Origin of the sequence: Mediterraneibacter sp. ICN-202921 (assembly GCF_037890075.1) — a bacterium.
GTDB classification, from domain to species: domain Bacteria; phylum Bacillota; class Clostridia; order Lachnospirales; family Lachnospiraceae; genus Mediterraneibacter; species Mediterraneibacter massiliensis.
Window position 1 is genome coordinate 57,672 of sequence record NZ_JBBKBE010000003.1, and the last position, 57,671, is coordinate 115,342.

Here is a 57,671-nt window from a genome sequence, read left to right on the forward strand (position 1 = left end):
TCGACACTTCCTCCTATATATATTCGCCCATTTATATTTAGAAAATATTGATTATAATTCCAGAGACGTACATGAAACTCTGATTCTACGAACCAATTGACGGTATATTCAAGAAGAGAGTAGATCCCTGTAATAAATAAAAAAGTGAGAACAGGTTTTTCACTGAATCTGCGCATTGTGACAAGGATACAGAAGCCACATATACCGTAGAGAGGGAGCCATGGACCGATAAGAAAACTCCGGTTGATAAATACACCGTCGCGGAGCAATGCGATTCCCGTTTCGAAAAGCCATCCAAAGACAGAAAAGACAAAAAATAAAAAATACAGAGAAAGAAAGGAATACCTTTGCTGCACTTTAAGCGGCGTTTTTACCGCATATTCCGGAGGCTGGATAGAGTACAAAAAGGCAGGGTACTGCTTTGGAGCAAAATATGCTGTTTTCGTATAAGGCCCATGTGAGTCGTCATAGAGCGCTTTGCTGATCAACAGCTCGTCTTCGGAAAGGACCCGTTCGAGTGTTGCGTCGTTGAGTTTCTCATAACGAGGAGAACGGGAGAGAACATAATTACGCCGCAGAGTCATATACAGCTCTGCTTTTGTACAGGCAATATATGGGTTTACAAATAGAATATCCAGAAAACCCAGAGTGAGAAAAGAAAGACATTTCCACCCTAAGAAGGAGATGTCCAGCAGGAAGAGCTTCCATTTGTTCTGCTGGGTAAGCTGTTTGGATAAATAGAATGCATTTTTTCTTCCAACAGCAGGGTTTTCTGCCAGGATATAAGGGATCATGCTGTACTCATAATGCTTGATGATGCCGCCGACGATCGTCAGATTCCATAAAAATTGAAAGGCAGAACGGCAGAACATGACCCAGGCAGGTTTTAAAAGATACCGTAATTTATATAAGTAGAAGATCTTACTGATCCCGGTCTGCGAGTAATTGCGGATTTCCAGGAAAAAACGTGCTTCACCAACACGCAGGATATTAGAAACGAAAAGCTGATACATACATGTCAGAACCATACCAAGAAGCAAAAAAAGTGTAGAATAACTGAATGTTTCAGAAAAAAAGCTGTTTAATACGCGAAGGGCAGAGAAAACGGCAGAAGAAGCGCTGGAATACAGATCTATGAGAATATCAGCTATTTGAAAAGAAACGTTGTCTAATATTGGGGTCGTACCGGAGTGATTGGAAATATGTATGATCGTATCATTTAATACTTCAGAATTAGAGTATTCCGGTACATAGGCGGAGGCTGTTTGCCCCTGCATATCTGGAATATACTGATTGAAGAACGTAGTAGCAAGAGGATAGGTAGTCGTTAAGGCGGCGATCAGAAAACAGACGGCTATCATACGCCAATTGCCCGTCTTAAAGTATTTCTTTGCTTCTTTTTTGACTGCAGTCCGTTTCCACATTTCTCATATTCCCCCGCTGAATCTGATAGTGCTATTTATTATAGTTTAGAAATCATTTAATTGCAAGTCAAAAGAGCCCCGCTGGAAATCGTGCCCCAGGGAGCTCTCGTTTAAGCGATACACTATTCAGATTGATACCAGCCCCATGCATAGAGGATCGGAAGGATCAGATCTACCACATACAGAAACGAGAAGCCGATGGTGATGGAAGAGTAGATCACACTTCCAAATTCCAGCACGAGATAGATGACAGCCATGATCAGGACAGACTTCTTTGATCTGTGCAGTACGCCAATGATGCCGGCTATGAGGACGACACAGGCGGACGCGATCGTATATACATAGTATCCGGTAGAGGGCGCGCTTTGTCCGATCAGTTCATAGGATTGTGCGATCAAGTCGGGCATAGTGACTGCCATTACGGTCGTAAAGATAGCGCCTAGAACAGAAAGACTCCCCAGAACGATCACAATGATGGAAACAACTTTTAACAGTTTACTTGGTTTTGACATGATTTTTTATCCTCCTTATGATTAAAGAAATTTACATCCGCCGCAGAGCCTCAATAGGGCTTAGCCGGGCGGCCTTGCGGGCGGGATAAATACCGAAGATGATCCCTACGCCGCAGGAAAAAAGGGTTGCGATGATAACGGCGGGAAGGGAAAGCTGCGCATGGATGCCGCCGATTTCCAATGCGCTGATCAAAGCGGTCAGCGCTCCTCCGAGCAGAATACCGATGATCCCGCCCATACCGGAAATGATAGCAGATTCACACAAAAATTGCGAGATGATCGAACCGGTTTTTGCGCCCAATGCTTTACGGATGCCAATCTCGCGGGTGCGCTCTGCAACAGATACAAGCATGATATTCATGACGCCGATCCCTCCGACGATAAGAGATATCCCGGCGACCAGGGCGACAAAGGCTGTTACACCATCCATGATCGAGCCCATCATATCAGATAGATTCAATGGCTTTTGCTGCATGAAAGGCATGTCGCCCAGATTCTGATGTCTTGCATTTAACACCTGTACGGCAGAAGAAGCTGTCCTAGAAGCGTCTTCCGGATCATATACAGTGATAGATATAGACGAAAAGGCATCCAGCGGGATCCCGAAAGATTCTGCGGTCGTGTAAGGCATTTCCAGAGTAGATATGGATTTTTCCATCCCCATCATCTGATATGTTTGTTCCACTTCCATCATATCATCCGAAGTCTCCCGTATGCCGACAATGGTCACTTCCTGTATTCCGCTGTCAATGGCGAGTTCCAAACTCATTCCGATGACATTGGTATTTCCGAAGAGATATAAAGCGGCGATCTCATCGATCACACAGACGGGATTTGCGTTGGAAACATCGTTGGGCGTAAAATATTTCCCCTTTATGAGCGGGGAGGTATACTGCGCATTTTCGTAATCCGCTGTAGTAAATGTGATATAAGTATCAAATGTTCCTTTCCGTGTCGTCGTTTTCCCGAAGGAGGTCTCTGCGGCAGAGATACTTTTTGCACTAGAACTTAAAGTCGTTTTTAAATATGCGATATCATCACTTGTGATGATCTTGGTATTTGTGACTTCATCTGTGTTCGCCTGCACGGTGACCGTATTGTTCTGCTCATTGGAAGCGTCTACCACATCTTTTTTCAGCCCGTTCCCAATGGAGACGATCGTGACAACGGATGTAATGCCGATAATGATGCCAAGCATTGTCAGAAAGGAACGACCTTTGTTGGAGCGGATATTACCCAGCGCCATTTTTACATATTCAAGAAATTGTCCCATGATCTGTCCTCTTTTCTTTTTTATGCAAAGGCATTAGTCCTCTTTTTTTTCCACGGCGATTGCTTTCATGCCCTCTTTTATATCTGCGTTCAGGTCGTTTACTACTTTATCGCCTTCTTTTAAGCCACTTTTGATTTCTGTATGGGTGACCGAGACAGTGCCAAGTTCCACCGGTTTTATTTTTATGACGCCGTCTTCTACTATATACACGAAATCGCCGTCAGTAGAAGCATTGATGACTTCATTTGGAACAACCAGGACATCATCCGCCTGCGCAACGGTCATGGTGATCTTGGCGGAGGCGCCGATACAGATGTTTTCATCCGGATTGCTGATGTGGATCCTGGCGCAGATAACGGAGGCTCCTTTTTCGTTTTTGGTAGCAATCTTGTCTGTCTCGGTCAGAGTCCCTTGATATGCATGTTTGCCGATTTTAATAGAAACAGTATTGCCAATTTTCAACTTTTCGTAATCATCGGGTGAAACCTCGATCTTTACACGGACGTCTTCTGTGCTGGCAATTGTAAAAAGCGCCATGCCCTGTGCAGCCATATTGCTTTCCAAAATACTTACCGAGGCAATGACACCGTCCATATCTGCCTTCATTCCTTCTTTTCCTTTTTCCATAAGTTCTTCAGGAGAAAGCGCGGCAAGTTCTGCCAGGTTATCGCTGATATCCAGATTGTTCAGTTCGGCGGAACTCATACCAGGAGAAACCGTGCCGCCTGCGGCCGCATAGGCAGACTGCCACTGTGCGTAAGCTTCCTCATATTGCGCTTTTAACGAGGCATATCCTGCATCGTCCACAGCCGGATCTGTAAGAGAGTTTAATTGATTTGTGGCATCATTCACAGCTGCCTGGGCTGTATCGCGGGCTGCTATGGCATTGTCATAGTCAGCAAAGACTGCTTTGAGAGAGGTGAGAAGAGTCTCTTCTTCTGGTGTGCGGCTGGTCTTGGATTCCAGCTCGGCAATCTGTGCGCGCCCGCCGGAGTAACCGGAATCAATGCTGTCGATAAGCGATTGATTAGAATTCACCGTTTTTGTATTTTCGGCAATGATCGTGTTCAGCCTATCTCTTTCAGCCTGTATTTGCTGTGTCTGTGTCCCGGCAGCAGCGAGATTTGCCTGGTATTGTGTATAAGCGGCGTTTACCTGTTCCGCAAGAGAATTTACCGTATCGGCCAGTGCATTGGCATTTTCTGCAGCCTGTGCGTTGGCGGCATGTGCCGCGTCTATTGCCGCGGCGTTTTGCGCGCGGGCTGCCTGCGATGTATTGAGGTTTGACTGCAGGGTGAGCTGTGCCTGCTCGTTGCTGCGTTCTAACTCTGTTGTGTCGAACGTGATGAGCAGATCATTTGCTTTGACTGTTTTACCTACCTCTGCCTTACACTCTTTAATAGGCGCTGAGACAGGGGAATAGTAGGTTTTTGTATTTTCACTTTCGACGGTTCCGGTAGAAGTATAGATTTCTTTTACATTTCCTTTGACAGCTTTGATCACTTTTAAGGTTGTGCCGGCAGACGCTTCTTTGGCGTTTCCTGCCAGTTTAGAAATCCCAAAGGCGCCGAGCAGCAAAACTGCGAGGATCGGCAGGATGACCCAGGCAGGGAGTTTTTTCTGTGCTTTTTTCTTTTTCGAAAACATAGTTATGCGTCCTCTCTTTCTTTATTTAAATAATCAGCCTCTACTTTGCCGTCTATGATACGAATCACACGGTCGGCCTGGTCGGCGATCTCCTCATCATGGGTGATGATGATGACTGTGCGGCCCCCCGTATGGAGAGTCTTTAAGATATGCATGATCTCCTGTGTGGAGCTGCTGTCCAGATTCCCGGTCGGTTCATCTGCTAAAATGATGGGAGGCTGCGCCGCTATGGCGCGTGCCACGGCGACACGCTGCTGCTGTCCGCCGGAGAGTTCACTAGGCTTATGGTTCATTCTTGCGTCAAGACCTACTTTTTTGAGTGCCTGTGTGGCAAGCTGTCGGCGTCTGCTTTTTTTGATCCCCCGGTATATGAGCGGAAGTTCTACATTGTCAATAGCATCTAAATTGGCAATCAGATTGAAGCCTTGAAAAATAAATCCGATCTCTTTATTACGTATGTCAGATAAGGCATTGTCAGATAAGTGGGATACGTCTTTCCCATTTAAAAAGTAACTCCCGGAGGTGGGAATATCCAGACAGCCAAGCACATTCATGAATGTGGATTTACCGGAGCCGGAATGTCCGACGATCGCGACAAATTCTCCCTTCTGTATTGTAAGGCTGATCCCGTCCAGCGCACGTACTTCGTTTTCTCCGGGATTATAAATTTTATGTAAGTCTTCGACTTTAATGAGTGGATCCATAAAAGCTCCTCCATCCGTTATACGATTCAGAACATCCGGTGTCAGATAGAAACATTATTGTATTAGTTAAATAATACAATAGACCTACTTTTGCAAAATGTCAATATATTTTTTGCCTTTCTTTTTGTTTCCGGTTGCTTTATACTGAGGATAGCGTAAAAGCGGAACGCAAGGCAAAAAAGGCAGGAGAAAAAAATGAGATCTTTATTGGTATATTTAAAAGAATATAAAAAAGAAACAGTACTTGCCCCTTTGTTCAAACTTTTGGAGGCAGCTTTTGAATTGGTCGTACCACTTGTGATGGCGGCGGTGATAGATGTGGGGATAGACAATGGGGACAGACCATATATTGTAAAGATGTGCCTGGTTCTGATCTTGCTTGGAGTCATCGGTCTTGCCTGTTCTATCACTGCCCAGTATTTTGCGGCAAAAGCGGCAGCCGGATTTGCGACAGGGCTTCGTCATGCGCTGTTCTGGCATATACAGAAATTTTCGTTTACAAATATGGATTCGATCGGTACGTCTACGCTGATCACAAGAATGACAAGTGACATCAATCAGGCGCAGGCAGGCGTGAATCTGGTTTTGCGCTTGTTCCTGCGCTCGCCCTTTATCGTGCTTGGAGCAATGTTTATGGCGTTTATGGTGGACACAAAAGCGGCGATGATCTTCGTTATTGTCATACCGCTTCTTTCTGTGATCGTGTTTGGCATTATGCTGATCACAATGCCGCTTTATAGAAAAGTGCAGGAAAATCTGGACAGAGTGCTTCTCGTGACAAGAGAAAACCTGACAGGAGCAAGGGTAATACGTGCTTTTAACAAGGAAGAGAGCGAAAAAGAACGATTTTTGTCCGGAAACCAGTCGCTGACGGACGCGCAGAAATTTGTGGGACGCATAGCGGGATTGATGAACCCACTTACGTATATGATCGTCAACGGCGGGATCATCCTGCTTCTTTATACAGGTGCCGTCCGGGTGGACAGTGGGATCCTGACACAGGGAGAAGTGGTCGCGCTTGTCAACTATATGTCGCAGATTCTGGCAGAACTTGTAAAACTGGCGAATCTGATCATTACAGTGACAAAAGCTATGGCCTGTGGAAACCGTATTGAGAAGATACTAAGGGAAAAGCCGGATATGCAGGATGGAACGGAAAAATGGGAGCAGGAAGAAGTGAGAGAGGAAAAAACAGACGTTCCGTTCATTGAATTCGATAAAGTATCTCTCTTATATAAAGAAAATGGCGCAGAATCTTTGAAAGACATTACATTTTCTGTGCGAAAAGGAGAGACGATAGGCATCATAGGGGGAACCGGATCCGGAAAATCTTCCCTTGTGAACCTGCTTCCTCGTTTCTATGATGCAGCAGAAGGAGAAGTACGGATAAAGGGGAAAGATGTAAAACAATATGAGATGGAGGATCTTCGTTCCAGGATCGGTGTTGTCCCGCAAAAGGCAGTTCTTTTTAAAGGAACGATCGAGGAAAATATAAGATGGGGAAAGGCAGATGCTTCTTTGACGGAAATAAAAGAGGCTCTAGCAGCGGCGCAGGCACTGGAATTCGTAGAAAAAAAGGAAGGAAAACTTGCTTATCACATTGAACAAAACGGCAGGAATCTTTCCGGTGGGCAGAAACAGCGGCTTACGATAGCAAGAGCGCTTGTGAGAAAGCCGGAGATATTGATACTGGATGACAGTGCGTCCGCTTTGGACTTTGCTACCGATGCCGCGCTTCGCAGAGCGATACACAGCAGACTGGGAAAACCAGCGATATTTATTGTATCTCAAAGAGCGGCAGCAGTACAGGAGGCAGACCAGATCCTTGTATTGGATGACGGAGAGATCGTAGGGAAAGGAACACACAGGGAACTGCTCATGTCTTGTCCTGCATATCAGGAGATCTATTATTCACAGTTCCCAAAGGAGGAAGAAAATGCAGGATAAGAAAAAAACAAAACAGACGGAGATCGTAAAAAAAGTGTTCCGCCGTCTTGGAAAATATCGTATTTTTTTCGTGTTTTCTCTGGTACTGGCAGCGGTGTCTGTGGCGCTGACTTTGTATGTGCCAAAACTGATCGGACAGGCTGTAGATCATATCATCGAAGAAGATATGGTCAATTTTGCCGGTGTATACAAAGTGATGCTGTCGATTGGCCTATGTACACTGTTCACGGCATTGGCTCAGTGGCTCATGAACGTATGCAATAATAAAATGACGTACCAGGCCGTCCGAGATATACGTAATGAAGCATTTCAAAAGTTGGAGATACTGCCGCTTAAATATATAGACAGCCATCCCCATGGAGAAGTAGTAAGTCGGGTGATTGCGGATGTGGATCAGTTCGCTGATGGACTGCTGATGGGATTTACGCAGTTTTTCACGGGAGCGGCAACGATCTTGGGGACATTTTGCTTCATGCTGTCTGTTAATGTAAAGATTACCTTGGTAGTTGTCCTGATTACGCCGGTATCCTTCTTTGTGGCAAATTTTATCGCGAAACATACATTTGTTATGTTTAAACGACAGTCGGAGACAAGGGGAGAACAGACAGGATTGATAGACGAGATGATCGGAAATCAGAAAGTCGTGCAGATGTTTGGGCAAAAAGAAGCCGTGACGAAACAGTTTGATGAAATAAATGAACGGCTGCAGAAGCATTCTCTGCGTGCAATCTTTTTCTCATCTATTACGAATCCAGCCACACGGTTTGTTAACAGTCTTGTGTATACGGGTGTGGGGATCACAGGGGCATTTTCTGTAATAGGCGGCAGTTTAAGTGTAGGACAGCTTACCAGCTTTTTAAGTTATGCGAATCAGTATACTAAGCCTTTCAATGAAATATCAGGTGTTTTGACAGAATTGCAGAATGCGGTAGCATGCGCCGGCAGGATTTTTGCACTCATAGAGGAGGAACCAGAAATTCCAGAACCAGACGGGGCGGTATGTTTAAATGCTATAGAAGGGAATGTAAAAGCAGAGCATGTGTATTTTTCTTATATTCCGGGACAGAAGCTGATCGAGGATTTTCATCTGCAGGTCAGTCCGGGACAGAAGGTCGCGGTCGTCGGACCGACTGGCTGTGGAAAAACAACGTTGATCAATCTGTTGATGCGGTTTTACGATGTAGAAGGCGGCAGCATAAAAGTGGATGCGCATGACATCCGAGAGGTGACTCGCCAAAGTCTGCGGGCAGGATACGGAATGGTATTGCAGGATACCTGGCTGAAAACGGGAACAATACGAGAAAATATCACAATGGGGAAACCAGACGCGACGGAGGAAGAGGTCATCGCAGCAGCGAAAGCATCCCATATACACAGTTTCATCCGCCGTCTTCCAAAAGGATATGACACGTGGATCACAGAGGACGGCAATGCCCTTTCACAGGGACAGAAACAGCTCCTGTGCATTGCTAGAGTCATGCTGCTTAGTCCACCGATGCTGATACTGGATGAGGCGACATCTTCTATTGATACAAGGACAGAGATGAAGATCCAAGAGGCATTCGCGACACTGATGGAAGGCAGGACGACCTTCATCGTAGCGCACAGGCTCTCCACTATACGGGAGGCAGATGTGATCTTAGTCATGAAAGATGGAAAGATCATTGAACAAGGGAACCACGAAAGTTTGTTGAAGAAAAATGGCTTTTACAGACATATGTATGAAAGCCAATTTGTGCAAAGTGAAAGCGCCGGGCAGTAAAACCGACGCTTTTATTTTTGTACATTGTTATATATAGGAGAATTATTGCTATTTATCTGTGGAGCTGTTTTTTTCTTTCAGCTGTTGCTGTATGGCTTCGTGTTCGCTGCGGATCTCTTGAAAACACTGCAGCGCATCCCAGTTTTGATTTGTCGGGGTAAGAATGGCCTTATAGGGGAAAGGACCGGCTCCGGATTTTCTAAGCGCTGCCAAAACCTGGTTTAAGCGCGCATCTGTGAAGAAGGCAAAGACAAAGAATGTGTCTGGGAGTTCTTCTCCTTCATAAGGAACTTCCAGACGCCGTATTTCTTTAAGACCGGCAAGAGCGCCCAGAGGCTGGTTATAATCCTTTTTTGTTATGCGGCGCAGGCGAACGTGCAGCGGGAAAAGCGCCATCTCTATTTTTAAAAGAGTGTCCTTATCAGGTGCATGAAAAAGTAAAATGGTTTCTTTCATTTATTTCCCTCCTGTTATATTTATAGTAATGAAGCAGAAACATGTCCTGCTGTTATCATTGTAGAGGATTTCAGGAAAGAATGAAAGAGGAAAAAGAAGTGATTGACAAGAATAGGGAACAAAAGTATAATTGTACTAACACAACAATACAATAGGCGCAAGACAAGGAGGATAATGGAGTGATCGAGATAAAAAATCTAACTAAAATATATCGTTTGAATAAAAAACAAATGAAAGAGTCTAAGACGAAAAATCCGATCAAAACAGCTGTCGATGATCTGAGTCTGACGGCAAGGCCGGGAGAGATATATGGTCTGCTCGGACCGAACGGTGCAGGGAAAACGACGACACTGCGCTGTATTTCGACGATCATAAAACCTACAAAGGGAGAAATTCTTGTGTCCGGACATGAAGTGCAAAAAGAGCCGGAGAGAGTCCGGGAAGAAATCGGCTTTCTGACAGGGGACATAAAACTGGATCCGCAGTTTTCCGTGGACTATCTTTTTGATTTTTTTGGAAAACTCCATAAGGTACCGGCAGATCAATTAAAAGCAAGAAAAGAAGAATTATTCGCCTACTTTGGAATGCAAGATTTTGCACAAAAGAAGATCAAGGAATTATCTACGGGCATGGCGCAGAAGGCAGCTATTGCCGTATGTCTTGTGCACGATCCGGACATCATCATCTTTGATGAGCCGACAAATGGACTAGATATTGTCACGGCAAGAAGTGTGACAGACTATCTGAAAAAACTAAGAGATGACGGCAAGCTGGTCATCATATCGACGCATATTATGTCAGAGGCGGAAAAACTCTGTGACAGGATAGGCATGATCATTGATGGAAGAAAAGCGGCAGAAGGAAGCCTGGATGAGATCTTATATGAGACGAATACACAAGATCTGGAAGATGCGTTTTTTGCATTATATAAAGAGCAGAAGGGGGCAAGATAGATGGAAGGGATCAAACAGATATGCACAAAGGAACTTGCCAGAGTATTTAAGGACGGGAAAATGTTGATTTCGGTGTTTGTGTTCCCGGTTGCGATCATGATCGTAGTGATGAGTCTGGTGAGCAACTTGACAAGCCGTATGGAAAAGGATGTAGAAGCACATAAGTCTATCGTTTATATAGAAAATGTCCCGGAAGAATTTAAAGATTTCCTCCTGGCAGCGGATAAAGACGTAAGTATTTATACAGAAAAAAATGTTGAGGAAGTACTGCGGCTGGAGACGAAAGGAGCGCTGGATGAAAGCCAGAGAAGAAAAGAAGCAGAAACAGCGATCAAAGAAGGCGGTATAGATCTGATGATCGAGTTCCCACAAGGGTTTTCGGAGAATGTCTATGACTATCAGACAGGAGATGAGATCCCACAGGTAAAGACATATTATAACCCTTCTGAGGAGTATTCGAAAGCGGCATTTGAGAAGATCTCGAACGGTGTGCTGGAAAGTTACCGGCAGACTTTGTTATCCCAGCGGGTGCCGGATATGGCAGGACTGACAGTATTTACGGTGAATGCAGATAACCCGGATATGATCGTGCAGGATAAGGAGAAAGCAGGAGGAAAAGTACTTGGTACGATGCTTCCATATTTTATTACGATTCTCTTATTTGCAGGCGCCATGGGAATTGGAACGGATATGATCGCGGGAGAAAAAGAACGGGGCACGCTGGCAAGTCTTTTAGTATCTCCGGTCAAGCGCAGTTCTATTGTGCTGGGCAAAGTATTTGCGCTGATGATCATTTCCGGAGCGACGTCAGTTGTCTATGTGGCAGCAATGGTTGCTTTTATGCCGCAAATGATGGGGGGACTGTCTGGCAAAGAGCTGGGGATCGATCTGAGCCTTAGACCGGAGCAGATCGCCATGCTGGCAATCCTGCTGATCGCGATCGCGTTCTTATATTCTGCGGTGATCGTACTTGTTTCTGTATTTGCCAAGACCATAAAAGAGGCAAATTCCTATATGATGCCGGTATATATGGTGATTTTACTTTTGGGGATCACTACGATGTTTACGACAGGTTCTCCAAAAGAATGGTTTTATGTGATACCAATCTATAATACGTCTCTTACACTACAGGGGATACTGACACAGGAGGTGACAATGGCGCAGTATGGAATGACCCTGGGCGTGACGCTCCTGACGGGAGGGATTTTGATCGCCGCGATCGCAAAAGCCTTTGAGAGTGAAAAAGTGATGGCAGTATAAAAATACAAGAGCCGCAATCCATGGGATGCGGCTTTTAGTATTTATCCATACAGTCCGTTATAATAGGGGCCTGGGTGCTCAGCTTCATAATTTTTACATAAAGAGATAAACTGCTTAGCAGAAGTTGTCATAAATTTATCTTTATGATGAATGATATGGAAATTTCGGCTGAAATTCAAATCTTCTACTTTAACAGTACAAATTAATCCTTGTTTTAATGCAGGAACGATCATCCGATACGGTAAAACAGAAATACCTAATCCATTGATGACAGCGTTGACCAGCGCTGTTGTACTCATGGCTTCCCATGCAGGGACAATGTGGATACCGGCCTGTGTGGTCACACGGTCAAAAACTTCTCGTGTACCGCTGCCTTTTTCGCGTAGGAGGAAACGTTGTCTTTGAAATTCTTCCAATGACACACTTTGTCCTTGTACCCAACCTCTTTCGGAAGTGCATATGACACTCAAATGGTCTTCCATATATGCTTCCGAAATAATATTGGGATCATGGGCAATACCTTCAATCAGTGCACAATCCAGGTCATTTGCTAATATTTTTTGTTCTAAACGTTCAGATTGTTCGATTGTAACCCTGACATCAATACCAGGGCAGATTTTCGAAAATGCTTTTACATAATCAGGCAGAAATTGCGAACCGATCGTAATACTTGCGCCGACACGGAAGATTCCGCTGGAGTCCCAATCACGCAGTCCTGTTTCCATATCTGAAAATAAGTCGGATATATGTATGGCATATTGCAGAAAGTACTGTCCTGTATCTGTGATCTGCAGCCTTCGTCCGATCCGGTCAAAAAGGCGTACACCATAATATTGCTCTAATTCTTTAATGGCAAGGCTGACTGCCGGTTGTGTTATATGCAAAACAGCGGCTGCTTTGGTTGAATTATAGCCATTTTCACAGATCGTGCGGAATATTATCATGTGGCGTATGGTCATATTTTTCTCCTTATACTGAATTGCTTATCTTAATGATTAAATTATATTATTTCCCTTATTTAAAATCAAGAGATATAATGTTAATAGATAGGGAAAGGACGGTATTTTGCAGTGAACAGTTTGCAGAAATATAGGACATTATTCTTCTCCACTTTTAAGCTCAGTGCATGTACATTTGGTGGAGGTTTTGTGATCATTCCATTGATGAGAAAAAAATTTGTAGAGGAACTTGGTTGGATTGAAGAAGATGAAATGTTGGATCTGACAGCGATTGCGCAGTCCTCTCCGGGAGCAATAGCAGTTAATGCATCCATTTTAGTCGGTTATCATGTTGCGGGATTTTCCGGTGCTGTACTTACGGTAGTGGGAACAGTACTGCCGCCGCTCATCATTATCTCAGTAATCTCGATATTCTATCAGGCATTTCGGGATAATCCCATTGTGAATATGGCAATGACGGGAATGCTTTGCGGTGTAGCTGCTGTTATATGTGATGTCGTGATCAACATGTCAAAAAGTATCTTTCAAAAGAAGCGTATACTACCTGTTTTTGTGCTGTTTGCTTCTTTTATAGCCGTACGTTTTTTTTCTGTAAATATCATCATTATCATTCTCGTTTGCGGCGGTATTGGCGCGGTTGATACATGGTATCAGAAAAAACGACAGAAAGCAGGTGATAAGTGATGCTATATCTTCAATTGTTTTGGAGTTTTTTCCAGATCGGACTATTTAGTATTGGCGGCGGTTATGCCGCCATGCCTTTGATCCAAAATCAAGTGGTGGATCTTCATTCTTGGCTGACTATGGCACAATTCGCAGATATCATGACGATCGCTGAGATGACCCCCGGTCCTATTGCTGTTAATTCTGCGACTTTTGTTGGGATACAAGTTGCAGGATTTCCGGGAGCTGTTATCGCAACAGTCGGCTGCGTGTTCCCTTCCTGCGTGATCGTGATGACGCTGGCTTACATGTACTATCGTTTCCGTGGTTTGGACATGGTACAGGGGGTGCTTGCAGGGCTGCGTCCCGCAGTGATCGCTATGATCGCCTCTGCAGGTATCTCTCTGTTGATCATGGCGCTGTACGGACAGAGAATGTTGCCTGCTGATCTGGCATCTTTGGATGTGATTGCCGTGATTATTTTCGCGATCGGCATAAGTGTTTTGAGAAAATGGAAACTGAATCCACTGTGGATCATGGCAGGTTCCGGTGTTGCGGGAACTGTCCTGTATTCCCTATTTTGAAAAAAGAGTATTGAAGATATGTAAAATATACTGCCTCACATTGATCAGATGTTCAATGTGGGGCGTTTTTTATAAGCAGTTATCTTTAGATTGATAGTATTGTCTGTTATATGAGAATGTGTCCGTTATAGGATTATTTTACAAAAAAATGGAGATGTTTTTGGGAAGGTTTAACAAAAAAATATTAAAAAATAGAAATAGATTGACAATTGTGATAAGCGGTGATAAGCTGTCGCCACAGATTAAGGAAAACAAGTGGAATAGTATTCCGTATAACGGAATAAGGAAGGAGGAGAAAAACATGCAGGTGATAGACAGAGCATTGGAAATATTGACGATATTAAGTAAAGAGACGAATGGTCTATCTGTGTCTGGTCTGGCGAAAAAGTTGTCTTTGCCGCCTAGTTCGATACATCGGATCCTGGCAAGTCTCAAAGAAAACAACTTTATCATCCAGGACAGTGAGAGCAGAAAATACAAGATAGGATATAAATTGTATACGCTTTGCTCGAATATGAGTAAAAATAATATACTTGTGAACCTTGCAAAACCGATCATGCAGAAATTAGCAGAAGAGATACAAATGACAGTAGTTTTATGTGTAATGGAGGAGAATCATATTATCAATATTGCCTGTATTGAAAGCGATGAACACTCTATGTATATGGTGAAGATCGGCAAACAGATGCCTCTCTATTCAACATCGGCAGGCCGTGTATTCAGTGCGTATATGGACAGGTGTACGGTGAAAGAAATCTATGAAAATATGGATCTGAAACCAAGTACTCCCTACACAAAAACAAAGATCCAAGAACTTTTGGAGGAATTGGATCATATCCGTGAGAAAGGCTATGCGCTGATCGATGAGGAACTGCAAATGGGGATACAAGGCGTGGCAAGTCCTATTTTTGATAATAATAAAAAAGTGGCGGCTGCGCTGGCTTTGACGAGTATGAAGCAAAGCAGGATGATCACGGATGAAATTATTGAAAAATTAAAACAAAGTGCGGATTCTATTACGAAAGCGATCAGTTAAGAAGAGGTGGTACATATGGCAGAGTATAGTGTGGAAATAAAAAATTTATCTAAAATTTACAGCAATTTATTAAAGGCAGATACGGTTGCATTAGAAAATATTAATTTGAATATAAGACAGAGCGAGTTTATCTCCATCATCGGTCCGTCAGGATGCGGAAAATCGACGTTACTGAAAATGATAGGAAATCTGGAAAAACCGAGTAAAGGAGAAATCCAATATAGAGACGGCGTGAACCAGCAGATGGGATTTGTATTTCAAGATGCGACGCTGCTTCCGTGGAAAAATGTGCAGAAAAATGCAGAATTTCCATTAGAGATACAGAAGAAGAAAACACCGGAAAATTTAAAAAGGTTAGATGAACTGCTGGAGCTGGCGGGACTGACAGAATTTAAGACAGCTCTCCCCAGAGAGTTGTCCGGAGGCATGAGACAGAGAGTTTCTATTGTAAGAGCACTTTCCTATGATGCGCCGCTTTTATTGATGGACGAGCCTTTCGGTGCGTTGGACGCATTGACAAGGGATAATTTAAATGAACAGCTTCTGCATATATGGGAAAACACAAAGAAAACCATTATTTTTGTTACGCATAGTATTGAAGAAGCGGTATTTTTATCGGATCGTGTAGTAGTTATGTCACCCCGTCCGGGAAGGATTAAAGAGATCGTGAATATCGACCTGCCAAGACCGAGAGGGGAAAGTACAAGAAATGCTCCTGAATTTACAGAATATAGTAAATATTTGAGGGGGATCATCGGATGAAAAAGGGAAATAAAACGAGAAAGCTGTTAAGCTCCATACTAGAATATGTGCTATCTATTGGTGTGTTTGTGCTGGCATGGCTTATCTATACTACGGTAAAGGATGTGCCGCTGTATGTCCTTCCCGGTCCGGCAGAAGTGGGAAAGAGCCTCATAGAAATGTTCGCGGATGGAACGGTATATCCACATTTATGGGCTACGACTTATGAAGTGATCCTCGGCTTTATTATCGGAAGCGTGCTGGGAATGGCGCTTGGCTATCTTTTTATAAAGGTGGATGTGCTCAGGACAGCTTTGATGCCGTATCTGATATTTTTCCAGACAGCTCCGAAGATCGCGCTTGTTCCGCTTTTTGTAGTCTGGTTTGGAATCGGCATCGTATCAAAAATTATTTTGATCATTACAATGGTATTATTTCCTGTCCTGTCAGGCATGATGCTTGGATTAGATTCCATACCAAAGGAAGCGAAAGACTTGATGAAGGTATTAAAAGCATCCAAATGGCAGATTTTTACAAAAATCGAAATGCAGTATTCAATGCCGGCATTATTTTCTAGTTTTAAGATCGGAATTATACAGGCGGTCATTGGAGCGATCGTTGCAGAATGGATGTCAGGAAAAGTTGGTCTTGGGTATATTTTGACCTATTCTTCTTCTACCTATGACACACCGGCATTGCTGGCGGGGATCATTGTGACGATCGTACTTGGGATCGTAACGTATGAGATTGTCAGTATATTCGAAAATAAAGCCTTATATTGGCATGAATCAAAGAAATAAAGGAGGCACAACTTGAATTTTATATCAGCGTCATCACCTAAAATTAATGGAAAAATGCCCCATCTATTGTGTGAGGAAGGAGATATCGGAGAAATCGTCCTTCTTCCGGGGGATCCTGGAAGAGTAGAGCTGTTTCAGGAACTGTGCGAAGAGTTTCGCATTATAAGCAGAAACAGGGAATATACGATAGGAACCGGTTATTATAAAGATATGAAGATTTCCGTATGTTCTACGGGAATTGGGGCGGCTTCTACAGAAATTGCCGTTGCCCAATTGATCGGGCTTGGCGCAAAAGCGCTTATCCGTATAGGAGGGACGGGAGTTTTAAAGAAAGAAATTCCCTGCGGTTCCATGATCATCAATACAGGAGCAATGCGGCTTGGCGGTACGTCCACTTTTTATGCGCCTCTAGAATATCCGGCAGTAGCGTCTGTGGAGGTGATAGATTCTTTGATCGAGGCCTGTGAAGAAAGCCATATACAGTATTATACAGGAATTTGTGCGTCTATCGCGTCTTTTTACCACGGACAAGGCAGAGCACTTCCTTATGAAAAGGAATATGATGAAGCTTCTCAATTGGAAAAATATCAGAAATTGAATCTGGTCAATTTGGAAATGGAAGCGGAGACGATCTATACGATGGCATCTCTGCAGAACATATATGCCGGAAGTATTTGTTCCGTGCACTGCAACCGGGTCACAGATCAATGGGAGGTGGACAATGCAAAGGCACAGAGAAGAATGTGTATGCTAGCTCTGGAAGGAGCTTGGAAGTTAAATAAACGTTATATAAAAGGAGGAAAAGAATCATGAAGTTAAAAGGAAAGATCACAGCAGTAGTATTAGGTGTTGCAATGGCAGTATCTGTTCTTGCCGGCTGCGGCAGCGGAACAGCCGATGACACTAAGCAGACCGGACAGGCACAGCAGAAGGAAAATAAGGAGGAAGCAGGCGGTTTAAGGACGGTTTCTATTCAGATCGATGGAGCGGCAGTGCCATATTACGCTCCGCTTTATATGGCGCAGGAGAAAGGGTATTTTAAAGAAGAAGGATTAAATGTGGAGTTCTATTATGCTGCGGCAGCAGATATTGTCACAAATGTAGCAAGTGGAAATGTGGATTTTGGTTTTCCGAATGCAGATGCGGTAGTAGCGGCAAAATCAAAAGGTATCCCGGTAAAAGTGGCGCATACGACATATCAGGAAGGATTGGGCGCGATCATCTTTGGCGCTGACTCCGGAATCAAAGAACCGGCAGATTTAAAAGGAAAAACAGTGGCTGTTACAAGTCTTGGCAGCGCCAATTATTTTCAGCTGCAGGCAGCGCTGGAGTCGGCGGGACTTACAGTAGATGATGTGAAAGTAGAAGTGATCGGGACAGGGGCGATCTTGAACTCTCTGACAGAAGGTCAGGTCGATGCGATCGTATTTTCGAAATTAAGAACGATCGAATTAAACAATGCGGGATATGAAGCGGAAGAGATCTTGTGCGACCAGTTTCTGCCGTCCTTCGGAAACGTTGTGATCACAAGTGAAGAACTTTCAAACAAGGAACCGGAAGTGATAGAAGGATTTACAAAAGCACTTACAAAAGGTATTGAATATGTCATAGATGGACATGCAGAGGAAGCAGTAGATTTTTCTATAGAAAATCATGCGCAGACGTTTGATACAGCGAAAAGAGATGTGGCAGTACAGATCTTAAATGAAGTGTTTATTCCGACATTATGGCAGAGTGAGTATACGAAAGAAAAGGGAATCGGGGCCTCTGATCCGGAAAAGTGGCAGGCATTGATCGACGATTCAGTAAAATACGGAATTATTGACGAGGGATTCCAAGCGGAAGAACTTTTATATACACCGGGAAAATAAGGAGAATAAAGAGCTATGTTTTATCGAAAAAATAGGAAGATCATTCTTCCAGTCATTGTTTTCCCGATATTACTTATCATTTGGGAAGCATACATTAAAATTTTCCATATCTCCAGTTATGTGCTGCCGGATCCCTATGCTCTTTTGCTCTCATTTATTGAATTATTTACAGGGGGAACGATCTGGCCGCATATAGCAGTGACGATGCAGGAAATATTTTTAGGAACCTTGATCGGTATTGCTATAGGGCTAGTATTAGGATACATTATGGCAAAGATAAAGATTTTAGAGCGTCTGATCATGCCGTTTGTCATTATTATCCAGACAGCTCCTAAAATATCGCTGGCTCCACTGTTTATATTGTGGATGGGACTGGGGCTTAAGTCCAAAGCCGCGCTTGTAATACTTGTCGTGTCCTTTCCGATTATGATAAATGAAGTATCGGCCATCCGTTCGATCGATCCGAATGTTTATAATTTAATGAAGATTTTAAAAGCAAATCCTTGGCAGCGTTTTGTGAAAATAGAATTGCCGTATTCAGTTGAGATGCTTTTGTCTGGTATCAAATTAGCTCTGACCCAGGCTATGACAGGCGCGGTGATCGGAGAGATGATCGGAGCGAAAGCAGGTCTTGGATATTTATTAAATCTGGGCAGGGAGACTTTTGATATTAAACTGATCTTAAACGCCGTTATTTTATTGAGCGCTATTGGACTTCTATTGTACCTGGTGTCTGAGTTTATAGAAAAACATGCGCTTTATTGGAAAGTAATCGATAAAGAAGTTATGGGCTGATACAGCTGCATGTTCTGCTGCACAGTCTGCTGTACTTCTGCATATATTGACAGCAAGAGGATATATCCGGCCGGGAGAGGATAGGATTGAGGATCTGCGAATTAAGGGAAAAAGAAGTGATCAATATATGCAACTGTAAAAGGCTGGGCTGTGTGGTAGATATTGAAATGAATATCTGCGATGGCTGTGTGGAGGCGATCATTATCCCGGGACCGGGGAAAATCTGTGGTTTTTTGGGAACGGACAGCGAGTATGTGATCCCCTTTGCCTGTATAAAAAAAATAGGACCGGATATCATACTGGTAGAGATCCAGGAAGAGAAATTTTTACAGAAGTTGTAGAAATAAAAAACGGAGAAGAAATAGCACAGGTCTTGCAGGACAGTGCCTATTTCTTCTCTGCTTTTGAGATTTTTTATTGAAGGAATTTTTTTAATTCATCCATAAAGGTATTGACATCTTTGAACTCGCGATAGACGGAGGCGAATCTTACATACGCTACGGGATCCAGCGCTTTTAGTTTGTCCATGACGATCTCACCGATCAGACTGCTTGGGATCTCCTTTTCTTCCCTGTTGAAAATCTCCAGTTCAACAGAATCAATGGCTTTTTGTATCTCATTTGCCGGAACAGGGCGTTTATAGCAAGCGCTTAAAATACCGTGTTCGATCTTGGAGCGGTCGTACTGTTCACGGTTATTATCCTTTTTGATGACGATGAGGGGAATAGTCTCTACTTTCTCATAGGTAGTAAAACGTTTTCCACATTCATCGCAGGAACGCCGTCTGCGGATAGAGTTTTTATCTTCTGCTGGTCTGGAATCGATCACTCTTGTATCTGGATGACCACAATATGGACACTTCATAATAAGAACCTGCCTTTCTTGTTACTTTTACTATCAGTTTATTCTGTCTTTAAGTATACACAATCTGCCTGCTTTTTGTAAAGGAAACACTTGCAAAATGCAGAAAAATCACTTACAATAATTTCGACAATTTAATAATGAAGGTTATTTGAAGGAGGAGACAAGCATGAAAAGAAGAGGAACAGCGATTCTTTTGGTGTTGACATTTGTCTTGTCTGTTGCACTGAGCGGGTGTTCAGGTGACAAGAAAGAGGCAGGGTCTGCAACCGAGAATGAACTTTCAGGGAAACCGGTCGAAGGAGGAAGTATCCGTGTTGGTATTTCCCAGGATTTGGACAGTCTTGACCCACATAAAGCAGTTGCGGCAGGAACAAAAGAGGTTTTATTTAATGTATATGAAGGTCTGGTAAAACCAGATAAAGATGGAAATTTAACAGAAGCCGTAGCAAGCAGTTATGAAATAACAGAAGATGCAAAGGTATATACGTTTACCTTGCGTGATGGAGTCAAGTTCCATAATGGGAGTGACGTTACGGCAGAAGATGTAAAATATTCAATTGACAGATGCGCCGATACGTCGAATGGAGAACCGCTCGTATCGGCGTATTCTATTATCGAGAGTGTAAATATACTGGATGCCAAGACGGTAGAAATACGCCTGTCAGAGCCTAATACGGAATTTCTTGCCTATATGACAACGGCTATTATCCCGAAAGGATATGACAAACTGGAGACGGAACCGGTAGGAACGGGTCCTTTTCAATTTGTGTCGCGTTCCCCGCAGGAGAATATCATTTTGAAGAAAAATGAGGATTACTGGGGAGAAAAAGCACATTTAGACGAAGTGGAATTTAAGATCGTAGCGGATGCGGATATGGTAGTGACGAATCTAAAAGGTGGTTCTATCGATATGTATATGCGCCTGACGTCTGCGCAGGCGGCGGAACTTACGGAAGGCTTCCATATTGAAGAAGGTACGATGAACCTGGTGCAGGCGCTGTATCTGAATAATGACGCGGAACCTTTGAACAATGAAAAGGTTCGCCAGGCGCTGTGCTATGCCATCGATCCGGAGGAGATCATGGCAATGATCGCGGATGGAAAAGGAGTCCGGGTAGGGACGAGTATGTATCCGGGACTGAAAAAATATTTTGACGATACGTATACGAAATATTATGCGCAGGACTATGAGAAAGCAAAAGAATTGTTAAAAGAGGCCGGCTATGAAGATGGTTTTGATCTGGAGATCACGGTGTGTTCGGCAGATCAGCCGCATGTGGATACGGCCCAGGTGATCGTCGAAGAACTCAAGAATATCGGGGTGAATGCCACGATCAAACCGGTCGAATGGGAGGCATGGCTGGAGGATGTTTACGCGGGGAGAAACTTCCAGTCTACGGTCGTCGGCGTAGACGCTTCCAATCTGTCAGCGCGTGCTATGTTGGAACGATTTGTCTCAGACGCGGATGGAAACTTTATCAATTTTAACGATAAAGAGTATGATGCGACATTCCAAAAAGCGATCGCGGCGATAGATGAGGAGGAACAGACAGCGTTATATAAAGAACTGGAAGGGATCCTTACAGAAAAAGCGGCAAATGTCTATATACAGGATCTTGCCAATTTAGTCGCGATCAGTGATGCGTATGACGGATATGAGTTTTATCCGCTGTATGTGCAGGATATGTCCGCGATATATAAGGTAGAGTAGCGTATAAAAAAGAGAAAAACGATATGTATACAGGGTCCCATGGGAGGAAAGCATGAAATTTCTAATAAAAAAAATCACAGGTCTTATAATCGCATTATTAATTGTCAGTATCCTTGCTTTCCTGGCATTTGAGGTCATTCCGGGGGATCCGGCCCGAACCATCCTCGGTACAGAAGCGACCGAAGCAAAAGTAGAAGCGCTGCGTGATGAGATGGGGTTGAACCGGCCCCTGCCTGTCCGGTATGGAGAGTGGATCCAGAATTTTGTGGCAGGGGATATGGGCACATCCTATTCCTATCAGATTCCGGTAAAGGAGTTGATCGCAGATAAGATTCCGATCACAGCTGCCATGACGTTGATGAGCTTTATCGGTATCCTTCTATTATCTGTTCCGTTGGGGATACTATGTGTCCGTTTTGAAAACCGGATGGTGGACAAGATCTTTCTTGTACTGAATCAGATTATGATGTCAGTGCCTCCGTTTTTTATTGGTATGATCCTGACAGTCGTATTTGGTCTATTTTTTCACATGTTTACCCCGGGAGAGTATATTTCTTATACCGAAGATATAGGTGGATTTTTGGGATATCTGGTGCTGCCTTCTCTGGCGATCGCACTGCCCAAGGCGGCGATGACGATGAAGATGTTAAGAAGTTCTATGCTTTCCCAGATGGGGCAGGAGTATGTCCGCACGGCAAGGAGCCGGGGAAACAGTCCATGGAGGATCCTGCTTGTGCATGTATTTAAAAATGGGTTTCTGCCGGTTCTCACTTTTTTGGGAGTGATGATAGCGGATGTGATAGCGAACAGTATCGTGGTAGAGCAGGTATTTGGAATTCCAGGGCTTGGAAGGACGCTGATCACATCGATCGCAAAAAGAGACTATCCTGTAGTAGAGGCAGTCATCGTCTGGCTCGCTGTGGTGATCCTTGTGATCAATGTGGCGGTGGATCTGTTATATCGAAGATTAGATAAGAGGATCGAGATATGAGAAAAAGTAAGAAAGTACATTCCTTCTATTTTACGGCAGGTCTTGCCTTGACGATTTTTATGACGATCCTGATCATAGCAGGTTTTTTTTGGACGCCTTATGACCCGGAAGCAATGGCAGGCACATTGAAACTCAAAGGACCGTCCCTGTCCCATGTATTTGGCACAGACCAGTTTGGCAGGGATGTGTTGAGCCGGGTGCTGGCAGGGGCAGGCAATACTCTCGTGATTGCGGCAGGAACGATCGTGATCGGAGGAACGATCGGAAGTGTGCTCGGAGCAGTAACAGGATACTTTGGCGGCTGGCTGGACGAAGGACTCATGCGGATCAACGACGCGCTGGCGGCGTTCCCGAGTGTTCTTTTGGCATTGGTCATTGTAAGTATTTCGGGACCGGGTACGTATAAAGTTATGTTGGCGCTTGGGATTGCGTTTATCCCCAGTTTTGCCAGAGTTGTCCGGGGAGAATTTATGCGGTGCGCAAAAGAGGACTATGTGATCAGCGCAAAACTGATCGGCGTATCGGTACCCAGAATTTTATTTGTACACATTCTGCCGAATATTCTTCCTGCACTTTTGTCGGCACTGGCGATCGGTTTTAATAATGCGGTTCTGGCGGAAGCGGGGATGAGTTATCTGGGAATCGGTGTACAGCCTCCGGATGCCAGCCTGGGCAGGATGCTTTCAGAAGCCCAGACATATCTGGCAGGAGGTCCGTGGTGTGCTGTATTTCCCGGCGTCTTTCTTGTGCTTTTGATCCTTGGTGTGGGGATGCTGGGAGAAGGGATCCTGGATAGATTCGGAGGTGGAAGATAATGCTAAGAGTAGAAGATCTGTCCATCTGGTTTGAGGACAGGGGCACTCTGGAAAAAGTCGTAAAAGGAATCTCTTTTTCTATGGACAGTGGAGAGATCTTAGGCATCGTTGGAGAATCTGGCTCTGGGAAGACAATGACGGCGCTGACGATCGCAGGGATCTTGAAGAAAAATGCACGGATTGAGAGTGGAAAGATAGCATTTGAAGGAAAGGAGCTGCTTTCTCTGACAGGGAAGGAATTGCGAGACATACAGGGAAAAGAGATCAGCATGATCTTTCAGGAGCCAATGACGGCACTCAATCCGACGCTGCGCATTGGGCGCCAGGTGGAGGAAACACTTCTGCTGCATGAAAAGATGTCCCGGAAAGAAAGAAAAGAGAGGGCTTTTCAGGCTTTAAGAGATGTAGAATTAAAAGATATAGAGTCAGTCTATAAGAAATACCCTCATGAGTTGTCAGGAGGAATGCGCCAGAGAGTGATGATCGCCGCAGCCGTGATAGACAGGCCGAAACTTTTGATCGCAGACGAACCGACGACGGCGCTGGATGTGCATACCCAGGAAGGGATCTTAACATTATTGAAGAAACTGAATCAAAAATATAAGATGGGGATCTTGTTTATTTCGCATAATCTGCGGGTCGTAAAAGAACTGTGCAGCCGTGTGCTTGTAATGAAAGAGGGAGAGATCGTGGAAGAAGGTACGGCGGAAGCGATTTTTGCAGATCCAAAGACAGCTTATACAAGAGAACTGATCGAGGCGATCCCTTCAAGGACGAAGGGAAGCATGTACTACGATCTGTTGAAAGAAAAGGCTGGTGAAATGCATGAAGGATAAAGTGCTGGAGTTAAAACATGTAAATGCCTGGTATCGGGAAGGGCGGAGGAAAAAACAGATACTTGAGGATGTTTCTTTCACGCTCTATGAGGGCGAAATGGTTGGATTAGTGGGAGAAAGCGGGAGTGGAAAATCCACGCTCTGTAAATGTGTGCTGGGACTTTTAAAAGAATATGAAGGAGAGATCATCCAGTATACAAAACGTCCGCAGATGGTTTTTCAAGATCCTTACAAATCTCTGAATCCCAGGAAAAAGATCGGCTGGCTTTTGGAAGAACCGCTGAAGGCAGAAAAGAAATATACAAAAGAACAACGCCGGAAAAAGGCGGAAGAAATGCTGCGCCGGGTTCATCTTCCAGAAGATCTTTATGACCGGTATCCAAAAGAACTAAGCGGCGGACAGAGGCAGCGTGTCAGTATCGCACTGGCTCTTATTACAGGGACAAAGTTTATTCTTGCGGATGAACCACTTTCTGCGTTAGACGTAACGGTACAGGCACAGATCATACAGTTGTTAAAAGAACTGCAGGCAAAAGAACGGCTCTCGTATCTGTTTGTCTCACATGATCTGGATGTAGTCAGTATGCTTTGCAGCCGTGTATTGTTTTTAAAGGACGGGAATGTGACAGAATATGAGAACATATAAGTTGACAGTATCTTATGACGGCACCCGTTATCAGGGGTGGCAGAAGCAAAAGAATACAGACAAGACGATACAGGCAATAGTAGAAAATGCTCTTGGAAAAACGGCGGGATATCCTGTGGAGATATACGGTTCTGGGCGGACAGACGCCGGCGTACATGCGAAAGGACAGACTTTGTCCTGTAGTTTAAGAGGCAAAATTAGGGAAGAGACGTTTCAGGAAGTGATAAACAGTCTGCTTCCGGAGGATATTCGTGTCATACGTACGGAACTTGTGAAAAATGGTTTCCACGCACGTTACAGCGCTTCCGGCAAATGCTATGAGTACCATATAGATACACGGCAGAAACAAGATGTGTTTGAACGCCGGTACTCTTATCATTTTCCCTATAAGGTGGACAAAAAGAAAATGGAAGAAGCAGCGCGTATTCTTATAGGTACGCATGATTTTGCCGCATTTACGGATAAAAAGGAAGAAAAGTCCACAATAAGGTCAATTTATGATATAATGATAGCCGGACAAGACGGGAAAATACAGATCACGTATCGAGGGAATGGCTTTTTATATCATATGGTACGGATCCTGACCGGGACTTTGCTGGAAGTCGGAATGGGAAAGCTTACGACAGAAGAAATCGCCGGCGCGCTCGTGACAGGGGAGCGAAAAAGGGCAGGTTTTATGGCGCCGGCAAAAGGATTGTTTTTAAAAGAAGTATATTATTAGGCTATATTCCTTACAAAGAAAGTGTCTCAAAAGTTGTTTTTTGAGACATTTTCCTTTCGGGAAGAGGATAAGGAGGCGGATATGAAACTTATTTCATGGAATGTAAATGGGATCCGGGCATGCGTGCAAAAAGGATTTCTGGACTTTTTCCAAGAGGCAGATGCAGATATTTTCTGCATACAGGAGACGAAAATGCAGGAAGGGCAGCTTGAGCTTGATCTAAAAGGATATCATCAATATTGGAATTACGCAGTGAAAAAAGGATATTCCGGAACCGCTGTGTTTACGAAGCAAGAACCGCTGGCGGTGACATATGGGATCGGGATCGAGGAACATGACCAGGAAGGTCGTGTGATCACATGCGAATTTGGAGAGTTTTACCTGGTGACGGTATACACGCCAAATTCGCAGAATGAGTTAAAACGGCTTGCCTACCGTATGCAGTGGGAAGAAGACTTCCAGGCATATTTAAAGCGTCTGGAAGAAAAGAAACCAGTCATTGTAACAGGTGATATGAATGTGGCGCATCAGGAGATCGATCTGAAGAATCCAAAGACAAACAGGAAAAACGCAGGTTTTACGGATGAAGAAAGACAGAAATTTACGGAACTTTTAGAAGCAGGGTTTATCGATACGTTCCGCTATTTTTATCCGGAGAAAGAAGGCGTTTACTCCTGGTGGTCATACCGTTTCAGCGCACGCGCGAAAAACGCGGGATGGCGTATTGATTATTTCTGCGTATCAAAGTCGTTGGAAGATCATTTGGAAAATGCAAAAATTTTGACGGACGTGATGGGGTCAGATCATTGCCCGGTAGAATTGGATATAAAGGAAGGAGGCAGTCATCATGACAAAGATTGACATTATTTCCGGTTTCCTGGGAGCCGGAAAGACAACATTTATCAAAAAAATGCTGAAAGAGGCATTTGCAGGAGAGCAGGTCGTACTGATCGAAAATGAATTCGGAGAGATTGGGATCGACGGCGGTTTTTTAAAAGAGGCAGGCATTGAGATCCGGGAAATGAATTCAGGCTGTATCTGCTGTTCACTTGTAGGGGATTTTGGAAAATCTTTAAAAGAAGTGGTGGATACGTATCATCCGGAAAGAATCTTGATCGAGCCATCCGGTGTGGGGAAACTATCCGATGTGATCAAAGCAGTACAGGATGTGCAGGAGAGTATTGACGCAAAACTGAACAGTTTTACGACGGTAGTCGACGTGACAAAATGTAAAATTTACAGAAAAAATTTTGGGGAATTTTTCAGTAATCAGATCGCCTATGCAGGGACGATTATTTTAAGTCGTACAGATAAGGCAAAACCAGAAAAAATAGAAGAAAGTGTGGCGCTGCTGCGCGAGTTAAACGAAAAGGCGCCGATTATCACGACGCCGATCGATGAGCTTCCTGGAAGTAAACTGTTGGAAGTGATGGAGGCAGAAGGATCATTGGAAGAAGAGCTGCTTTCTGAAATGCCCTGCCCGGTATGCGGATGTCATCACCATCATGAGGGAGAAGAACACGAACATCACCATCACCACCATGAGGGAGAAGAACACGAACATCACCATCACCACCATGAGGGAGAAGAACACGAACATCACCATCATCACCATGAGGGAGAAGAACACGAACACCATCATCACGCACATGGACATCATCATGCAGATGAAATTTTTACCAGCTGGGGAAAAGAGACGATCCGTACGTATACACGAGAAGAAATCGAATATATACTAAAGGAACTGGAACAAGAGGAAAAATTTGGTACCGTGCTGCGTGCAAAAGGCATGGTGGCGGGAGAAGATGGAAACTGGATCTATTTCGATATGGTTCCGGAGGAACAGGAAGTCCGCAGCGGCGCGCCGGAATATACAGGAAGGATCTGCGTGATCGGATCCAAATTGCAAGAAGAAAAGCTGGAGAAGCTGTTCGGACTTGCAGAATAGCTGCGTGAGAGGAGAGAGCCAAATGACAGAACCAGAGACGTTAGTATATTTGATGACAGGTTTTTTGGACAGCGGGAAAACTCAGTTTTTAAAGTTTACCCTGCAGCAGGACTATTTCCAGATCGACGGAAAGACTCTTTTGATCCTCTGTGAAGAAGGAGAAGAAGAATATCCCGCAGGCGAAATGCTGAAATACGGAGTCGTTATCGAGCATGTGGAGGAACAAGAGAAACTGACAGAAGCGTGGCTTCAGAAAATGGAGGAAAAGCACCGGCCGCAGCGTGTGATCATAGAGTACAACGGGATGTGGAAAGTCAGTGATTTTGAGAAAATGACGCTGCCGGAAGGCTGGGTGATCGAACAGAAGATCACGACAGTGGATGCCAGCACTTTTCAGATGTATCTTACGAATTTAAAACCGTTGTTTGTCGAGATGGTAAGAGGTGCGGAGATGGTCTTGTTTAACCGTTGTGAAGATGTAAAGCCGCTTGCCGGATACAGACGCAGTGTGAAGGTGGTAAGTCCCCAGGCGGAAGTGATCTTTGAGGGGGAAGAAGGAGAACTGGATCATATTTTTGAAGATGACGTTCCTTATGATTTGGACGCTCCAGTCATTGAGATACGCAGAGAAGATTATGGGATCTGGTATGTGGATATGATGGAAAATCCAGAGCGATATGATAAAAAGGTGATTGAATTCACGGCAAAAGTACTCAAGCCACGTACTTTTCCATCCAAAGTATTCCTGCCAGGACGCATGGCGATGACATGCTGTGCGGATGATACGACATTTTTGGGCTATGTGTGCAAGAGTGCTTACGCGCCGAAACTTAAACCGGGACAATGGGTGAAGATCCGGGCGAAAGTAGGCTTTGCCAATGTTTCTGTTTACCATGGGAAAGGACCGGTTTTGGAAGCGGAGAATATAGAAATAGCAGAGCCGATAGAGGAACTCGTGTATTTTAACTGATCAAATTGGATATGAGAAAGTGGAGGTTCACAAAATGGAAAAGAAATATGATGTGATTGCAATGGGGGAACTATTGATTGATTTTACGATGAACGGGCAAAGCGGGCAGGGCAACGCACTTTTTGAAGCCTGCCCGGGTGGAGCGCCCTGCAATGTGCTTGCGCTTCTGAATAAAATGGGGAAACAGACGGCTTTTATAGGGAAAGTGGGAAAAGACCAGTTTGGGAAGACGTTGAAAGATACATTGGATGAAGTGAAGATCGATACGTCGCATTTGTTGGAAGATGATCGTGTACATACGACGCTTGCGTTTGTACATACATTTCCAGATGGAGACAGAGAATTTTCTTTTTACAGAGATCCGGGGGCAGATATGATGCTGACAGAAGAGGAGATCGACGAAGACTTTTTGGAAGAAGCGAAGATTTTCCATTTTGGAACTCTTTCTATGACTCATGACGAGGTGCGCAAAGCAACAAAGAAAGCACTAAATATTGCGAAAAAGAGTGGGACGCTGATTTCTTTTGATCCGAATCTGAGGCCTCCTTTGTGGAGTTCTTTAGAACTGGCAAAAGAGCAGATGAAATATGGTTTTACCTTCTGCGATATATTGAAAATCTCAGATAATGAGATTCAGTTTGTATCCGGCAAAGAAGATTATGATGAAGGAATTGCCTGGCTGCAGGAAAATTATCAGATACCGCTGATCTTCCTTACTATGGGAAAGGATGGCAGTCGTGGGTATTATAAGGGAATGCGTATAGAGAAAAAGGGAGTACAGGTAAAAGCCATAGAGACGACAGGCGCTGGCGACACATTCTGTGGAAGCTGCCTTAATTATATTTTAGAGCATGACCTTTTCAATCTGACAGAAGACCAGATTGAAGAAATGCTGACCTTTGCCAATGCCGCGGCAGCGCTTGTGACGACCAGAAAAGGCGCCATCAAGGCAATGCCCCGGAAGGAAGAAGTGTTGGAGCTGATCAGAAAATAGAAGTGTATACTCATAAGGACAGAAAAAGACAAACCGCAGGCATGATGTCTGCGGTTTGTTTTTAGATTTCAGCATTTCTGGTAGGCAAGCCGTTTCGTTCCGTCATCTGTATAAATGATGCCGCAGTAGGTGAAACCGTTTTTCTCGAGCAGATGCTGCATGATCTGATTGTCTTTGTGGGTATCGATCTTCAGATTGCGGCATTTTTTAAATGCCCAGTCAAGGCAAAAGGAAGCGGCGCCTTTTACGGTCCCGTCGGAAGTGATACGGTGGACAACACCATAAGGAGCGGTATTTATCCATTTTCCGTTATATATGTTTTGATATGTATGGTCTTCTCCTTCATTGTAGTAAAAGACAGCAACGATACATTTGTCTGTTTCACAGACATAGCTGTGCTCTGTTCCGATATCCTTTTTGATAAGTTCTGGTTCCGGATATGTACTGCCCCATTGCGAGGGATTTCCATGTGTGGACATAAAATATCTTGCTTTTTCATACAGATTTTGGATAGACGATAGATCATCCATAGTAGATTTTCTAATTTTCATAATCGACAAAACTCCTTATAATTCGATAAAAAATACATAGCATGCGATAAAAATGCGCTATGAGATAGAATGTGTTCTTTACGTGTATTGTAAAGCAGGCGGTAGGGAAAAGGCAAGGGAAAAAAGGTCGTTGACATCTAAAAACTACAAGTGTAAGATTTAAGAAAACGGACAAGGAGGAAATATGAAAGCAGGAATACATAAAATTTTGTTCATAGCAGTGCTGTGCTTACTTCTGTCTACAGGCTGTGGTTCGGAAGAAGAACATGCCAAAAACATAGAAACCGGCGAGACAGAAACGAGGGAAGAAAAGGATAGTCAGGAGGGGCTTCTTAGGGAAAACGAACAATTGGCAGAAAACTATAGGACCGTATATGAGAAAGCGAAGGAAGAGAATTCCTTGGACAGCAAGAATACTATAGAAGAGATTATAACGATTTTAGGGGAGGAGGGATATTGTGCAGTAGATTCGGAAAATCAGATAAATATGACACATGCAGAGGAAGCGCAGTCGTTTTGTGAAAAGGCGTCAGACGAAGAAAAAGCAGAATTTTTGCTTTTCATTGTGACAGATCAGGGTGGGTTCGTGCGGTATGATCTGCACTGTATGGAAGGAAACATGACAGTACAAAGAAGCAGACTCACCTGGGACAAAGGGGGAAATCCGCATGCCGAAGCAGTGGATTCCTATGTGGCAGAGGAGTGGAAGTATACAGAAAAAGGATATTTGTTTTTAGAGTTAGAACGCCCCTCAGGGTTTGACGGGCCCAGCGGACATACAGCTATACGGATCAAGCCGTTAGCGGAGGAGTTAAGACGGTGGAATGAACAGTATATTCTTCCGATAGGGTACAAAAGCAACAATTTGTTTACGACGAATTGGAGCGCGGAATCCTATGGAGAACTTTGCTTTTATGATGTATATGAGCCTTTTTATAAAATGAAAATGGGGGAGGCAAAACAATTTGACGCAGAAGTAGGAACGAAAGAATATGCGATACCCGAACAGGAATTTGAGTCTGTGATACAGACATTTTTGCCAGTGGATACAGAAGTACTGCGAATGGAACAGGGATATGACGCAGAGATAGGCTGTTATCTATACCGACAGAGAGGCCTGCATGATCTAGGTGAAAACCCAGATACTCCGTATCCGGAGGTGGTGGGCGGTACAGAGAATGGAGATGGTACTGTGACCCTGACAGTAGACGCAGTATGGAAAAAGAAAAATACTGACAAGGCGTTTACCCACCAGGTAAAAATACGCCCGGCGGAAGAAAGAAAAGAAGATATGCCACAAGGCTCCTTTGTCTATCTTTCTAATGAGCTCCTGCCCTTTGAAGGCAGCCAAATTCCTGCTTACGTGCCCAGACTAACGGATGAGGAATGGCAGAAATACTACGGAGAAAATGGATAAATAGAAAGTTTCTGTAAGACGGAGAAAGCGATTTCAGAGGCGGTTTTACCCGAAGCATCGTCTTTTCCCTCTATGTGTACAGAGAAAAAGTAAACCTCTTCTCCCCTTTCAAGGATCCCGATGAACCATCCGTTTTGTTCCCTTCCATTGATCTTTCCTGTGCCGGTTTTCCCATATACAGTATACTCTTCATCTGCAGACAGGTGGAGAGAGTTTAACACGGTGTCTATGTCTTTTTGACGGAAATTCCAGGTATTATAATAGAGATTTCTAAGGAGGACAGTCTGCTCCACCGGGGAGATCTGCAGGGAAGATTCCAGCCAGTAATCCTCTATGGCGCCGGATATATTTTGGTTTCCATATTGGATCTGCTGGAAATAACTGCGCAGGGCCGGTTTTCCTATTTCTTTATCCAAATATTGGAAATACCAGTTGACAGATGCAGACATGGCGCTGTTGAGCGTCTGATCCCGGTTCCAAGAAGCGAAGGGATAGGCGGTTTTATCCCAGGGGACTATGGACGAATCAGGAGATATGACACAGGAGTCCAGGGCAAAAAGCGCACTGTATATTTTATAAGTGGAGTCGGGGGAAGTCCGCTTTAAGGCGTCTTCTGTATTATAGATGCTCCAGTTTTTTCCGGTGGAATCGGACAGAACGAAACTGCCTTCATAACTGCCGAAGGCGTCTGCCATCTCTAGGGTATGAATGTCTCCCTGTGGAAGAGGAACAGACGAGGGCAGCTGTGCAGAGGCGGAAAAGCAGGGACTCACAGACAGGCAGAAAAGAACGGTGCAAAGGCAGATCATATAGCCGAGCAGGCGTTTTTGCCATGCTGGGGCCGCATAAGAGGAAATATGCAGTATTCGGCTTTTGAGCTCCTTTTTGGTATGTGCAGAGCTAAAGGCGAGAGGGGCAGAGCATGAGGCTGCAGAAAGCTGAAGAAGGAGTTTGCCGTACAGTATATACTCTGCCTCATTGAGATGTTTGAGAACGAAAGCATCACAGGCAAGCTCACGATCCAGCTGGATCCTTTTGGCGGCGTATAGGATGAAAGGATTGAACCAGTACAGTGGCTTTAGGATAAGCAGCAAAAAATTGCAGATACCGTCTTTGTGGAGGCAGTGCTGAAGTTCATGCATGAAAATGTATTTCAGGCTGTCTTTTTCTACATAGGACAAGAGCGGGGACGGAAGATAAATCTTTTGCATATATACTCCTGCTGTAAAAGGCGAACCGTTGAAATCTAAGGCTAAAAGAGGAATATCCCGTTTAATACCGAGTTCTCTTTTGACGCTGTCGTAGGTATGGAGAATAAACGTGTCTTTGACTGCAATAGCGTCGGTTCGCCACTTTTTAAACCGTAGACATGTAAGAAGTGTAAGTATACTGTGAAGAAAAACGCCTGCTGTCCAACAAATAAAAAGAGCCGATAAAATACTGTCAGGACAGCGGCTGACAGACAGGCTGAGATCTTGCAGAGCGTCTGGGAGAAGGGTGGCAGAAGGCTCTGTGGGATCTACAGGAAGAGAAGCAGAAGTAAGCAGGCTGGAAAAAGATTTTAGGGTATATGTAAAAATACCGGTGGGAAGAAAAGGAACGATCAACAAGACAAGATAGGGGATCCAGAGTGCATATTGGATCGGGGTGGAGATACGATGTTTAAACAGATATTTTATGAAAAATAAAACAAGGGTCAATACTGCCAATATAAGATTGGATTTCAGAAATGAAAGTGTAAATGCGGCAATCATCCTCGAGCCTCCTTGGACCTAAGCTTTTTTTTGTGATTTTTCGGTCAGAAGATTTTGCAGTTCCGCCAGATCTTCTGAAGAGAGTTCTCCATTATGAACAAAGGCTGAAACCATGGAGGAAAAACTGCCGTCATAGTATTTATCCAGAAAAGAGCGGCTTTCCTGACGGATATAGTCTGTTTCAGCTACCAAAGGGGTATATACAAAAACACGGCTGCGCTTTTCATAAGAAAGCGCTCCTTTTTGGAGGAGACGTTTTAACAAAGTCTGGACAGTGTTATAACTCCAGTGCGTGGAAGGACGCAGATATTCTGTGATCTCAACCGTACTGACAGGAGCATATTTCCATACGATTTTCATTACTTTGAATTCAGCTTCTGAAATCTGTGGCAGTGCTTTTCGGGGCATGATATACCTTCTTTCGGTTCATATGAATTCTTACAAGTGTAGTATAAAACAGAGAAAAGAAGAATGCAACGAAAAGCCTTTTCCTATGTCAGTAAAATTGCCGTTTTGTGGAAGAAATGGAAATGCACATGTATAAAATTAGATACAAGGCGATTGTTGAGAAGGATTATCAAAACGGATATTGTCTTTTGTTTAACATGATGTTATACTAGGCGACGTAGACGAAAGATATGACAGATTTATTTAAGGAGGGTTTAGTAGAATGACACAGTTTGAACAGTGGACTGGTTTTCATGGAAAACTCTGGAAAGAGGAGGTAAATATACGGGACTTTATCCAGAATAATTATACACAGTATGAGGGCGACGAATCTTTCTTGGCGGCTCCTACAGAAGCGACAAATAAACTTTGGGGTGAGCTGCAGAAACTGCAGAAAGAAGAAAGAGCTAAGGGCGGCGTTCTGGATATGGAGACAGAAGTAGTATCCGGTCTGACAGCATATGGTCCGGGATATATCAAGGAAGATATGAAAGACTTAGAACAGATCGTAGGTCTTCAGACAGATAAACCTCTTAAGAGGGCTTTTATGCCGTACGGCGGGATCAAGATGGCAGAACAGGCTTGTACGACATATGGATATACGCCGAGTAAAGAACTGCACGAAATCTTTACAAAATATCATAAAACACATAATCAAGGTGTCTTTGACATTTATACACCGGAGATGAAGAAAGCCCGTCATAACAAAATCATTACCGGACTTCCGGACACATACGGAAGAGGACGTATTGTCGGCGATTACCGCCGTGTTGCCCTGTACGGGATCGACTATCTGATCCGGCAGAAAGAAGCGGATTTTGTAGAGTCAGAAAGACATGGTATGAAAGGGACAGATTTCCGTCTTCGTGAGGAGATCGCCGACCAGATACGTGCGCTTAAAGGAATGAAAGAGATGGCAGCGGTCTATGGCTATGATATTTCTCAGCCGGCGAAAAACGCAAAAGAAGCGGTGCAGTGGCTGTATTTCGGTTATCTGGCTGCGATCAAGACGCAGAATGGCGCGGCAATGAGCGTGGGACGTATTTCTACTTTCCTGGATATTTATATCCAGAGAGATATGGAAAAAGGAATCTTGACAGAGGCAGAGGCACAAGAACTGATCGATCATATCGTGATGAAATTCAGAATGGTAAAATTCGCGAGGATCCCATCCTATAATGAACTGTTTTCTGGAGACCCGGTATGGGCTACTTTGGAAATGGCAGGGATTGGAATGGACGGTCGTCACATGGTGACTAAGAATGACTATCGCTTCCTGCACACGTTAGAAAATATGGGACCTTCTCCGGAACCGAACCTGACAGTTTTATATTCTTCTCATCTTCCGGAAAACTTTAAGAAATATGCGGCTTATATTTCTGTCAAGACAAGTTCTATCCAGTATGAAAATGATGATGTGATGCGTCCGGTATGGGGAGACGATTATTCCATCTGCTGCTGTGTATCCGCGACACAGACAGGAAAAGAGATCCAGTTCTTCGGGGCGCGCGCAAATCTTGCCAAGTGCCTTTTGTACGCGATCAACGGCGGCATAGATGTAAAGACAAGAGAGCAGGTAGGACCGGCTTACAGACCGATCACTTCTGAATATCTGGATTACGACGAGGTGATGGAACGTTATGACGAGATGATGGACTGGCTGTCTAAACTGTATGTAGATACATTGAATATGATCCACTACATGCACGATAAATATTATTATGAAGCAGCGGAAATGGCATTGATCGATACAGATGTAAGAAGGACGTTTGCGACCGGTATCGCAGGTTTCTCACATGTAGTAGACTCTTTGAGTGCTGTCAAATACGCAAAAGTAAAAGTTATCCGCGATGAGACAGGAATGGCGGTGGACTTCGAGACAGAAGGCGATTTCCCAAGATATGGAAATGATGATGACCGTGCAGACGATATTGCAGTATGGCTGCTCCGTACGTTCATGAGCAAACTGAAAAAATGCCATACGTACAGAAATTCTGAGCCTACGACATCTATCCTGACGATCACATCCAATGTCGTATACGGAAAAGCGACCGGTTCTCTTCCGGATGGAAGAAAAGCAGGCGAACCTCTTGCGCCGGGAGCTAATCCATCTTACGGAGCAGAAAAGAACGGGCTGCTGGCTTCTTTAAATTCTGTGGCAAAACTGCCATATGAACAGGCACTGGACGGGATTTCTAATACGCAGACGATCAGTCCGGGAGCTTTGGGACATGATGATGAAGAACGCAAGAACAATTTGGTTCATGTACTGGATGGATATTTTGATCAAGGTGCGCATCATCTCAATGTGAACGTATTCGGAACAGAGAAATTGATCGATGCAATGGAACATCCAGAGAAAGAAGAGTATGCGAACTTTACGATCCGTGTATCTGGATATGCTGTGAAATTCATCGACTTGACACGTGAACAGCAGATGGATGTGATTTCCAGAACCTGCCACGACAGAATGTAAATATGCGGCAGGGATATATACATTCGTTGGAAAGTTTTGGTTCGGTGGATGGTCCGGGCGTCCGTTTTGTTATCTTCTTTTCAGGGTGCACTATGCGCTGCCAGTTCTGCCATAATGCAGATACGTGGAATATGAAAAATGGGAAACTTTATACGGCAGACGAACTTTTGAAAACTGCCCTGAGGTATCGCGCTTACTGGGGAAAAGAAGGGGGGATCACTGTCAGCGGGGGAGAGCCTCTCCTGCAGATAGAGTTCCTGACAGAAGTATTTCAGAAGGCAAAAGCAGAAGGAGTGCATACGACTTTAGATACAAGCGGCAACCCCTTCACAAGGGAAGAACCATTTTTTGGAAAGTTCCAAGCATTAATGAAAGTAACAGATTTGGTTCTTTTGGATCTAAAACATATAGAGGATGCACAGCACAAAAAACTGACAGGCTGCACGAACCAGAATATCCTGGATATGGCATCCTATCTGTCAGAGGTGGGAAAACCGGTCTGGATACGTCATGTACTTGTTCCCGGACACAGTGATCGGGACGAATATCTGAAACGGTTGTCGGCATTTATTGACACACTTCATAATGTGCAAAAAGTGGAAGTACTTCCTTATCATACATTAGGGGCTTTTAAGTGGAAAGAACTTGGGATGGAATATCCCCTGGAAGGCGTAGAACCACCGACAAAAGAACGCATTGAAAATGCAAATAAAATATTAAAGATACAGGAATAGAAAATTCCCGCAGTGTCAGCTTGATCCTGCTTACGCATGATTTTATTATCGGCAGTCACTGAATGAAAAGAAACAGCTCATATCATGTTTATATGTAATGACATGGTATGAGCTGTTTCTTTTCCTACTGTCTGTCGCTTTACCAGAATTCAAATTAATTAGATATTTAATTAAAATTTGTGTAAAATATTGAAAAAAATGTGAATTATATATTAAAAACTTGACTTTATTGTGCAGTAATACTAATATAAAGATTAGTTATCTAATTAATTTAAAGAGCGAGGAGGCGGCTTAGTTGAAGTGTGATATGAGTCATATACCAACGATCGGACTGATCGGCATATTGAGGCATAGGTGTGAGCAGAGGGCGAAGGAAATGTTCGGGAAATATGATCTGAATAAGACTCATGCGAATATTTTATTTTCCCTGCATCAGAGTCAGTCCCTTTCTCAGAAGGAACTGGCAGAACGCTTGAATGTTACGCCTCCTTCTATTACTTCTGCGATACAGAAAATGGAAAAAGCAGGATACATCAGCAGAAAAGCAGATGAAAAGGATCAGCGGATTATGCGGCTGGAACTGGCGCAAAGAGGCAGAGACTGCATCGAGAATGTCAAGAAGGTAGCACAGCAGCTGGACGAAATGATGTTTCAGGGAATGAGTACGGAGGAAAAATTACTGATGAGGAGAATGCTGCTCCAGGTATGTGAGAATTTGGCAGAGGAGAGATAAGACAGAAAGGAACATGTAAATTATGAAAAATTTGTTTAAGTACGCAGGTACATATTGGAAAGCTATGCTTGCAATCATAGCGGTACTGATCCTTCAGGCATATTGTGATCTGTCGCTTCCTGCGTATACTTCTGATATCGTTAATATCGGAATACAGCAGGGCGGGATAGAAGATAAAGTACCTACGGCAATTGGAACGGATGATATGGAGAAGGTACTTTTGTTTGTTCCGGAAGAAGCGCAAAAGGAAGTTGTAGATTCCTATAAAATAGATGCAGGCTCCTATGATACAAAGGCATATGTCCTGAAAGATTCTGTGAAGAAGGATGAAAAGAAAATGCAAACACTTTCAGACAAAATGTCGTTTCCGATGATGATGGTGACCGGCATTTCTTCTGACAGCAGTATGACAGCTGACATGGAAGCAAAGATGGCAGCACAGCTCCCACAGGATCTTCTGACGGAAGATACGGATCTGTTTACGATCCTGCAAATGCTGCCTGCAGAGCAGAGAGAAGAATTTGTAAGACAAGCTAAGGAACAGATTGAGGAAATGCCGGATACGATCTTAGAACAGGCGGCGATCAGTTTTTCCAAGACAGCCTATAAACATCTGGGGATGGATATGGATGCTTTGCAGCTGCATTATCTGTTCACTACAGGCGGGAAAATGGTCGCGCTCGCCTTTCTGGGAATGGCGGCAAGTGTCTTAGTGGGATTTCTGGCGTCCCGTGTAGGAGCTTCTACCGGGCGAGATCTAAGAAGCAGAGTCTTTAAAAAAGTAGTTGGATTTTCAAATAGTGAGTTTGACCATTTTTCTACCGCTTCTTTGATCACCCGGAGTACAAACGATATACAGCAGATCCAGCTGCTGATCGTCATGCTGCTGCGTGTCGTGCTATATGCGCCTATCCTCGCGATAGGAGGCATCTATCAAGTGTTCCAGACAAATGTATCTATGTCCTGGATCATTGGACTGGCTGTCCTGCTGATCGCAGTTGTGATACTTGTATTATTTATTGTGGCAATGCCAAAATTTAAAATGCTGCAAAATCTTGTAGATAAGCTGAATCTTGTGACACGGGAAATTCTTACGGGACTTCCGGTCATCCGGGCATTCAGCACACAGAAGCATGAGGAAAAAAGATTTGATGCGGCAAATAGAGATCTGACAAAGACAAATTTATTCGTAAATCGCGCAATGACTTTCATGATGCCGGTGATGATGCTGATCATGAACGGGATCTCGGTATTGATCATGTGGTCGGGCGCTCATGGGATCAACGAAGGGCAGATGCAGGTAGGAGATATGATGGCATTTATCCAGTATACGATGCAGATTATCATGGGATTTTTGATGCTTTGTATGCTTTCGATCATGCTGCCGCGGGCGGCAGTTGCGGCAGACCGTGTAGAGGAAATACTTACAAGTAAGACGATCATACGGGATCCGAAGAAACCGGCCGCCTTTTCCGGGGAGAAAAAAGGCATATTGGAATTCGATCATGTGTCATTTTGTTATCCGGGAGCGGATGAAGAAGTACTGCATGACATTACTTTTACTGCGAGACCCGGAGAGACGACAGCGATCATTGGGAGTACCGGAAGTGGAAAATCTACGCTGGTGAATCTGATCCCTCGTTTTTATGACGTGACAGAAGGGGCAATCCGTTTAGATGGCGAGGATATCCGGGACGTAAAACAGCATGATCTGCGTGAACGTCTGGGATATGTGCCACAGAAGGGGATATTATTTTCGGGCGATATAGCCTCGAATATTCTGTTTGGTAATTCGGACGGAAGTGAAGATGAGATGAAAGAGGCTGCACAGATCGCACAGGCAGCAGAGTTTATAGACGAGAAGCCAGACAGATATGAAAGTCTGATCTCTCAAGGGGGCACAAATGTATCCGGAGGCCAAAAACAAAGGCTTTCTATAGCGAGGGCGGTCGCCAAACATCCGGAAGTGTTTATTTTTGATGACAGCTTTTCGGCGCTGGACTACAAAACAGATGTTGCACTGCGGAAGGCGCTTAGAGAAAAAACAGCGCAAAGTACAGTGCTCATCGTCGCACAGCGTATCAGTACGATTTTAAACGCAGAGCAGATACTCGTGCTGGATGAAGGAAAAATGGCGGGGATAGGAACGCATGCAGAATTGCTGAAAAATTGCGAAGTCTACCAGCAGATCGCCGCTTCCCAGCTCTCAGAAGAGGAATTGAAAGCAGGCAAGGAAGGAAAGGAGGCTGAAAACCATGGGTAGAAGAATGGGACATGGTGGAATGGGCGGCGGTATGCAGGGAGAAAAGCCGAAAGATTTCAAAGGTACGCTGAAAAAATTACTCATATATATGAGTGCATATAGACTGCAGCTGCTGTTTGTTATTATTTTCGCCGTTTGCGGGACTATATTTAACATAGCGGGACCGAAGATACTGGGTAAGGCGACGACGGAGATATTCAACGGACTTGTCAGTAAAGTATCCGGCGGAAGCGGAATGGATTTTGGGAAGATCGGACAGATTCTTTTCATGACATTAGGGCTGTATGTCATCAGTGCCTTGTGTACGTTTATCCAGGGTATGATCATGACCGGGATTTCGCAGAAAACGACCTACCGACTGCGAAAAGAGATCTCGGAGAAGATCAGCCGTATGCCAATGGATTATTTTGATACAAAACCGGTCGGGGAGACCCTTTCTCGTGTGACCAATGATGTGGATACATTGGGGCAGAGCTTAAACCAGAGTGCGACGCAGCTTATCACTTCTGTGACTACGATCATCGGTGTACTTGCTATGATGTTGTCGATCAGCCCTTTGATGACGGTGATGGCGCTTTTGATACTCCCAATCTCGGCGGGACTATTATCTTTTGTTATGAAACATTCCCAGAGATATTTCCGTGATCAGCAGGAATATCTCGGAAATGTAAACGGACAAGTAGAAGAGATCTACAGTGGACATAACATTATCAAGGCATTTAATAAGGAAGAAGACGTGATACGTGCCTTTAATGAGACGAATGGAAAATTGTATAACGCGGCATGGCGTTCGCAGTTCTTTTCCGGAATGATGATGCCGATCATGCAGTTTATTGGGAATCTCGGCTATGTCGGTGTGGCAATCTTGGGCGGCTATCTGGCGATCAAAAGAACCATTGAAGTCGGAGATATCCAGTCTTTTATCCAGTATGTAAGGAACTTTACACAGCCTATCCAGCAGATCGCGCAGGTATCCAATATGCTGCAGATGACAACGGCAGCCTCCGAGCGAGTGTTTGCATTTTTAGACGAGAAGGAAGAAGAACAGACGGCAGAAGATCCGGTGCGCGTAGAAGGGCTCGGAGGTAATGTTACATTTGAACATGTACGCTTTGGATATAATCCGGATAAGATGATTATCCATGACTTCTCCGCAGAGATAAAAGAGGGACAGAAGATAGCGATCGTAGGACCAACCGGAGCCGGAAAGACGACAATGATCAAGCTTTTGATGAGATTTTACGATGTCAGCAGTGGAGCTGTCAAAATCGATGGACATGATATCCGGGATTTTAACAGAAATGAACTGCGGGAAATGTTTGGCATGGTCCTGCAGGATACTTGGCTGTTTCACGGAACGATCCGGGATAATATCCGGTACGGCAGATTAGATGCGTCAGAAGAAGAGATTGTCAATGCGGCGAAAGCAGCACATGTACATCGGTTCGTACAGACTCTGCCGGGTGGATATGATATGGAACTGAATGAGGAGGCAAGCAACGTATCACAGGGGCAGAAGCAGCTGCTGACAATCGCTAGGGCGATCCTTGCAGATCCGAAGATCCTGATCCTGGACGAAGCGACGAGCTCTGTTGACACCAGGACAGAAGTGCTGATCCAGAAAGCAATGGATAATCTGATGAAAGGCAGAACCAGTTTTGTCATCGCGCACAGATTGTCTACAATTCGGGATGCAGATCTGATCCTTGTCATGAAAGACGGAGATATTGTAGAGCAGGGAACGCATGATGCGCTGATCGCCCAGAAAGGCTTCTACGCAGAACTGTATAATTCTCAGTTTGAAAAGCCCACAGAAGCAGCATAAGAAGCGATACATCTGCTTCCCGAGGGCGTCGGCAGAAACTAAATAAGCGGAGGAAGGTTTACTTTGCAAAAGGTTTCCTCTATAATAGATAGCGTCAGTAGATACTGGCGTTATCTTTATTCTTATTTAAAATCAGATTGCAGGAAGGGTGGAAAAATGGGGCTGACACATTTTGATGAAAACGGGCGTGCAGTCATGGTGGATGTGACAGAAAAGGACGTGACGAAAAGAGAGGCGCAGGCGCAGGGGAAAATTTCTGTGAGCCGGGAAGTATTTACAGCGATCCAGGCAGGGACGATAGGAAAAGGCGATGTGCTTTCCGTTGCGGCGACGGCAGGCATCATGGGAGCAAAAAAAACGGCAGAACTGATTCCCATGTGCCATATCCTCCCTCTTACAAAATGTAAGATACAGTTTGAGATGGAGCAGGAAGAATGTGCCGTATACTGCACCTGTACGGTAAAAGTAGACGGTAAGACAGGCGTGGAGATGGAGGCTTTGACAGGAGTAAGCGTTGCTTTGCTCACGATTTATGATATGTGCAAAGCTTTGGATAAGACAATGGAGATCGGAGAGATCTATCTGGTGAGAAAGTCCGGCGGGAAGAGCGGAGAAATCTTGAACAAACAGAAAGACAGGAGGCAATTAGATATTTTATAGGAAGGAACGTTAAAGAATGGGAAAGAAATGGAAAGCGGCGGTTATCACGTTGAGTGACAAAAGCTACGCAGGAGAAAGAGAAGATAAAAGCGGGCCGTTGATCAAAGAGATGTTGGAGACCGAGGACTACGAAGTGACGGAGCAGATTCTGCTTCCGGATGAACAGGAAGAAATAGAGAAGTGTCTATGTAAACTATGTGACGAAAAAAGAGCAGATCTAGTTTTGACGACAGGCGGTACGGGTTTTTCTATGAGAGACCGGACGCCGGAGGCCACTTTGGCGGTGGGGGAAAGGCAGGTTCCGGGTATCGCGGAGGCAATGCGCGCCGCGTCGCTTCAGATTACGCCGCGGGCGATGTTGAGCCGGGGCGTATCTGTCATACGAAAGAGGACATTGATCGTCAATCTTCCGGGAAGCCCCAAGGCAGTAAGAGAAAATCTTGCCTGTATTCTGCCTGCCTTAGGACATGGGCTGGGGATTTTGTCCGGCAGTGAAGGAGAATGTGGAAATCATGTTTAAAGACAGTTATGGCAGAAAGATCACATATATGCGTATTTCTGTCACGGATCGCTGTAATTTGCGCTGTATATACTGTATGCCGGCGGACGGGATCAGGCAGACGACGCACAAGGAAATACTGACCTTTGATGAAATCGTCCGTATCGCGCGGATCGGAGCTGGAAAAGGGATCAGCAGGATTAAGATCACCGGAGGTGAACCACTTGTTAGAAAAAACATTGCTGCACTCATCAGGATGTTGAAAGCGGTGCCGGGGATAGAGCAAGTGACGCTGACGACAAACGGCGGACTTCTGAACGAACAGATCGACAGTCTGGTAAAAAGCGGACTAGACGCGGTGAATATAAGCCTGGATACAGTGGATGAGACAGTCTATAAAAGGATCACACGCTGCGGAGATTTGGCGCCGGTCCTTAAGGGGATAAAAAAGGCTTGTTCGTATCCGGAACTGACAGTGAAGCTGAATTGTGTGCCGCTTGAGGAAATGCAGGACGCACAGATTTTGTCTCTGGTACGGTTTGCGTCCCAGACAGGTGTGTGCGTGCGTTTTATTGAAATGATGCCGGTGGGACTTGGCAAATGCTGCGGCAGAAGGAGTCAGGAGGAACTGCGGAAGCTTTTGGAGAGAGAATATGGGGAAGCCAAACGAGAAGAAGGCAGTTTCGGCAATGGTCCTGCCGTATACTATCGGTTCGAGAAGCTGAAGGAAAAGGTAGGGTTTATCAGCGCTGTGTCACATCAGTTTTGTGACAGCTGCAACCGGGTGAGAATGACTGCTCAGGGGTATCTGAAGACCTGTCTGCAGTACAGTACAGGCATAGATCTGAAAAGCCTGTTGAGAAGCGGCGCCTCCGACAGTGAAATAGAGAAGGCATTTTTAAAAGCAATCGCAGAAAAGCCGCTTTGTCATCAGTTTGCAGACACAGAAAATACGGAAGAAAATATACAAGGACAAGAAATGATAGAACAAAAAGGAATGTCTGAAATCGGAGGATGAGATGGGACGTATAATAGCAGTCTGTGTAAGTACAGAAAAAGGAACACAGAAAAAGAACATAAAAAAGGGAAAATTTATCACGGATCATGGGATAGAAGGAGATGCCCATGCTGGAAAATGGCATCGGCAGGTAAGCCTTCTTGCATATGAGAAAATAGAAGCATTTAAGGAAAAAGGAGCGGAGGTATCAGAAGGAGCCTTTGGGGAAAATTTGATCGTTCAGGGGATCGACCTTAGAAATCTTCCGGTGGGAACATATCTGTCCTGTAATGATGTATTATTGGAAGTTACGCAAATAGGAAAGAAATGTCATCATGGCTGTGAGATCTATCAGAAAATGGGTGACTGTATCATGCCAAGGGAAGGCATTTTTGCGAAGGTGATAAGCGGCGGCGTGATACAAGCAGGAGACGAGATTCATATTAAGAAAAGGTGAGCATGGAAAAGAAAATCTATCGGGTATGTATGACACTTTTATGTATGCTTTGTTTGACATCTTGTCGGGCAAAAGGGCAGGAGACAATGACAGAACAAGTCACAGGAAAAGAAGCCGTAGGAGAACAGACAAGACAGGAAGAAACAAAAGATACATATACATTTGTGGATGTATATGGTCAGAAGTATGAGGCGGAATTGCTGCCGGATGTGCCGAAGTGCCAATATGATTACAGATATTTACAAGAAAAAGGCGGATATACATATTATGAAGATGAGGAGAACGCTTTCTTTTCTATACCGGGGATCGACGTGTCGGAATTTCAGGGAGAGATTGATTGGAAAGCTGTAAAAGAAAGCGGTATGTCTTTCGCGGTGATCCGTCTTGGATACCGGGGATATGGAGAAGAAGGAAAACTTGTACTGGATGCGAAGTTTGAACAGAATATACAAGGAGCGCAGAAAGCAGGACTAAAGACAGGTGTATATTTTTTCTCCCAGGCAGTTTCTGATACAGAGGCAAAAGAGGAAGCTGCGTTTGTCTTAGCGCAGTTGGAAGGGAAAAAACTGGAATTGCCGGTCGTCTTTGACACAGAGGAGATTAAGGGGGATACGGCGCGGACAGATGGAAATACGCGGGAACAATATACGGAAAACTGTAAGGTGTTCTGTGAGGAGATCGAGGATGCGGGATATGATACGATGATCTATGCCAATATGAAATGGATGGCATTTACGCTTTACATGGAGAGGCTGACAGAGTACGATATATGGTATGCAGATTATGAAGCGAAACCACAGTGTCCTTATGCGTTTTCTATGTGGCAGTATTCAGAGACGGGAGCAGTGCCGGGAATTGAAGGAAATGTGGATCTGAATATATGGTTTCAGGAGGAAGAAAAATGAAATGGAATAAATTTCGGTTAAAGACAACAACACAGGCGGAGGATATCGTCAGCAGCATGTTGATGGATCTGGGGATACAGGGGGTAGAAATAGAGGATAAGATCCCTTTAAGCCAGTCTGATAAGGAGCAGATGTTCGTAGATATCCTGCCGGAAACAGAGGCGGACGACGGGACGGCGTATTTGAGTTTCTATCTGGAAGAGGGAGAAGAGAAGGAGCCGCTTCTTGCCCATGTAAGAGCTGAGTTAGAGGAGATCCGGACATATGTAGAAGCAGGAGATCTGACGATTGAGGAGTCTCAGACAGAAGATGTGGACTGGGTGAATAATTGGAAACAGTATTTCCACCAGTTTTATGTGGATGATATATTGATCATTCCTTCCTGGGAGCAGGTGAAGCCGGAGGATGAAGATAAACTGGTGATTCATATAGATCCGGGGACTGCGTTTGGCACAGGGATGCATGAGACGACCCAGCTTTGTATCCGACAGATCAGGAAATATGTAAACGAGCATACGAAGATCTTAGATGTAGGATGCGGAAGTGGTATTTTGGGTATGTTAGCGTTGAAGTTTGGCGCTGCTTACAGTGTAGGGACCGATTTGGATCCGTGCGCGATCGAAGCCACGTATGAGAATATGAGAGAAAACGGGATATCCAAAGAGCAGTATGAGGTTATGATCGGAAATATCATCGATGATAAGCAGATACAGGATAGAGTCGAGTATGCATGTTATGATATCGTTGTCGCCAATATTCTGGCTGACGTACTGACAGAGTTGACGCCGGTGATCGTCCATCAGCTGAAAAAGGGAGGTATCTACATTACCAGCGGCATCATAGACGATAAAGAGCAGACAGTGGTAGAAGCGGTGGAAAAAGCCGGACTGGAAGTCCTGCAGGTGACATACCAGGGAGAATGGGTCTGCGTGACCGCAAGAAAAAATTAAAGGAGTTTGTACAGTATGCATCATTTTTTTGCAGACCCGTCCTGCATCAGGGGAAATAAGATCTATCTGACAGGCGGGGATGTCAGCCATATGAAGAATGTCCTGCGCATGAGGGCGGGAGAAGATGTGACAGTCGGTGATAATGAAGGAAACACGTATTTATGCTGCCTAGAGACATTCGAGGCAGGCACAGCCGTATTGGATATATTGAAGAAGCAGGAAAATGACACAGAACTGCCGGCCAGGCTGTATCTGTTCCAGGGACTTCCTAAAGGGGACAAGATGGAGTGGATCGTACAAAAAGCGGTGGAATTGGGTGTGTATGAAGTCATTCCTGTGGAGACAAAACGAAGTGTTGTGAAATTAGATGAAAAGAAAAGCACACGTAAGATACAGAGATGGAATCTGATCGCCAAAGGAGCTGCCGAACAGTCCGGCAGGGGGAGGGTACCGGAAGTATGCCCAGTTATGAGCTGGAAGGAAGCGCTCACACGCGGCAGGGAGATGGATGTGCTTGTTATTCCATATGAATTGGCGGAAGGAATGGAAAGGACAAAGGAAATTTTTTCCCATATCCGCCCTGGACAGTCTGTAGGAATCTTTATAGGGCCTGAGGGAGGATTCGAACAATGGGAAGTGGAGCAGGCAAAAGAAGCGGGCGCCTCTGCCATTACCCTTGGAAAACGTATTTTACGGACGGAGACGGCGGGGCTTGCGGCTCTGTCCATACTCATGTATCACCTGGAAGGATAATTTCATAATCTATATAGTAAGAAGAAGTAAAGGAAGAAATGTTATGGAAATCTATTTGGATAACTCCGCTACGACCAGATGCTATCCGGAAGTGGGAGAGCTGGTATATAAGGTCATGTGCCAGGATTATGGAAACCCGTCCTCCATGCACAAAAAGGGCGTGGAGGCAGAACATTATGTCAAAGAGGCAAAAGAACGGATCGCCAAGATCTTAAAAGTGGCTCCGAAGGAAATATATTTTACTTCCGGAGGCACGGAAAGCGACAATCTGGCCTTGATTGGCTGTGCCAGAGCCAATCGGAGGGCGGGAAATCATTTGATCACTTCCTCCATCGAGCATCCGGCTGTCTTAAATACGATGCGTTATCTGGAAGAAGAAGGGTTTCGGGTTACCTATCTTCCGGTAGATGAAAATGGAAGGATCAGACTGGAGGCTTTGCAAGAAGCGCTGTGTGAAGATACGATATTAGTTTCTGTCATGTATGTGAATAATGAAGTGGGCTCTGTGCAGCCAGTAGAAGAAGCAGCAAAAATCGTAAAACAGTATGATCCGCGGATTCTGTTCCATTCAGATGCCGTGCAGGGATTTGGGAAATATCACATTTATCCGAAACGGACAGGGATCGATCTTTTGACAGCAAGCGGTCATAAGATACATGGACCCAAAGGGATCGGCTTTCTCTATATCGGGGAAAAGGTGAAAATACAGCCGATCGTATTTGGCGGAGAACAGCAGAAAAATATCCGCTCCGGCACAGAGAATGTACCGGGAATCGCGGGGCTTGGACTTGCCTCTTTAAAAATCTATCAGGATCTGGATGTGAAAGTGGCCTTAATGAGAGAGTTGAAAGAATATTTTCTTGAAGGGATCTCAAAAATAGAAGATACGACAGTACACGGACTGACGGATGAAAACAGCGCTCCACATATCATCAGCCTAGGAGTGGCAGGGGTAAGAAGCGAGGTCCTTTTGCATGCACTGGAGGAAAAAGGCATCTATGTTTCTTCCGGTTCCGCATGTTCCTCTAATCACCCGTCGATCAGCGGCGTGTTAAAAGGGATCGGAGCAGCCAGAGAATACCTGGACGCAACCTTAAGATTCAGTATGTCAGAGTTTACGACAAAAGAAGAAATTGACTATACATTAGAAACACTATATAATTGTGTACCGGTACTTCGGAAATATACGAGACATTAAAAGACAGAAGAAGTGATGCAGAGTCTGTTGAAGAAAGTTTTGCAAAGGAGAGGAAAATGGAATATCATTCATTTTTGATAAAATACGGGGAGATCGGGATCAAAGGGAAGAACAGATATTTGTTTGAAGACGCCTTGATCCGGCAGATCAAGTTTGCCTTAAAAGAGGTAGACGGTTCGTTCTGCGTGCACAAATGTCACGGCCGGGTTTATGTAGACTGTGAAGGCGCGTATGACTATGAAGAGACAGTAGAAAGCCTGAAAAGAGTTTTTGGGATCGTGGGAATCTGTCCGGTCGTTCGTCTGGAAGATAGAGGGTTTGAAGAACTAAAAAAAGATGTGATTCGTTTTATAGATGCGTCATATCCGGATAAAAATAAGACATTTAAGGTAGAGGCAAGAAGAGCAAAGAAGCAGTATCCGATGAATTCCATGGAGATCAACTGTGAACTTGGCGGCGCGATCTTAGATACTTTTCCGGAAATGAAGGTGGATGTGCATGAACCAGATATCCGTCTGAATGTAGAGATCCGGGAAGAAATTTATCTGTATTCACAGATCATTCCGGGACCGGGCGGAATGCCGGTGGGAACAAACGGAAGCGCTATGCTTTTGCTGTCAGGCGGGATCGACAGCCCGGTTGCCGGATATATGGTGGCAAAGCGGGGCGTGGAACTGGAGGCGACTTATTTTCATGCGCCTCCTTACACAAGCGAACGTGCAAAAGAAAAAGTGGTGGATCTTGCCAGGATTGTCGCCGGATATGCAGGGCCGATCAAGCTGCATGTTGTGAATTTTACAGATATTCAGCTGTATATTTATGAGCAGTGTCCCCATGAGGAACTGACAATCATCATGCGGCGGTATATGATGAAGATCGCAGAACATTTTGCAAAGAAGGATGGATGTCTTGGATTGGTGACAGGGGAAAGTATCGGTCAGGTGGCGAGTCAGACAATGCAGAGTCTGGCGGTGACAAATGCTGTGTGTACGCTTCCGGTGTATCGGCCTTTGATCGGATTTGACAAGAAAGAAATCGTGGAAATTTCTGAAAAGATAGATACCTACGAAACTTCCATCCAGCCTTTTGAGGACTGTTGTACGATCTTTGTGGCAAAACATCCTGTGACAAAACCAAATCTGGAAAGGATCGAGAAATCCGAAGAGAATCTGAAAGAAAAGATTGAAGAACTTTTCCGCCAGGCAGTAGAGTCTGCGGAGATCATACAGGTGAGATAGAGAAATTTACGCAAAAGAAAAGCTGTCTCTGAAAAGAGACAGCTTTTGTACCAATGCATATTGGATTATTTGATAATGTAAGGCTCCAGCGCTTTCATAATATTATCTAAATCTCCATCTGCATGGATGTTTAAATCAATCGGCTTAGAAAGATCCAGGCTGAAAATACCCATGATTGATTTTGCATCTATTACATATCTTCCGGATACTAGATCAAAGTCATTATCATATTTGGTAATCTCATTGACGAATGACTTTACTTTGTCGATAGAATTTAAAGAAATCTGTACAGTCTTCATGTTACCGTCCCTCCTTGATATAGATACTGCAGGCCCTCGCAGACCATATATATATTCTACGGGATGATAGTTTAAAAGTCAAGAAACAAAGAAGGAAAAAGAAGGAAATAGAACAATGAAAAAAGCAGCGTTGCACAATCTAGGGTGTAAAGTAAATGCCTATGAGACAGAGGCTATGCAGGAAATGTTGGAAAAAGCGGGATATGAGATCGTCCCTTTTAAAGAAGGGGCTGATGTCTATGTCATCAATACCTGCACAGTTACAAATATAGCAGATAGGAAATCACGACAAATGCTCCATCGTGCCAGAAAGTTCAATCCGGACGCAGTCGTCGTCGCAGCGGGCTGTTATGTGCAGGCACAGGATAAAAAGGGAGAAAAGGATCCCTGTATAGATATCGTGCTTGGCAATAATAGAAAAAAAGATCTGGTCGCTGTGCTCGAAACCTATTTTACACAGCAGAAAAGAAAGAAACATGCAGAGATAGAGGATCTGATCGATATAAACCATACAAATGAGTATGAGAATATGTCGGTCACTAAGCCGCAGGAACATACTCGTGCTTATATCAAAGTGCAGGATGGATGCAATCAGTTTTGCTCCTACTGTATCATTCCCTATGCCAGAGGACGGGTTCGCAGCAGGGCCAAAGAAGATGTGTTAAGAGAAGTAAGGACGCTTGCGAAGAATGGCTATCAGGAGATCGTACTTACGGGAATCCATTTGAGCTCTTATGGGGTGGATATTTCAGATGAAAAAGAGGATCTTCTTTCCTTGATCTTGGCGGTCCATGAGGTGGAAGGAATCAAGAGGATACGTCTTGGCTCCTTGGAACCGCGGATTGTAACAGAAGAATTTGCAGCGACACTTGCAGGGCTTGAGAAGATATGCCCGCACTTTCATCTGTCGATGCAAAGCGGATGTGACGCCACATTAAAGCGGATGAACCGCAGATATACAAGCGAGGAATACGCGGAAAAATGCCAGCTTCTCAGGAAGTATTTTCAGCATCCCGCCCTGACGACAGATGTGATCGTTGGCTTCCCCGGAGAGACAGAAGAAGAATTTGAGATGACACGGCAGTTCATTGATAAGATCGGTTTTTATGAGACTCATATTTTCAAGTACTCAAAAAGAGAAGGCACAAAAGCTGCTGTTATGGAAGCCCAGGTATCTGAAGAAATAAAAGCCCAGAGAAGCGCTGTTCTTATAGAACTGGGAGAAAAGCATCGCAGGAAATATATCCGGGAATATAAGGGGAAGGAAGCAGAAGTACTGATTGAAGAACAGATTCGGTATGAGGGAAAGAAAGTGTGGACGGGACACACGAAAGAATATATGAAAATTGCACTAGAAGATGATAGAAATTTACAAAATTGTATCATAAAAGTTCAAATTGACAATGATTTGCAAATTATTCATTGAATTTTGAAGGGCCTTATATTAGAATTGTACATAGAAGGCTTGGCATTTTTGTCAGAATCCTGATGAAAAATGTAAAATATAAACAATGCAGATAAAAGGAGGAGTAGAAATGGGCGATTTAAGCAATACCCAGTTTTTCCAGGTGGAGCCGGGACCGCAGATTTCCGCAAAAGATATATTGGAAATCGTGTTTAAGGCACTCAAGGAAAAGGGGTATAATCCGGTGAATCAGATTGTAGGATATATCATGTCCGGTGACCCGACATATATCACCAGTTATAACGGGGCGCGGAGTCTGATCATGAAAGTAGAGCGCGACGAGTTGGTAGAAGAGCTTTTAAAAGCGTATATCGAGCATCAATCCTGGGAATAATCTGTCATGAGGATCATGGGACTGGATTACGGTACGAAGACAGTGGGCGTCGCGATCAGCGATGCACTTGGTCTGACTGCCCAGGGTGTAGAGACGATCGAACGGAAAGAGGAAAACAAGCTGCGCCGTACTTTAGCTCGTATTGAAGAACTGGTGAAAGAATACGAAGTGGAGAGGATTGTGCTTGGTTTTCCCAAACATATGAATAATGATATTGGAGAGCGTGCAGAAAAAGCATTGGAATTTCGCGATATGCTTGTGCGTCGAACAGGGCTCGAAGTGATCATGTGGGATGAGAGACTGACGACAGTAGAGGCAGAACGCACATTGATAGAGAGCCGTGTAAGACGGGAGAACCGTAAAAAATATATCGATAAGATTGCAGCAGTGTTTATACTGCAGGGATATTTGGATTCTATATATACGGGGAGTTTATATGGAGAAGATTAAATTTGCATTTGGAGATGGAAGCGGGGAGACTGCGTTTTTTGTATTGGAACAAACAAAGATAGGTGGCTTTGTCTACATACTTGTAACGGATTCTAAGGAAGATGATGCGGAATGTCTGATCTTAAAAGAAATCAATGACAGTGCGTCATCAGAAAGTGTATATGAGATCGTTGAAGATGAAACAGAACTTCTGGCAGTGTCAAAAGTCTTTGAGGAACTGCTGGGGGATGTGGATATTGAAATGTAAAATCCTCTTGGATATTTACAATAGATTGCTCTTTCATGAGGGAAGAGTACTTACAGCATAAAATGGAGTATTGCTGATGGAACAGAAAAAGGTGCAGGAACTGCTGAAAGCAAAATTAAAGGAAAAAGGATTGAAAGTTACGCAGCAGAGGTTGTTTGTGCTGTCGGTCTTGGCGGAAAACAAGGGCAGACACATGACGGTGGAAGATATTTATGAACTGGTGTCAGCAGACTATCCAGAGATTGGCCTGGCAACAGTATATCGGGCTGTACAGCTTTTGTGGGATATGCAGTTAGTGGATCGCATCAATCTGGATGATGGCTGTGTGCGTTATGAGATCGGACATCTTTTGGAAGGAGAGATGAGACATAATCACCACCATTTGATCTGTCGGACATGCAAGAGGGTGATTCCTTTTGAAGATGACCTTTTGGAGGAACTGGAACGTCATATCGAGGAGGCATCCGGCTTTCATGTATTGGATCATGAACTGAAATTTTACGGACAGTGTAAAGAGTGTTTGAAGAAGGAAAAACAAAACAACGCTTAGAGGCAGATTACCTGATTGTGCCGAGGCGAAGGACGAGCCGTGGCACGTTCTTTTCGTGTGCAAAGAAAACGCAGACACTCCTTTTGTGAAAAGTAGGAAAATTACATACTATTTATGGAGGTGTTGGATTTTTGAAAAAAGAGTATAAAGGGAAGTTACGTATCATACCGCTGGGAGGGCTTGAACAGATTGGTATGAATATTACAGCATTTGAGTATGAGGACAGTATCATCGTCGTAGACTGTGGGCTTGCATTTCCAGAGGATGATATGTTGGGAATTGATCTTGTCATACCGGATGTGACGTATTTAAAAGATCATGCAGACAAAGTGAAGGGCTTTGTGATCACGCACGGGCATGAGGATCATATAGGGGCACTGCCGTATGTGTTAAAAGAGATCAATCTGCCCATCTATACGACAAAGCTGACGATGGGAATCATAGAAAACAAGTTAAAAGAGCATAATCTGTTAAGAGGAACAAAGCGCAAAGTTGTGCGCCACGGGCAGTCTATCAATCTTGGAAAATTCAGGATTGAATTTATCAAGACAAATCACAGTATCCAAGATGCGTCTGCCCTGGCAATCTACTCTCCGGCAGGGACAGTTGTGCATACGGGAGACTTTAAAGTAGATTACACACCGGTATTTGGGGATGCAATCGACCTGCAGCGTTTTGCTGAGATCGGCAAGAAAGGCGTGCTGGCGCTGATGTCAGACAGTACAAACGCAGAGCGCAAAGGCTTTACGCAGTCCGAGAAGACGGTGGGGATCACATTCGACCATATTTTCGCAGAACATCAGAACACTCGTCTGATCATTGCAACCTTTGCGTCTAATGTAGACCGTGTACAGCAGATTATCAACTCTGCGTATAAATATGGCAGAAAAGTTGTAGTAGAAGGGCGCAGTATGGTAAATATCATTTCTACGGCGTCAGAGTTAGGCTACTTGAATGTGCCGGATAATACGTTGATCGAGATAGACCAGATGAAGAACTATCCGCCGGAGAAGATGGTATTGATCACCACAGGCAGCCAGGGAGAATCTATGGCGGCGCTGTCGCGTATGGCGGCGGATGTGCATCGCAAAGTGACAATCCAGCCCAATGATACGATCATTTTCAGCTCGAATCCGATTCCGGGAAATGAAAAATCTGTATCTCGTGTGATCAATGAGTTGTCGGCAAAAGGGGCGGAAGTCATCTTCCAGGATGCGCATGTATCCGGGCATGCTTGTCAGGAAGAGCTAAAGCTTATCTACTCTCTTGTGAAGCCGAAATATGCGATTCCGGTCCACGGAGAGTACAGACATTTAAAAGCAAACGCAGGTATCGCAAGATCTCTGGGAATCCCGAAAGAGAATATATTTATCATCCAATCTGGAGATGTGCTGGAAGTCAGCGAGGAGAAAGCGGAAGTTGTAGATAAGGTGCATACAGGCGCGATCCTTGTAGACGGACTCGGCGTTGGAGACGTAGGAAATATTGTACTGCGTGACAGACAGCATTTGGCGGAGGATGGAATCATGATCGTAGTCCTGACGCTGGAGCGCAGGACGAACCGTCTGCTTGCGGGACCGGATATTGTTTCCAGAGGCTTTGTCTATGTAAGAGAGTCGGAAGGACTTATGGAAGAGGCGAGAAACGTTGTGTCAGACGCCTTGGATACATGTTTGTCCGGAAGAAATACGGACTGGAATAAGATCAAACTGGTGATCCGGGATACTATGAATGATTTCATCTGGAAAAAAACAAAGAGGAAACCAATGGTCATTCCGATTATCATGGATGTGGATGTGTAAGATATGATAGTAGATGAGCGTATCATTACATTCATCAACTCTTTTGAAACGCAGAACAGCGAAATATTAGAAACGATAGAGAAGGAAGCTCTTGCGTCCCGTGTGCCGATCATAAGGAAGGAGATGCAGAGCTTCCTTAAAGTACTTCTGACACTGACTAAGCCTAAAAAGGTGCTGGAAGTAGGGACAGCGGTTGGTTTCTCTGCGTTGTTGATGAGTGAGTATACTCCGGCGGACTGCCGAATAACGACAATTGAAAATTATGAAAAGCGGATTCCGGTGGCAAAGGAAAACTTTCTGCGTGCAGGACAGCAGGATAGGATCATTCTACTGGAAGGCGATGCTGCTGAAGTCTTAAAAAAGTTAAAAGAAAACTATGACTTTATCTTTATGGATGCGGCGAAGGGACAGTATATCCACTATCTTCCAGAGGTATTGCGGCTCCTTGCCAAAGATGGTGTACTGGTTTCGGATAATGTGATGCAGGACGGAGAGATCATTGAGTCCAGATTTGCTGTAGAGCGCAGAAACCGTACGATCCATGCCAGAATGAGAGAATATTTATACGAACTGAAGCATAGAGAAGAATTACTCACTACGATCCTTCCCTTAGGGGATGGCGTGGCAGTCAGTGTAAGAAAGGAAAAGAAAGAATGAGCAGACACCCTGAATTACTAATTCCCGCAAGCAGCCTGGAAGTGCTGAAAACAGCGGTCATATTCGGCGCGGATGCAGTTTATATCGGAGGCGAGGCGTTCGGACTGCGGGCGAAAGCAAAAAATTTTACAATGGAAGAGATGAAAGAAGGCATTGGATTTGCCCATGCCCATGACGTGAAGGTTTATGTGACAGCAAATATTCTCGCCCATAATGAAGATCTGGCGGGAGTCAGAGCATATTTTGAAGAATTAAAAGAGATACAGCCGGATGGACTGATCATTGCAGATCCTGGTGTTTTTGAGATTGCAAAAGAAATATGCCCGGAAATCGAGCGGCATATCAGTACACAGGCAAATAATACAAACTACGGAACCTATCAGTTTTGGTATAAGCAGGGAGCGAGCCGGGTGGTGGCGGCGCGAGAACTGTCTCTGCAGGAGATCAAAGAAATCAGAGCGCAGATTCCGGCGGATCTGGAAATCGAGGCATTTGTCCATGGGGCGATGTGCATATCCTATTCCGGACGCTGCCTGCTCAGCAATTATTTTACCGGCAGAGATGCCAATAAAGGCGCCTGTACGCACCCATGCCGCTGGAAATATGCAGTCGTGGAGGAGACGCGTCCGGGAGAATACATGCCGGTGTATGAAAACGAAAGAGGAACGTATATTTTTAATTCCAAAGATCTGTGTATGATCAGCCATATCCCGGAACTTTTGGACGCAGGCGTGGACAGCTTGAAAATAGAGGGAAGGATGAAAACAGCGCTGTATGTGGCGACTGTGGCAAGAACATACAGGAAAGCGATCGACGATTATCAGAAGGATCCTCGATTGTACGAAAAAAATATGCCTTGGTATTTGGAGCAGATATCCAACTGCACATACCGACAGTTCACTACGGGATTTTTCTTTGGAAAACCGGATGAAAATACCCAGATCTATGACAGCAATACCTATGTAAAGGAATATACGTATCTGGGGATCGTAGAAGAAGCAGTGGGAAACAGCGTTCATATCGAACAGCGCAACAAATTTTCCGTTGGAGAAAAAATCGAGATCATGAAGCCGGACGGAAGAAACATCGAGACGACTGTCAAAAGAATCGCTGACACAGAGGGAAAAGAACAGGAAAGTGCTCCACACCCAAAACAGGAACTAGTGGTAGAACTGGAGCATGCGGCAGAAAAATATGATCTGTTAAGAAGGGCAGAATAAGGAAAGAAGGCATGCAAAAAACCGGAAGGAATTCCTAAATCAAAAGGCTTCTATCCGGTTTTTCTTCATAGGGAAGGATATACTCTTTAAGAATATCATCAAGTGAAAAATCTCCGCAATTTTTCAATGGCGCTTTTTTCAATTCTGGAAACGTAGGAACGGGAAATGCCAAGTTGCCTGGCAATTTCCCGTTGTGTGTATTCTTCTCCGTTATAGAGGCCATACCGCATTTTTAGAACTAATTTTTCCCTGTTGGAAAGTTCGTTTTCTACCTTCTCATAGAGTTTTTGGATATTTTCTTTGAGATATACTTTTTCGGGGACATCAAATTCTCCGGTTTCGATAATATCATATAATTTAATCTCATTGCCTTCCCGGTCTGTGCCGATCGGTTCATAGAGGGAAATTTCTTTGTTTGTTTTCTTTTTCGCCCGCAGATACATGAGTATTTCATTTTCTATACAGCGGGAAGCATAAGCGGCAAGTCTGTTGCCCTTAGCGGGATTGAAGGTGACGACCGACTTGATCAGACCAATCGTCCCGATGGAGAGAAGATCTTCCGGATCCTCATCAAGAGACTGGTATTTTTTTATGACATGGGCGACAAGACGCAGATTACGTTCGATCAATATGTGCTTTGCCTGAAGATCTCCTTCTGTATATTTTTGGATGTAATATTTTTCTTCGGAAGGAGTAAGGGGAGTGGGAAATGATTTCAAGGGAAACACCTCTAAGCACATTTGATATAGTTTATGAGGCAACGCTGGAATTGGTGCTTTTCCAATGAAAAGAAGGACAGAGAAAAAAGTTTTATAATAAATTATAATGATTTTCTTGACATGTAAAGTAAATATAGACTATCATATACATACGTTCTCGGAGAGGTTCCTTTCCGGTGATCTTGCCT

At 44.3% G+C, this 57,671-nt stretch carries 59 protein-coding genes (1 of these 59 only partly in view); 46 read left to right on the forward strand and 13 right to left on the reverse strand.

The window, feature by feature from the left end:
- From WKT01_RS03640 to WKT01_RS03660, 5 genes are all read right to left on the reverse strand, one after another.
- Positions 1 to 1,424: the 5' portion of a DUF975 family protein gene (locus WKT01_RS03640; protein ID WP_117974096.1), read on the reverse strand. Its footprint begins 154 nt before the window's first position; 1,424 of the gene's 1,578 nt are visible here — the first part of the coding sequence; its start codon is at positions 1,422 to 1,424; its stop codon lies off the left edge, out of view.
- A 122-nt stretch (positions 1,425 to 1,546) separates the two neighbouring features.
- The gene (locus tag WKT01_RS03645; protein WP_117975201.1) at positions 1,547 to 1,936 is read right to left on the reverse strand and encodes a hypothetical protein; all 390 of its coding nucleotides are present in this window, start codon (positions 1,934 to 1,936) and stop codon (positions 1,547 to 1,549) included.
- A gap of 31 nt (positions 1,937 to 1,967) precedes the next feature.
- Positions 1,968 to 3,209, reverse strand: a complete 1,242-nt coding sequence (locus WKT01_RS03650) for an ABC transporter permease (RefSeq protein WP_340311457.1) — start codon at positions 3,207 to 3,209, stop codon at positions 1,968 to 1,970.
- 33 nt (positions 3,210 to 3,242) lie between these two features.
- Positions 3,243 to 4,856, reverse strand: coding sequence for an efflux RND transporter periplasmic adaptor subunit (locus WKT01_RS03655; protein ID WP_340311458.1), 1,614 nt, complete (start codon positions 4,854 to 4,856; stop codon positions 3,243 to 3,245).
- Between the two features lie 2 nt (positions 4,857 to 4,858).
- Positions 4,859 to 5,560 (reverse strand): ABC transporter ATP-binding protein, encoded by a 702-nt coding sequence (locus WKT01_RS03660; RefSeq protein ID WP_059068126.1) that lies wholly within the window; start codon positions 5,558 to 5,560, stop codon positions 4,859 to 4,861.
- A gap of 195 nt (positions 5,561 to 5,755) precedes the next feature.
- On the opposite strand from WKT01_RS03660, the gene WKT01_RS03665 reads away from it, so the two are divergent.
- The gene (locus WKT01_RS03665; RefSeq protein WP_340311459.1) at positions 5,756 to 7,507 is read left to right on the forward strand and encodes an ABC transporter ATP-binding protein; all 1,752 of its coding nucleotides are present in this window, start codon (positions 5,756 to 5,758) and stop codon (positions 7,505 to 7,507) included.
- The gene (locus tag WKT01_RS03670; RefSeq protein WP_340311460.1) at positions 7,497 to 9,269 is read left to right on the forward strand and encodes an ABC transporter ATP-binding protein; all 1,773 of its coding nucleotides are present in this window, start codon (positions 7,497 to 7,499) and stop codon (positions 9,267 to 9,269) included. Before WKT01_RS03665 ends, WKT01_RS03670 begins: the two co-directional genes overlap by 11 nt.
- A 48-nt stretch (positions 9,270 to 9,317) precedes the next feature.
- On the opposite strand, the gene WKT01_RS03675 is transcribed toward WKT01_RS03670, so the two are convergent.
- Positions 9,318 to 9,725, reverse strand: coding sequence for a DUF3783 domain-containing protein (locus WKT01_RS03675; protein WP_117975196.1), 408 nt, complete (start codon positions 9,723 to 9,725; stop codon positions 9,318 to 9,320).
- A gap of 179 nt (positions 9,726 to 9,904) precedes the next feature.
- Here WKT01_RS03675 and WKT01_RS03680 point away from each other — a divergent pair, with 179 nt between their 5' ends.
- Together WKT01_RS03680 and WKT01_RS03685 are read left to right on the forward strand one after the other, a co-directional pair.
- Positions 9,905 to 10,678, forward strand: a complete 774-nt coding sequence (locus WKT01_RS03680; RefSeq protein ID WP_117975195.1) for an ABC transporter ATP-binding protein — start codon at positions 9,905 to 9,907, stop codon at positions 10,676 to 10,678.
- Positions 10,679 to 11,938, forward strand: coding sequence for an ABC transporter permease (locus WKT01_RS03685; RefSeq protein WP_340311461.1), 1,260 nt, complete (start codon positions 10,679 to 10,681; stop codon positions 11,936 to 11,938).
- Between the two features lie 41 nt (positions 11,939 to 11,979).
- Here WKT01_RS03685 and WKT01_RS03690 read toward each other — a convergent pair whose 3' ends face one another.
- Positions 11,980 to 12,897: a LysR family transcriptional regulator gene (locus tag WKT01_RS03690; protein WP_242866619.1), complete on the reverse strand. Its 918-nt coding sequence runs from the start codon at positions 12,895 to 12,897 to the stop codon at positions 11,980 to 11,982.
- 111 nt (positions 12,898 to 13,008) lie between these two features.
- Here WKT01_RS03690 and WKT01_RS03695 point away from each other — a divergent pair, with 111 nt between their 5' ends.
- The 9 genes from WKT01_RS03695 to WKT01_RS03735 all read left to right on the forward strand — a co-directional run bounded on the left by WKT01_RS03695 (position 13,009) and on the right by WKT01_RS03735 (position 19,728).
- On the forward strand, positions 13,009 to 13,581 hold the full coding sequence (locus WKT01_RS03695) for a chromate transporter (RefSeq protein WP_117975193.1): 573 nt from the start codon (positions 13,009 to 13,011) through the stop codon (positions 13,579 to 13,581).
- Positions 13,581 to 14,144 (forward strand): chromate transporter, encoded by a 564-nt coding sequence (locus WKT01_RS03700; protein ID WP_059068138.1) that lies wholly within the window; start codon positions 13,581 to 13,583, stop codon positions 14,142 to 14,144. Before WKT01_RS03695 ends, WKT01_RS03700 begins: the two co-directional genes overlap by 1 nt.
- 301 nt (positions 14,145 to 14,445) lie before the next feature.
- Positions 14,446 to 15,180 (forward strand): IclR family transcriptional regulator, encoded by a 735-nt coding sequence (locus WKT01_RS03705; RefSeq protein WP_340311462.1) that lies wholly within the window; start codon positions 14,446 to 14,448, stop codon positions 15,178 to 15,180.
- 15 nt (positions 15,181 to 15,195) lie between these two features.
- Positions 15,196 to 15,942: an ABC transporter ATP-binding protein gene (locus WKT01_RS03710; RefSeq protein WP_059068145.1), complete on the forward strand. Its 747-nt coding sequence runs from the start codon at positions 15,196 to 15,198 to the stop codon at positions 15,940 to 15,942.
- Entirely contained in the window at positions 15,939 to 16,721 is a 783-nt protein-coding gene (locus WKT01_RS03715) for an ABC transporter permease (RefSeq protein ID WP_059068147.1), read from the forward strand. Before WKT01_RS03710 ends, WKT01_RS03715 begins: the two co-directional genes overlap by 4 nt.
- Positions 16,722 to 16,733: 12 nt before the next feature.
- Positions 16,734 to 17,534 carry a nucleoside phosphorylase gene (locus tag WKT01_RS03720; protein WP_242866620.1) on the forward strand — a complete coding sequence of 267 codons (801 nt, stop codon included), beginning with the start codon at positions 16,734 to 16,736 and terminating at the stop codon, positions 17,532 to 17,534.
- Positions 17,531 to 18,592, forward strand: a complete 1,062-nt coding sequence (locus tag WKT01_RS03725) for an ABC transporter substrate-binding protein (RefSeq protein ID WP_059068149.1) — start codon at positions 17,531 to 17,533, stop codon at positions 18,590 to 18,592. The genes WKT01_RS03720 and WKT01_RS03725 overlap by 4 nt, the downstream gene beginning before the upstream one ends.
- Positions 18,593 to 18,607: 15 nt before the next feature.
- Positions 18,608 to 19,387, forward strand: a complete 780-nt coding sequence (locus WKT01_RS03730) for an ABC transporter permease (protein WP_059068150.1) — start codon at positions 18,608 to 18,610, stop codon at positions 19,385 to 19,387.
- Between the two features lie 86 nt (positions 19,388 to 19,473).
- Complete coding sequence (locus tag WKT01_RS03735; RefSeq protein WP_059068152.1) at positions 19,474 to 19,728, forward strand: PRC-barrel domain-containing protein; 255 nt, start codon at positions 19,474 to 19,476, stop codon at positions 19,726 to 19,728.
- Between the two features lie 73 nt (positions 19,729 to 19,801).
- Here WKT01_RS03735 and nrdR read toward each other — a convergent pair whose 3' ends face one another.
- The gene (nrdR, locus tag WKT01_RS03740; RefSeq protein ID WP_059068154.1) at positions 19,802 to 20,251 is read right to left on the reverse strand and encodes a transcriptional regulator NrdR; all 450 of its coding nucleotides are present in this window, start codon (positions 20,249 to 20,251) and stop codon (positions 19,802 to 19,804) included.
- 166 nt (positions 20,252 to 20,417) lie between these two features.
- Between nrdR and WKT01_RS03745 the strand changes: the two genes are divergently transcribed.
- The 10 genes from WKT01_RS03745 to WKT01_RS03790 all read left to right on the forward strand — a co-directional run bounded on the left by WKT01_RS03745 (position 20,418) and on the right by WKT01_RS03790 (position 29,883).
- Positions 20,418 to 21,962 (forward strand): ABC transporter substrate-binding protein, encoded by a 1,545-nt coding sequence (locus tag WKT01_RS03745; RefSeq protein ID WP_117975190.1) that lies wholly within the window; start codon positions 20,418 to 20,420, stop codon positions 21,960 to 21,962.
- 52 nt (positions 21,963 to 22,014) lie between these two features.
- A complete protein-coding gene (locus WKT01_RS03750; protein WP_340311463.1) occupies positions 22,015 to 22,953 on the forward strand; it encodes an ABC transporter permease in 939 nt (312 codons plus the stop codon).
- Positions 22,950 to 23,768, forward strand: coding sequence for an ABC transporter permease (locus tag WKT01_RS03755; protein ID WP_340311464.1), 819 nt, complete (start codon positions 22,950 to 22,952; stop codon positions 23,766 to 23,768). The genes WKT01_RS03750 and WKT01_RS03755 overlap by 4 nt, the downstream gene beginning before the upstream one ends.
- Positions 23,768 to 24,604: an ABC transporter ATP-binding protein gene (locus WKT01_RS03760; RefSeq protein ID WP_117975187.1), complete on the forward strand. Its 837-nt coding sequence runs from the start codon at positions 23,768 to 23,770 to the stop codon at positions 24,602 to 24,604. Before WKT01_RS03755 ends, WKT01_RS03760 begins: the two co-directional genes overlap by 1 nt.
- A complete protein-coding gene (locus WKT01_RS03765) occupies positions 24,594 to 25,250 on the forward strand; it encodes an ABC transporter ATP-binding protein (RefSeq protein ID WP_340311465.1) in 657 nt (218 codons plus the stop codon). Before WKT01_RS03760 ends, WKT01_RS03765 begins: the two co-directional genes overlap by 11 nt.
- The gene (gene truA, locus WKT01_RS03770) at positions 25,237 to 25,971 is read left to right on the forward strand and encodes a tRNA pseudouridine(38-40) synthase TruA (RefSeq protein WP_340311466.1); all 735 of its coding nucleotides are present in this window, start codon (positions 25,237 to 25,239) and stop codon (positions 25,969 to 25,971) included. The genes WKT01_RS03765 and truA overlap by 14 nt, the downstream gene beginning before the upstream one ends.
- A gap of 81 nt (positions 25,972 to 26,052) precedes the next feature.
- Positions 26,053 to 26,832: an exodeoxyribonuclease III gene (locus WKT01_RS03775; RefSeq protein WP_340311467.1), complete on the forward strand. Its 780-nt coding sequence runs from the start codon at positions 26,053 to 26,055 to the stop codon at positions 26,830 to 26,832.
- Entirely contained in the window at positions 26,819 to 27,919 is a 1,101-nt protein-coding gene (locus WKT01_RS03780; protein WP_059068169.1) for a CobW family GTP-binding protein, read from the forward strand. Before WKT01_RS03775 ends, WKT01_RS03780 begins: the two co-directional genes overlap by 14 nt.
- A gap of 22 nt (positions 27,920 to 27,941) precedes the next feature.
- Complete coding sequence (locus WKT01_RS03785; RefSeq protein ID WP_340311468.1) at positions 27,942 to 28,889, forward strand: TIGR03943 family putative permease subunit; 948 nt, start codon at positions 27,942 to 27,944, stop codon at positions 28,887 to 28,889.
- Positions 28,890 to 28,923: 34 nt separating this feature from the next.
- Positions 28,924 to 29,883 carry a carbohydrate kinase family protein gene (locus WKT01_RS03790; protein WP_340311469.1) on the forward strand — a complete coding sequence of 320 codons (960 nt, stop codon included), beginning with the start codon at positions 28,924 to 28,926 and terminating at the stop codon, positions 29,881 to 29,883.
- A 68-nt stretch (positions 29,884 to 29,951) separates the two neighbouring features.
- Here the strand turns inward: WKT01_RS03790 and WKT01_RS03795 are convergent, their stop codons facing one another.
- Positions 29,952 to 30,434, reverse strand: coding sequence for a GNAT family N-acetyltransferase (locus WKT01_RS03795; protein WP_340311470.1), 483 nt, complete (start codon positions 30,432 to 30,434; stop codon positions 29,952 to 29,954).
- Positions 30,435 to 30,618: 184 nt separating this feature from the next.
- On the opposite strand from WKT01_RS03795, the gene WKT01_RS03800 reads away from it, so the two are divergent.
- A complete protein-coding gene (locus WKT01_RS03800; protein ID WP_340311471.1) occupies positions 30,619 to 31,851 on the forward strand; it encodes a DUF6070 family protein in 1,233 nt (410 codons plus the stop codon).
- Here the strand turns inward: WKT01_RS03800 and WKT01_RS03805 are convergent.
- The gene (locus WKT01_RS03805) at positions 31,833 to 33,605 is read right to left on the reverse strand and encodes a BlaR1 family beta-lactam sensor/signal transducer (protein WP_340311472.1); all 1,773 of its coding nucleotides are present in this window, start codon (positions 33,603 to 33,605) and stop codon (positions 31,833 to 31,835) included. The two genes, WKT01_RS03800 and WKT01_RS03805, sit on opposite strands and share 19 nt — an antisense overlap.
- Positions 33,606 to 33,623: 18 nt before the next feature.
- Positions 33,624 to 34,013 (reverse strand): BlaI/MecI/CopY family transcriptional regulator, encoded by a 390-nt coding sequence (locus WKT01_RS03810; RefSeq protein WP_340311473.1) that lies wholly within the window; start codon positions 34,011 to 34,013, stop codon positions 33,624 to 33,626.
- Between the two features lie 262 nt (positions 34,014 to 34,275).
- Between WKT01_RS03810 and pflB the strand changes: the two genes are divergently transcribed.
- The 14 genes from pflB (at position 34,276) to thiI (ending at position 49,740) form a co-directional block, all read left to right on the forward strand.
- Positions 34,276 to 36,528, forward strand: a complete 2,253-nt coding sequence (pflB, locus tag WKT01_RS03815) for a formate C-acetyltransferase (protein ID WP_340311474.1) — start codon at positions 34,276 to 34,278, stop codon at positions 36,526 to 36,528.
- A gap of 2 nt (positions 36,529 to 36,530) precedes the next feature.
- Positions 36,531 to 37,262, forward strand: coding sequence for a pyruvate formate-lyase-activating protein (pflA, locus tag WKT01_RS03820; RefSeq protein ID WP_340311475.1), 732 nt, complete (start codon positions 36,531 to 36,533; stop codon positions 37,260 to 37,262).
- 295 nt (positions 37,263 to 37,557) lie between these two features.
- A complete protein-coding gene (locus WKT01_RS03825) occupies positions 37,558 to 37,995 on the forward strand; it encodes a MarR family winged helix-turn-helix transcriptional regulator (RefSeq protein ID WP_117975178.1) in 438 nt (145 codons plus the stop codon).
- Between the two features lie 22 nt (positions 37,996 to 38,017).
- On the forward strand, positions 38,018 to 40,258 hold the full coding sequence (locus tag WKT01_RS03830) for an ABC transporter ATP-binding protein (RefSeq protein WP_340311476.1): 2,241 nt from the start codon (positions 38,018 to 38,020) through the stop codon (positions 40,256 to 40,258).
- Entirely contained in the window at positions 40,251 to 42,083 is a 1,833-nt protein-coding gene (locus tag WKT01_RS03835; protein WP_340311477.1) for an ABC transporter ATP-binding protein, read from the forward strand. Before WKT01_RS03830 ends, WKT01_RS03835 begins: the two co-directional genes overlap by 8 nt.
- Positions 42,084 to 42,239: 156 nt before the next feature.
- Positions 42,240 to 42,743 carry a cyclic pyranopterin monophosphate synthase MoaC gene (moaC, locus tag WKT01_RS03840; protein ID WP_059068191.1) on the forward strand — a complete coding sequence of 168 codons (504 nt, stop codon included), beginning with the start codon at positions 42,240 to 42,242 and terminating at the stop codon, positions 42,741 to 42,743.
- Between the two features lie 16 nt (positions 42,744 to 42,759).
- Entirely contained in the window at positions 42,760 to 43,263 is a 504-nt protein-coding gene (mog, locus tag WKT01_RS03845; protein WP_117975176.1) for a molybdopterin adenylyltransferase, read from the forward strand.
- A complete protein-coding gene (gene moaA / locus WKT01_RS03850) occupies positions 43,256 to 44,260 on the forward strand; it encodes a GTP 3',8-cyclase MoaA (protein WP_340311478.1) in 1,005 nt (334 codons plus the stop codon). The genes mog and moaA overlap by 8 nt, the downstream gene beginning before the upstream one ends.
- Before the next feature lies 1 nt (position 44,261).
- Positions 44,262 to 44,696, forward strand: coding sequence for an MOSC domain-containing protein (locus WKT01_RS03855; RefSeq protein WP_340311479.1), 435 nt, complete (start codon positions 44,262 to 44,264; stop codon positions 44,694 to 44,696).
- 2 nt (positions 44,697 to 44,698) lie between these two features.
- Positions 44,699 to 45,601 carry a glycoside hydrolase family 25 protein gene (locus WKT01_RS03860; protein WP_340311480.1) on the forward strand — a complete coding sequence of 301 codons (903 nt, stop codon included), beginning with the start codon at positions 44,699 to 44,701 and terminating at the stop codon, positions 45,599 to 45,601.
- Positions 45,598 to 46,551, forward strand: a complete 954-nt coding sequence (gene prmA, locus WKT01_RS03865) for a 50S ribosomal protein L11 methyltransferase (RefSeq protein WP_340311481.1) — start codon at positions 45,598 to 45,600, stop codon at positions 46,549 to 46,551. The genes WKT01_RS03860 and prmA overlap by 4 nt, the downstream gene beginning before the upstream one ends.
- 15 nt (positions 46,552 to 46,566) lie before the next feature.
- Positions 46,567 to 47,304 carry a 16S rRNA (uracil(1498)-N(3))-methyltransferase gene (locus WKT01_RS03870; protein WP_340311482.1) on the forward strand — a complete coding sequence of 246 codons (738 nt, stop codon included), beginning with the start codon at positions 46,567 to 46,569 and terminating at the stop codon, positions 47,302 to 47,304.
- A gap of 43 nt (positions 47,305 to 47,347) precedes the next feature.
- The gene (locus WKT01_RS03875) at positions 47,348 to 48,502 is read left to right on the forward strand and encodes a cysteine desulfurase family protein (RefSeq protein ID WP_340311483.1); all 1,155 of its coding nucleotides are present in this window, start codon (positions 47,348 to 47,350) and stop codon (positions 48,500 to 48,502) included.
- A gap of 56 nt (positions 48,503 to 48,558) precedes the next feature.
- Positions 48,559 to 49,740 carry a tRNA uracil 4-sulfurtransferase ThiI gene (gene thiI / locus WKT01_RS03880; protein WP_282923712.1) on the forward strand — a complete coding sequence of 394 codons (1,182 nt, stop codon included), beginning with the start codon at positions 48,559 to 48,561 and terminating at the stop codon, positions 49,738 to 49,740.
- 65 nt (positions 49,741 to 49,805) lie between these two features.
- Here thiI and WKT01_RS03885 read toward each other — a convergent pair whose 3' ends face one another.
- Positions 49,806 to 50,039, reverse strand: coding sequence for an HPr family phosphocarrier protein (locus WKT01_RS03885; protein WP_059068210.1), 234 nt, complete (start codon positions 50,037 to 50,039; stop codon positions 49,806 to 49,808).
- Positions 50,040 to 50,154: 115 nt separating this feature from the next.
- Between WKT01_RS03885 and mtaB the strand changes: the two genes are divergently transcribed.
- The 8 genes from mtaB to WKT01_RS03925 all read left to right on the forward strand — a co-directional run bounded on the left by mtaB (position 50,155) and on the right by WKT01_RS03925 (position 56,764).
- Positions 50,155 to 51,465, forward strand: a complete 1,311-nt coding sequence (gene mtaB / locus WKT01_RS03890) for a tRNA (N(6)-L-threonylcarbamoyladenosine(37)-C(2))-methylthiotransferase MtaB (protein WP_059068212.1) — start codon at positions 50,155 to 50,157, stop codon at positions 51,463 to 51,465.
- 109 nt (positions 51,466 to 51,574) lie between these two features.
- Positions 51,575 to 51,838: an IreB family regulatory phosphoprotein gene (locus WKT01_RS03895; RefSeq protein ID WP_059068214.1), complete on the forward strand. Its 264-nt coding sequence runs from the start codon at positions 51,575 to 51,577 to the stop codon at positions 51,836 to 51,838.
- A 6-nt stretch (positions 51,839 to 51,844) separates the two neighbouring features.
- Entirely contained in the window at positions 51,845 to 52,288 is a 444-nt protein-coding gene (gene ruvX / locus WKT01_RS03900; RefSeq protein WP_059068216.1) for a Holliday junction resolvase RuvX, read from the forward strand.
- Positions 52,275 to 52,535, forward strand: coding sequence for a DUF1292 domain-containing protein (locus tag WKT01_RS03905; RefSeq protein ID WP_059068219.1), 261 nt, complete (start codon positions 52,275 to 52,277; stop codon positions 52,533 to 52,535). Before ruvX ends, WKT01_RS03905 begins: the two co-directional genes overlap by 14 nt.
- Positions 52,536 to 52,611: 76 nt before the next feature.
- Positions 52,612 to 53,085, forward strand: coding sequence for a Fur family transcriptional regulator (locus tag WKT01_RS03910; protein ID WP_059068221.1), 474 nt, complete (start codon positions 52,612 to 52,614; stop codon positions 53,083 to 53,085).
- Positions 53,086 to 53,216: 131 nt separating this feature from the next.
- Positions 53,217 to 54,887, forward strand: a complete 1,671-nt coding sequence (locus WKT01_RS03915) for a ribonuclease J (RefSeq protein WP_059068223.1) — start codon at positions 53,217 to 53,219, stop codon at positions 54,885 to 54,887.
- A 3-nt stretch (positions 54,888 to 54,890) separates the two neighbouring features.
- Positions 54,891 to 55,544 (forward strand): O-methyltransferase, encoded by a 654-nt coding sequence (locus WKT01_RS03920; RefSeq protein ID WP_059068225.1) that lies wholly within the window; start codon positions 54,891 to 54,893, stop codon positions 55,542 to 55,544.
- Positions 55,541 to 56,764 (forward strand): peptidase U32 family protein, encoded by a 1,224-nt coding sequence (locus WKT01_RS03925; protein ID WP_059068227.1) that lies wholly within the window; start codon positions 55,541 to 55,543, stop codon positions 56,762 to 56,764. The genes WKT01_RS03920 and WKT01_RS03925 overlap by 4 nt, the downstream gene beginning before the upstream one ends.
- A gap of 98 nt (positions 56,765 to 56,862) precedes the next feature.
- On the opposite strand, the gene sigK is transcribed toward WKT01_RS03925, so the two are convergent.
- Complete coding sequence (sigK, locus tag WKT01_RS03930) at positions 56,863 to 57,483, reverse strand: RNA polymerase sporulation sigma factor SigK (RefSeq protein ID WP_117975170.1); 621 nt, start codon at positions 57,481 to 57,483, stop codon at positions 56,863 to 56,865.
- Between the last annotated feature and the right edge of the window lie 188 nt (positions 57,484 to 57,671).

Bases quoted from the DNA above. Each gene is read 5' to 3' on its own strand.
- WKT01_RS03645 (WP_117975201.1), bottom strand. From the start codon at position 1,936: ATGTCAAAACCAAGTAAACTGTTAAAAGTTGTTTCCATCATTGTGATC.
- WKT01_RS03650 (WP_340311457.1), bottom strand. From the start codon at position 3,209: ATGGGACAATTTCTTGAATATGTAAAAATGGCGCTGGGTAATATCCGC.
- WKT01_RS03655 (WP_340311458.1), bottom strand. From the start codon at position 4,856: ATGTTTTCGAAAAAGAAAAAAGCACAGAAAAAACTCCCTGCCTGGGTC.
- WKT01_RS03660 (WP_059068126.1), bottom strand. From the start codon at position 5,560: ATGGATCCACTCATTAAAGTCGAAGACTTACATAAAATTTATAATCCC.
- WKT01_RS03665 (WP_340311459.1), top strand. From the start codon at position 5,756: ATGAGATCTTTATTGGTATATTTAAAAGAATATAAAAAAGAAACAGTA.
- WKT01_RS03670 (WP_340311460.1), top strand. From the start codon at position 7,497: ATGCAGGATAAGAAAAAAACAAAACAGACGGAGATCGTAAAAAAAGTG.
- WKT01_RS03675 (WP_117975196.1), bottom strand. From the start codon at position 9,725: ATGAAAGAAACCATTTTACTTTTTCATGCACCTGATAAGGACACTCTT.
- WKT01_RS03685 (WP_340311461.1), top strand. From the start codon at position 10,679: ATGGAAGGGATCAAACAGATATGCACAAAGGAACTTGCCAGAGTATTT.
- WKT01_RS03690 (WP_242866619.1), bottom strand. From the start codon at position 12,897: ATGACCATACGCCACATGATAATATTCCGCACGATCTGTGAAAATGGC.
- WKT01_RS03700 (WP_059068138.1), top strand. From the start codon at position 13,581: ATGCTATATCTTCAATTGTTTTGGAGTTTTTTCCAGATCGGACTATTT.
- WKT01_RS03705 (WP_340311462.1), top strand. From the start codon at position 14,446: ATGCAGGTGATAGACAGAGCATTGGAAATATTGACGATATTAAGTAAA.
- WKT01_RS03710 (WP_059068145.1), top strand. From the start codon at position 15,196: ATGGCAGAGTATAGTGTGGAAATAAAAAATTTATCTAAAATTTACAGC.
- WKT01_RS03715 (WP_059068147.1), top strand. From the start codon at position 15,939: ATGAAAAAGGGAAATAAAACGAGAAAGCTGTTAAGCTCCATACTAGAA.
- WKT01_RS03725 (WP_059068149.1), top strand. From the start codon at position 17,531: ATGAAGTTAAAAGGAAAGATCACAGCAGTAGTATTAGGTGTTGCAATG.
- WKT01_RS03730 (WP_059068150.1), top strand. From the start codon at position 18,608: ATGTTTTATCGAAAAAATAGGAAGATCATTCTTCCAGTCATTGTTTTC.
- nrdR (WP_059068154.1), bottom strand. From the start codon at position 20,251: ATGAAGTGTCCATATTGTGGTCATCCAGATACAAGAGTGATCGATTCC.
- WKT01_RS03745 (WP_117975190.1), top strand. From the start codon at position 20,418: ATGAAAAGAAGAGGAACAGCGATTCTTTTGGTGTTGACATTTGTCTTG.
- WKT01_RS03750 (WP_340311463.1), top strand. From the start codon at position 22,015: ATGAAATTTCTAATAAAAAAAATCACAGGTCTTATAATCGCATTATTA.
- WKT01_RS03755 (WP_340311464.1), top strand. From the start codon at position 22,950: ATGAGAAAAAGTAAGAAAGTACATTCCTTCTATTTTACGGCAGGTCTT.
- WKT01_RS03760 (WP_117975187.1), top strand. From the start codon at position 23,768: ATGCTAAGAGTAGAAGATCTGTCCATCTGGTTTGAGGACAGGGGCACT.
- WKT01_RS03765 (WP_340311465.1), top strand. From the start codon at position 24,594: ATGAAGGATAAAGTGCTGGAGTTAAAACATGTAAATGCCTGGTATCGG.
- truA (WP_340311466.1), top strand. From the start codon at position 25,237: ATGAGAACATATAAGTTGACAGTATCTTATGACGGCACCCGTTATCAG.
- WKT01_RS03775 (WP_340311467.1), top strand. From the start codon at position 26,053: ATGAAACTTATTTCATGGAATGTAAATGGGATCCGGGCATGCGTGCAA.
- WKT01_RS03780 (WP_059068169.1), top strand. From the start codon at position 26,819: ATGACAAAGATTGACATTATTTCCGGTTTCCTGGGAGCCGGAAAGACA.
- WKT01_RS03785 (WP_340311468.1), top strand. From the start codon at position 27,942: ATGACAGAACCAGAGACGTTAGTATATTTGATGACAGGTTTTTTGGAC.
- WKT01_RS03790 (WP_340311469.1), top strand. From the start codon at position 28,924: ATGGAAAAGAAATATGATGTGATTGCAATGGGGGAACTATTGATTGAT.
- WKT01_RS03795 (WP_340311470.1), bottom strand. From the start codon at position 30,434: ATGAAAATTAGAAAATCTACTATGGATGATCTATCGTCTATCCAAAAT.
- WKT01_RS03800 (WP_340311471.1), top strand. From the start codon at position 30,619: ATGAAAGCAGGAATACATAAAATTTTGTTCATAGCAGTGCTGTGCTTA.
- WKT01_RS03805 (WP_340311472.1), bottom strand. From the start codon at position 33,605: ATGATTGCCGCATTTACACTTTCATTTCTGAAATCCAATCTTATATTG.
- WKT01_RS03810 (WP_340311473.1), bottom strand. From the start codon at position 34,013: ATGCCCCGAAAAGCACTGCCACAGATTTCAGAAGCTGAATTCAAAGTA.
- pflB (WP_340311474.1), top strand. From the start codon at position 34,276: ATGACACAGTTTGAACAGTGGACTGGTTTTCATGGAAAACTCTGGAAA.
- pflA (WP_340311475.1), top strand. From the start codon at position 36,531: ATGCGGCAGGGATATATACATTCGTTGGAAAGTTTTGGTTCGGTGGAT.
- WKT01_RS03830 (WP_340311476.1), top strand. From the start codon at position 38,018: ATGAAAAATTTGTTTAAGTACGCAGGTACATATTGGAAAGCTATGCTT.
- WKT01_RS03835 (WP_340311477.1), top strand. From the start codon at position 40,251: ATGGGTAGAAGAATGGGACATGGTGGAATGGGCGGCGGTATGCAGGGA.
- moaC (WP_059068191.1), top strand. From the start codon at position 42,240: ATGGGGCTGACACATTTTGATGAAAACGGGCGTGCAGTCATGGTGGAT.
- mog (WP_117975176.1), top strand. From the start codon at position 42,760: ATGGGAAAGAAATGGAAAGCGGCGGTTATCACGTTGAGTGACAAAAGC.
- moaA (WP_340311478.1), top strand. From the start codon at position 43,256: ATGTTTAAAGACAGTTATGGCAGAAAGATCACATATATGCGTATTTCT.
- WKT01_RS03855 (WP_340311479.1), top strand. From the start codon at position 44,262: ATGGGACGTATAATAGCAGTCTGTGTAAGTACAGAAAAAGGAACACAG.
- WKT01_RS03860 (WP_340311480.1), top strand. From the start codon at position 44,699: ATGGAAAAGAAAATCTATCGGGTATGTATGACACTTTTATGTATGCTT.
- prmA (WP_340311481.1), top strand. From the start codon at position 45,598: ATGAAATGGAATAAATTTCGGTTAAAGACAACAACACAGGCGGAGGAT.
- WKT01_RS03870 (WP_340311482.1), top strand. From the start codon at position 46,567: ATGCATCATTTTTTTGCAGACCCGTCCTGCATCAGGGGAAATAAGATC.
- WKT01_RS03875 (WP_340311483.1), top strand. From the start codon at position 47,348: ATGGAAATCTATTTGGATAACTCCGCTACGACCAGATGCTATCCGGAA.
- thiI (WP_282923712.1), top strand. From the start codon at position 48,559: ATGGAATATCATTCATTTTTGATAAAATACGGGGAGATCGGGATCAAA.
- WKT01_RS03885 (WP_059068210.1), bottom strand. From the start codon at position 50,039: ATGAAGACTGTACAGATTTCTTTAAATTCTATCGACAAAGTAAAGTCA.
- mtaB (WP_059068212.1), top strand. From the start codon at position 50,155: ATGAAAAAAGCAGCGTTGCACAATCTAGGGTGTAAAGTAAATGCCTAT.
- WKT01_RS03895 (WP_059068214.1), top strand. From the start codon at position 51,575: ATGGGCGATTTAAGCAATACCCAGTTTTTCCAGGTGGAGCCGGGACCG.
- ruvX (WP_059068216.1), top strand. From the start codon at position 51,845: ATGAGGATCATGGGACTGGATTACGGTACGAAGACAGTGGGCGTCGCG.
- WKT01_RS03905 (WP_059068219.1), top strand. From the start codon at position 52,275: ATGGAGAAGATTAAATTTGCATTTGGAGATGGAAGCGGGGAGACTGCG.
- WKT01_RS03910 (WP_059068221.1), top strand. From the start codon at position 52,612: ATGGAACAGAAAAAGGTGCAGGAACTGCTGAAAGCAAAATTAAAGGAA.
- WKT01_RS03920 (WP_059068225.1), top strand. From the start codon at position 54,891: ATGATAGTAGATGAGCGTATCATTACATTCATCAACTCTTTTGAAACG.
- WKT01_RS03925 (WP_059068227.1), top strand. From the start codon at position 55,541: ATGAGCAGACACCCTGAATTACTAATTCCCGCAAGCAGCCTGGAAGTG.